The organism is Escherichia sp. MOD1-EC6098 (genome assembly GCF_002965865.1).
Taxonomy (GTDB): Bacteria; Pseudomonadota; Gammaproteobacteria; order Enterobacterales; family Enterobacteriaceae; genus Escherichia; species Escherichia marmotae.
In genome coordinates this window covers 288358-346028 of sequence record NZ_PTSN01000002.1, presented here as the reverse complement: position 1 = coordinate 346028, position 57671 = coordinate 288358, and the positions used below count along the sequence as shown (strand labels likewise).

50 protein-coding genes and 2 pseudogenes (1 of these 52 running past the window's edge) are annotated in these 57671 nt (G+C 51.5%); 28 read left to right on the top strand and 24 right to left on the bottom strand.

The features are described 5' to 3' along the window. Positions 1-62: 62 nt before the first annotated feature. Positions 63-1037, bottom strand: a complete 975-nt coding sequence (gene acuI, locus C0K55_RS04485; protein WP_001148445.1) for an acrylyl-CoA reductase (NADPH) — start codon at positions 1035-1037, stop codon at positions 63-65. Between the two features lie 151 nt (positions 1038-1188). Between acuI and csrD the strand changes: the two are divergent. From csrD to tldD, 8 genes and pseudogenes are all read left to right on the top strand, one after another. After that, positions 1189-3129: pseudogene (csrD, locus tag C0K55_RS04480) on the top strand (RNase E specificity factor CsrD). A gap of 304 nt (positions 3130-3433) precedes the next feature. Beyond that, a complete protein-coding gene (gene mreB / locus C0K55_RS04465; RefSeq protein ID WP_000913396.1) occupies positions 3434-4477 on the top strand; it encodes a rod shape-determining protein MreB in 1044 nt (347 codons plus the stop codon). Positions 4478-4542: 65 nt separating this feature from the next. Further along, positions 4543-5613: a rod shape-determining protein MreC gene (gene mreC / locus C0K55_RS04460; protein WP_000802529.1), complete on the top strand. Its 1071-nt coding sequence runs from the start codon at positions 4543-4545 to the stop codon at positions 5611-5613. Next, positions 5613-6101 (top strand): rod shape-determining protein MreD, encoded by a 489-nt coding sequence (gene mreD, locus C0K55_RS04455; RefSeq protein ID WP_000135266.1) that lies wholly within the window; start codon positions 5613-5615, stop codon positions 6099-6101. The genes mreC and mreD overlap by 1 nt, the downstream gene beginning before the upstream one ends. Before the next feature lie 8 nt (positions 6102-6109). Beyond that, positions 6110-6703 carry a nucleoside triphosphate pyrophosphatase YhdE gene (yhdE, locus tag C0K55_RS04450; protein ID WP_001517187.1) on the top strand — a complete coding sequence of 198 codons (594 nt, stop codon included), beginning with the start codon at positions 6110-6112 and terminating at the stop codon, positions 6701-6703. Then, on the top strand, positions 6693-8162 hold the full coding sequence (rng, locus tag C0K55_RS04445; RefSeq protein WP_000123205.1) for a ribonuclease G: 1470 nt from the start codon (positions 6693-6695) through the stop codon (positions 8160-8162). The genes yhdE and rng overlap by 11 nt, the downstream gene beginning before the upstream one ends. Positions 8163-8229: 67 nt before the next feature. Then, the gene (yhdP, locus tag C0K55_RS04440) at positions 8230-12030 is read left to right on the top strand and encodes an AsmA2 domain-containing protein YhdP (protein ID WP_105266662.1); all 3801 of its coding nucleotides are present in this window, start codon (positions 8230-8232) and stop codon (positions 12028-12030) included. 155 nt (positions 12031-12185) lie between these two features. Next, complete coding sequence (tldD, locus tag C0K55_RS04435) at positions 12186-13631, top strand: metalloprotease TldD (RefSeq protein WP_001517185.1); 1446 nt, start codon at positions 12186-12188, stop codon at positions 13629-13631. A gap of 81 nt (positions 13632-13712) precedes the next feature. Here tldD and aaeR read toward each other — a convergent pair whose 3' ends face one another. Beyond that, positions 13713-14642 carry an HTH-type transcriptional activator AaeR gene (gene aaeR / locus C0K55_RS04430; protein ID WP_000440306.1) on the bottom strand — a complete coding sequence of 310 codons (930 nt, stop codon included), beginning with the start codon at positions 14640-14642 and terminating at the stop codon, positions 13713-13715. Positions 14643-14824: 182 nt separating this feature from the next. On the opposite strand from aaeR, the gene aaeX reads away from it, so the two are divergent. The 4 genes from aaeX (at position 14825) to C0K55_RS04410 (ending at position 18478) form a co-directional block, all read left to right on the top strand. After that, entirely contained in the window at positions 14825-15028 is a 204-nt protein-coding gene (gene aaeX / locus C0K55_RS04425; RefSeq protein ID WP_000051841.1) for a p-hydroxybenzoic acid efflux pump operon protein AaeX, read from the top strand. Positions 15029-15035: 7 nt separating this feature from the next. Then, positions 15036-15968 (top strand): p-hydroxybenzoic acid efflux pump subunit AaeA, encoded by a 933-nt coding sequence (gene aaeA, locus C0K55_RS04420; protein ID WP_000854025.1) that lies wholly within the window; start codon positions 15036-15038, stop codon positions 15966-15968. Positions 15969-15973: 5 nt separating this feature from the next. Further along, positions 15974-17941, top strand: coding sequence for a p-hydroxybenzoic acid efflux pump subunit AaeB (aaeB, locus tag C0K55_RS04415; RefSeq protein WP_000510989.1), 1968 nt, complete (start codon positions 15974-15976; stop codon positions 17939-17941). Positions 17942-18205: 264 nt separating this feature from the next. After that, a complete protein-coding gene (locus C0K55_RS04410) occupies positions 18206-18478 on the top strand; it encodes a barstar family protein (protein WP_001028998.1) in 273 nt (90 codons plus the stop codon). A 55-nt stretch (positions 18479-18533) separates the two neighbouring features. On the opposite strand, the gene yhcN is transcribed toward C0K55_RS04410, so the two are convergent. Beyond that, entirely contained in the window at positions 18534-18797 is a 264-nt protein-coding gene (gene yhcN, locus C0K55_RS04405) for a peroxide/acid stress response protein YhcN (RefSeq protein WP_000695690.1), read from the bottom strand. A 362-nt stretch (positions 18798-19159) separates the two neighbouring features. Next, positions 19160-19630 (bottom strand): transcriptional regulator ArgR, encoded by a 471-nt coding sequence (argR, locus tag C0K55_RS04400; RefSeq protein ID WP_001257843.1) that lies wholly within the window; start codon positions 19628-19630, stop codon positions 19160-19162. Positions 19631-20064: 434 nt separating this feature from the next. Here argR and mdh point away from each other — a divergent pair, with 434 nt between their 5' ends. After that, positions 20065-21003, top strand: a complete 939-nt coding sequence (mdh, locus tag C0K55_RS04395; RefSeq protein WP_010377442.1) for a malate dehydrogenase — start codon at positions 20065-20067, stop codon at positions 21001-21003. A gap of 62 nt (positions 21004-21065) precedes the next feature. Here mdh and degS read toward each other — a convergent pair whose 3' ends face one another. From degS to zapG, 3 genes are all read right to left on the bottom strand, one after another. Beyond that, positions 21066-22133 (bottom strand): outer membrane-stress sensor serine endopeptidase DegS, encoded by a 1068-nt coding sequence (gene degS, locus C0K55_RS04390; protein WP_000497718.1) that lies wholly within the window; start codon positions 22131-22133, stop codon positions 21066-21068. Between the two features lie 89 nt (positions 22134-22222). After that, positions 22223-23590, bottom strand: coding sequence for a serine endoprotease DegQ (gene degQ / locus C0K55_RS04385; RefSeq protein WP_000745037.1), 1368 nt, complete (start codon positions 23588-23590; stop codon positions 22223-22225). 154 nt (positions 23591-23744) lie between these two features. Continuing rightward, positions 23745-24143 carry a Z-ring associated protein ZapG gene (gene zapG, locus C0K55_RS04380; protein ID WP_010345273.1) on the bottom strand — a complete coding sequence of 133 codons (399 nt, stop codon included), beginning with the start codon at positions 24141-24143 and terminating at the stop codon, positions 23745-23747. A gap of 193 nt (positions 24144-24336) precedes the next feature. Between zapG and zapE the strand changes: the two genes are divergently transcribed. The 11 genes from zapE (at position 24337) to nanQ (ending at position 33689) form a co-directional block, all read left to right on the top strand. Next, entirely contained in the window at positions 24337-25461 is a 1125-nt protein-coding gene (gene zapE, locus C0K55_RS04375) for a cell division protein ZapE (RefSeq protein ID WP_001517181.1), read from the top strand. Between the two features lie 274 nt (positions 25462-25735). Beyond that, entirely contained in the window at positions 25736-26164 is a 429-nt protein-coding gene (gene rplM, locus C0K55_RS04370; protein ID WP_001517180.1) for a 50S ribosomal protein L13, read from the top strand. Positions 26165-26179: 15 nt separating this feature from the next. Next, positions 26180-26572: a 30S ribosomal protein S9 gene (gene rpsI, locus C0K55_RS04365; protein WP_000829818.1), complete on the top strand. Its 393-nt coding sequence runs from the start codon at positions 26180-26182 to the stop codon at positions 26570-26572. A 394-nt stretch (positions 26573-26966) separates the two neighbouring features. After that, positions 26967-27605, top strand: a complete 639-nt coding sequence (gene sspA / locus C0K55_RS04350) for a stringent starvation protein SspA (RefSeq protein WP_000257293.1) — start codon at positions 26967-26969, stop codon at positions 27603-27605. Positions 27606-27610: 5 nt separating this feature from the next. After that, complete coding sequence (sspB, locus tag C0K55_RS04345; protein WP_000366123.1) at positions 27611-28108, top strand: ClpXP protease specificity-enhancing factor; 498 nt, start codon at positions 27611-27613, stop codon at positions 28106-28108. A gap of 116 nt (positions 28109-28224) precedes the next feature. Beyond that, entirely contained in the window at positions 28225-29007 is a 783-nt protein-coding gene (gene nanR, locus C0K55_RS04340; RefSeq protein ID WP_105266663.1) for a transcriptional regulator NanR, read from the top strand. 123 nt (positions 29008-29130) lie between these two features. Continuing rightward, positions 29131-30024: an N-acetylneuraminate lyase gene (gene nanA / locus C0K55_RS04335; RefSeq protein ID WP_000224706.1), complete on the top strand. Its 894-nt coding sequence runs from the start codon at positions 29131-29133 to the stop codon at positions 30022-30024. A gap of 108 nt (positions 30025-30132) precedes the next feature. Beyond that, positions 30133-31623, top strand: coding sequence for a sialic acid transporter NanT (gene nanT / locus C0K55_RS04330; protein WP_000108263.1), 1491 nt, complete (start codon positions 30133-30135; stop codon positions 31621-31623). Between the two features lie 46 nt (positions 31624-31669). Next, complete coding sequence (locus C0K55_RS04325; RefSeq protein WP_000054233.1) at positions 31670-32359, top strand: N-acetylmannosamine-6-phosphate 2-epimerase; 690 nt, start codon at positions 31670-31672, stop codon at positions 32357-32359. Further along, a complete protein-coding gene (gene nanK / locus C0K55_RS04320; RefSeq protein ID WP_001517179.1) occupies positions 32356-33231 on the top strand; it encodes an N-acetylmannosamine kinase in 876 nt (291 codons plus the stop codon). Before C0K55_RS04325 ends, nanK begins: the two co-directional genes overlap by 4 nt. Beyond that, entirely contained in the window at positions 33228-33689 is a 462-nt protein-coding gene (gene nanQ / locus C0K55_RS04315) for an N-acetylneuraminate anomerase (RefSeq protein ID WP_001517178.1), read from the top strand. The genes nanK and nanQ overlap by 4 nt, the downstream gene beginning before the upstream one ends. Positions 33690-33772: 83 nt before the next feature. On the opposite strand, the pseudogene C0K55_RS04310 reads toward nanQ, so the two are convergent. The 9 genes and pseudogenes from C0K55_RS04310 to gltB form a co-directional block, all read right to left on the bottom strand. Beyond that, a pseudogene (locus C0K55_RS04310) lies at positions 33773-34495 on the bottom strand (StfH/YfcO family fimbrial adhesin). 154 nt (positions 34496-34649) lie between these two features. Then, a complete protein-coding gene (locus C0K55_RS04305; protein WP_105266668.1) occupies positions 34650-35165 on the bottom strand; it encodes a fimbrial protein in 516 nt (171 codons plus the stop codon). 17 nt (positions 35166-35182) lie between these two features. Beyond that, positions 35183-35656: a fimbrial protein gene (locus tag C0K55_RS04300; protein ID WP_105266664.1), complete on the bottom strand. Its 474-nt coding sequence runs from the start codon at positions 35654-35656 to the stop codon at positions 35183-35185. Then, on the bottom strand, positions 35653-36159 hold the full coding sequence (locus C0K55_RS04295) for a fimbrial protein (RefSeq protein ID WP_105266665.1): 507 nt from the start codon (positions 36157-36159) through the stop codon (positions 35653-35655). Before C0K55_RS04295 ends, C0K55_RS04300 begins: the two co-directional genes overlap by 4 nt. A 12-nt stretch (positions 36160-36171) precedes the next feature. Continuing rightward, complete coding sequence (locus C0K55_RS04290) at positions 36172-36915, bottom strand: fimbria/pilus periplasmic chaperone (protein ID WP_029329883.1); 744 nt, start codon at positions 36913-36915, stop codon at positions 36172-36174. 49 nt (positions 36916-36964) lie between these two features. Then, entirely contained in the window at positions 36965-39592 is a 2628-nt protein-coding gene (locus tag C0K55_RS04285) for an outer membrane usher protein (protein ID WP_105266666.1), read from the bottom strand. 101 nt (positions 39593-39693) lie between these two features. After that, entirely contained in the window at positions 39694-40257 is a 564-nt protein-coding gene (locus tag C0K55_RS04280; protein ID WP_016262592.1) for a fimbrial protein, read from the bottom strand. 712 nt (positions 40258-40969) lie between these two features. Next, entirely contained in the window at positions 40970-42388 is a 1419-nt protein-coding gene (gltD, locus tag C0K55_RS04275; protein WP_000081688.1) for a glutamate synthase subunit GltD, read from the bottom strand. A 12-nt stretch (positions 42389-42400) separates the two neighbouring features. After that, positions 42401-46861, bottom strand: coding sequence for a glutamate synthase large subunit (gene gltB, locus C0K55_RS04270; RefSeq protein ID WP_105266637.1), 4461 nt, complete (start codon positions 46859-46861; stop codon positions 42401-42403). A 676-nt stretch (positions 46862-47537) separates the two neighbouring features. Here gltB and C0K55_RS04260 point away from each other — a divergent pair. From C0K55_RS04260 to mtgA, 4 genes are all read left to right on the top strand, one after another. After that, positions 47538-48467, top strand: a complete 930-nt coding sequence (locus C0K55_RS04260; RefSeq protein ID WP_001517170.1) for a TIGR01212 family radical SAM protein — start codon at positions 47538-47540, stop codon at positions 48465-48467. A 95-nt stretch (positions 48468-48562) separates the two neighbouring features. Then, on the top strand, positions 48563-50899 hold the full coding sequence (gene arcB, locus C0K55_RS04255) for an aerobic respiration two-component sensor histidine kinase ArcB (RefSeq protein WP_000809746.1): 2337 nt from the start codon (positions 48563-48565) through the stop codon (positions 50897-50899). Between the two features lie 229 nt (positions 50900-51128). Then, a complete protein-coding gene (elbB, locus tag C0K55_RS04250) occupies positions 51129-51782 on the top strand; it encodes an isoprenoid biosynthesis glyoxalase ElbB (protein ID WP_001517169.1) in 654 nt (217 codons plus the stop codon). Further along, positions 51779-52507 carry a monofunctional biosynthetic peptidoglycan transglycosylase gene (gene mtgA / locus C0K55_RS04245; protein ID WP_105266638.1) on the top strand — a complete coding sequence of 243 codons (729 nt, stop codon included), beginning with the start codon at positions 51779-51781 and terminating at the stop codon, positions 52505-52507. The genes elbB and mtgA overlap by 4 nt, the downstream gene beginning before the upstream one ends. Here mtgA and yrbL read toward each other — a convergent pair. The 8 genes from yrbL to lptA form a co-directional block, all read right to left on the bottom strand. After that, positions 52504-53136 carry a PhoP regulatory network protein YrbL gene (gene yrbL, locus C0K55_RS04240; RefSeq protein ID WP_001517167.1) on the bottom strand — a complete coding sequence of 211 codons (633 nt, stop codon included), beginning with the start codon at positions 53134-53136 and terminating at the stop codon, positions 52504-52506. The genes mtgA and yrbL overlap by 4 nt on opposite strands. A gap of 217 nt (positions 53137-53353) precedes the next feature. Then, entirely contained in the window at positions 53354-53626 is a 273-nt protein-coding gene (gene npr, locus C0K55_RS04235) for a PTS phosphocarrier protein NPr (RefSeq protein WP_000216792.1), read from the bottom strand. Then, entirely contained in the window at positions 53623-54477 is an 855-nt protein-coding gene (gene rapZ, locus C0K55_RS04230) for an RNase adapter RapZ (RefSeq protein WP_000243741.1), read from the bottom strand. The genes npr and rapZ overlap by 4 nt, the downstream gene beginning before the upstream one ends. 45 nt (positions 54478-54522) lie before the next feature. Next, on the bottom strand, positions 54523-55014 hold the full coding sequence (ptsN, locus tag C0K55_RS04225; RefSeq protein WP_000609336.1) for a PTS IIA-like nitrogen regulatory protein PtsN: 492 nt from the start codon (positions 55012-55014) through the stop codon (positions 54523-54525). Between the two features lie 117 nt (positions 55015-55131). Continuing rightward, a complete protein-coding gene (gene hpf / locus C0K55_RS04220; protein ID WP_001176602.1) occupies positions 55132-55419 on the bottom strand; it encodes a ribosome hibernation promoting factor in 288 nt (95 codons plus the stop codon). A 22-nt stretch (positions 55420-55441) separates the two neighbouring features. Continuing rightward, a complete protein-coding gene (gene rpoN, locus C0K55_RS04215; RefSeq protein ID WP_000809027.1) occupies positions 55442-56875 on the bottom strand; it encodes an RNA polymerase factor sigma-54 in 1434 nt (477 codons plus the stop codon). Between the two features lie 47 nt (positions 56876-56922). After that, positions 56923-57648: an LPS export ABC transporter ATP-binding protein gene (gene lptB, locus C0K55_RS04210; protein ID WP_000224099.1), complete on the bottom strand. Its 726-nt coding sequence runs from the start codon at positions 57646-57648 to the stop codon at positions 56923-56925. Positions 57649-57654: 6 nt separating this feature from the next. Then, positions 57655-57671, bottom strand: partial view of a lipopolysaccharide ABC transporter substrate-binding protein LptA gene (lptA, locus tag C0K55_RS04205; protein WP_000669775.1) — the end only. Its footprint extends 541 nt past the window's final position; the window shows 17 of its 558 coding nt (coding positions 542-558); its start codon lies beyond the right edge, outside the window; the stop codon is at positions 57655-57657.

Sequence of the window (57671 nt, the reverse complement as noted above, 5' to 3'; positions counted from 1 at the left end):
GGGAGAATGTCAAAGTGCTGCTAAAATTCGTTAACGATATGTAAATTATTTTGTGCGAAATCTTAGCTTATTTTTACCAATGTGCGCCCTTGCACCTGGTTATTAATAATGGCTTCAGCAAACTTCGGAGCGTCTGCCAGCGAAATTTCTTTTGCTGCCTGCGAATAGAATGATTCCGGTAGATCTGCGACCAGACGCTGCCAGGCTTGCGCGCGGCGTTCTGGTGGCGTCATGACTGAATCCACCCCTTGTAAACGGACATTACGCAGAATGAACGGCATTACCGTGGTTGGCAGGGCAAAGCCACCCGCCAGACCACAGGCTGCCACACAGCCACCGTAGTTCATTTGTGCCAGTACTTTCGCCAGCACTTTGTCGCCAACAGTATCAATCGCGCCAGCCCAAAGCTGTTTTTCCAGTGGACGGGATTCAGCAAACTCATCGCGCGGCAAAATACGGCTGGCACCTAACCTTTTCAGGTATTCATGGGTACTTTCACGACCAGAAACGGCAACGACCTGATAACCCAACTTATGCAACAGTGCTACGGCCGTACTGCCGACGCCGCCGCTGGCGCCCGTAACGACAATTTCGCCATCCTGCGGATGAATACCGGCATCTTCCAGCGCCATTACGCACAGCATGGCGGTAAACCCGGCAGTACCGATAACCATCGCTTTACGCGCGTCCAGACCTTGCGGCATGGCAACCAGCCAGTCACCTTTCACGCGCGCCTGCTGTGCCAGCCCGCCCCAGTGGTTTTCACCAACGCCCCAACCGGTGAGTAACACTTCCTGACCGGCATGAAAACGAGGATCTTCACTGGCGCGTACGATTCCTGCGAAGTCTATGCCAGGAATCATCGGAAAATTGCGGATGATTTTTCCTTTACCGGTAATCGCCAGCGCATCTTTATAATTCAGGCTCGACCAGTGGACATCGACCGTCACATCGCCTTCCGGCAGGCGACTTGCGTCCAGAGTCTGTACAGATGCGAGGGTTTTGCCGTCCTGCTGTTCTAAAAGTAACGCCTGCATAAGAGGTCCTCATGTGCATGATGGATTGGAAAATAATTTCTGAAGACTATACTCGCTAATGGAAAAGCAAAGCCGATGAAGCGCAATAAATTGCGAGATAAATCTGATTTGCTGGTATGCCCGCGTCCTCACTATCGGAGTTAACACAAGGATGAGATTAACGACGAAATTTTCGGCCTTTGTCACGCTGCTCACCGGGTTAACAATTTTTGTGACTCTGCTGGGCTGCTCGCTTAGTTTCTACAACGCCATTCAGTATAAGTTTAGTCATCGTGTTCAGGCAGTGGCGACGGCGATCGATACCCATCTTGTGTCGAATGACTTCAGCACATTGAGGCCACAAATCAGCGAACTGATGATGTCGGCGGATATCGTTCGCGTGGATCTTTTGCACGATAAAAAACAGGTTTATACCCAGTCCCGCAATGGCAGCTACCGTCCGGTTGGTACTAGCGATCTGTTTCGCGAGCTGACTGTACCGTTGATTAAACATCCGGGGATGTCTCTGCATTTGGTGTATCAGGACCCGATGGGCAACTATTTCCACTCGCTGATGACCACTGCACCGCTCACTGGTGCGATTGGATTTATCATTATTATGCTCTTCCTGGCTGTACGCTGGTTGCAACGGCAACTTGCCGGGCAAGAACTGCTGGAAACCCGCGCCACTCGTATCTTAAACGGTGAGCGCGGCACGAATGTGCTGGGCACCATCTATGAATGGCCGCCAGGGGCCAGCAGTGCACTGGATACGCTGCTTTGCGAAATTCAGAATGCGCGCGAACAGCACAGTCGTCTCGATACGCTGATTCGTTCCTATGCTGCGCAGGATATTAAAACTGGCCTCAATAACCGCCTCTTTTTCGACAACCAACTGGCAACGTTACTGGAAGATCAGGAGAAAGTAGGGACTCACGGGATCGTGATGATGATCCGCCTGCCGGATTTCAATATGTTGAGCGACACCTGGGGGCACAGTCAGGTTGAAGAACAACTCTTTACCCTGACAAATTTGTTATCGACATTTATGATGCGCTATCCGGGGTCGCTGCTGGCACGTTATCACCGTAGCGATTTTGCCGTGCTGTTGCCACACCGGACATTAAAAGAGGCGGAGAGCATTGCCGGGCAATTGATCAAGGCGGTTGATACCTTACCGAGTAATAAAATGCTCGATCGTGATGATATGATTCACATCGGCATCTGTGCCTGGCGTAGTGGGCAGGATACCGAACAGGTGATGGAACATGCTGAATCCGCTACGCGCAATGCGGGATTACAAGGCGGCAACAGTTGGGCCATTTACGATGACTCGTTACCTGAAAAAGGGCGCGGTAACGTTCGTTGGCGTACGCTCATTGAGCAAATGCTTAGCCGCGGCGGCCCGCGTCTTTATCAGAAACCGGCGGTTACCCGTGAGGGGCAGGTTCATCACCGCGAGCTGATGTGCCGCATCTTTGATGGTAATGAAGAGGTCAGCTCGGCGGAATATATGCCGATGGTGTTGCAGTTTGGCTTATCGGAAGAGTATGACCGCCTGTAAGTCAGTCGCCTCATCCCGCTGCTACGCTATTGGCCGCAAGAAAATCTGGCGATTCAGGTCACCGTTGAGTCGTTGATTCGTCCACGTTTCCAGCGTTGGCTACGCGATACGTTGATGCAATGTGAAAAATCGCAACGAAAACGCATAATTATTGAACTTTCAGAGGCTGATGTTGGTCAACATATCGGTCGCTTGCAACCTGTTATTCGTTTAGTGAATGCTTTAGGGGTTCGGGTCGCCGTCAACCAGGCCGGATTGACGCTGGTAAGTACCCGTTGGATCAAAGAACTTAATGTTGAATTACTCAAGCTCCATCCGGGGCTGGTAAGAAACATTGAGAAGCGAACAGAGAATCAATTGTTGGTTCAGAGCATGGTAGAAGCGTGTTCCGGGACCAACACTCAGGTTTACGCTACGGGCGTACGTTCGCGAAGCGAGTGGCAGACCCTGATTCAGCGCGGGGTTTTAGGTGGACAGGGGGATTTTTTCGCGTCCTCACAGCCACTTGATACTAACGTGAAAAAATATTCACAAAGATACTCGGTTTAACCTGCCGTTTGATCCGTTTTCACGTAGAATAATGCGCGCTGCGTTTCACGGGAGCGTGCTTGTCTGTTCGCCAGATTGTTGCAGCACATATGCAGATGAATGACCTTACGCAGTTGCAAACAGGCGAGGAATGCTACTGATGCATTTAGCCTCTCTGGACTCAGGTAGAGATTTGTAACAAAGGAAACAAACTGCACTAATTTTCACCGCAGCAGATGATTTTTGCGCCTTGTCGCTGCTGCGTGTGGTTGGTAAAGTAAGCGGATTTTCTTTTCCGCCCCAGCTTTCAGGATTATCCCTTAGTATGTTGAAAAAATTTCGTGGCATGTTTTCCAATGACTTGTCCATTGACCTGGGTACTGCGAATACCCTTATTTATGTAAAAGGACAAGGCATCGTATTGAATGAGCCTTCCGTGGTGGCCATTCGTCAGGATCGTGCCGGTTCACCGAAAAGCGTAGCTGCAGTAGGTCATGACGCGAAGCAGATGCTGGGCCGCACGCCGGGCAATATCGCTGCCATTCGCCCAATGAAAGATGGCGTTATCGCTGACTTCTTTGTGACTGAAAAGATGCTCCAGCACTTTATCAAACAAGTGCACAGCAACAGCTTTATGCGTCCAAGCCCGCGTGTTCTGGTTTGTGTGCCGGTTGGTGCTACCCAGGTTGAGCGCCGTGCTATTCGTGAATCCGCGCAGGGCGCAGGTGCCCGCGAAGTCTTCCTGATTGAAGAACCGATGGCCGCAGCAATCGGTGCAGGCTTGCCGGTATCTGAAGCAACCGGTTCAATGGTGGTTGATATCGGTGGCGGTACTACTGAAGTTGCCGTTATTTCTCTGAACGGCGTGGTTTACTCCTCTTCTGTACGTATCGGTGGTGACCGCTTCGACGAAGCGATCATCAACTACGTTCGCCGTAACTATGGCTCTTTGATCGGTGAAGCGACCGCAGAACGTATCAAACACGAAATCGGTTCTGCTTATCCGGGCGATGAAGTCCGTGAAATCGAAGTTCGTGGCCGTAACCTGGCAGAAGGTGTGCCACGCGGCTTTACGTTGAACTCCAACGAAATCCTTGAAGCGCTGCAAGAGCCGCTGACCGGCATCGTTAGCGCGGTGATGGTTGCGCTGGAACAGTGTCCGCCGGAACTCGCTTCCGACATCTCCGAGCGCGGAATGGTGCTCACTGGCGGTGGTGCGTTGCTGCGTAACCTTGACCGTTTGTTAATGGAAGAAACCGGCATTCCAGTTGTTGTTGCTGAAGACCCGCTGACCTGTGTGGCGCGTGGTGGCGGCAAGGCGCTGGAAATGATCGACATGCACGGCGGCGACCTGTTCAGCGAAGAGTAATCGGATGCAGGCAGGGGAAGCGTCTGTTTACCCTGCCTGATCTGATACGAGAATACGCATAACTTATGAAGCCAATTTTTAGCCGTGGCCCGTCGCTACAGATTCGCCTTATTCTGGCGGTGCTGGTGGCGCTCGGCGTTATTATTGCCGACAGTCGCCTGGGGACGTTTAGTCAAATCCGTACTTATATGGATACCGCCGTCAGTCCTTTCTACTTTATTTCTAATGCTCCTCGAGAATTGCTGGATGGCGTATCGCAGACGCTGGCCTCGCGCGATCAACTAGAACTTGAAAACCGGGCGTTACGTCAAGAACTGCTGTTGAAAAACAGCGAGCTGCTGATGCTTGGACAATACAAACAGGAGAACGCGCGTCTGCGCGAGCTGCTGGGTTCTCCGCTGCGTCAGGATGAGCAGAAGATGGTGACCCAGGTTATCTCTACGGTTAACGATCCGTACAGCGATCAGGTTGTTATCGACAAAGGCAGCGTTAACGGGGTTTATGAAGGTCAGCCGGTCATCAGCGATAAAGGTGTTGTTGGTCAGGTGGTAGCGGTCGCAAAACTGACCAGCCGCGTGCTGCTGATCTGTGACGCGACCCATGCGCTGCCAATTCAGGTACTTCGTAACGATATCCGCGTAATTGCAGCGGGTAACGGTTGTACTGATGATTTACAACTTGAGCATCTGCCAGCGAATACTGATATTCGTGTTGGTGATGTATTGGTGACATCTGGTCTTGGTGGTCGTTTCCCGGAAGGTTATCCGGTGGCGGTCGTCTCTTCCGTGAAGCTCGATACCCAGCGCGCTTATACCGTGATTCAGGCTCGTCCGACTGCGGGTCTGCAACGTTTGCGTTATCTGTTGCTGCTGTGGGGCGCGGATCGTAACGGCGCTAATCCAATGACGCCGGAAGAAGTGCATCGCGTTGCTAATGAACGCCTGATGCAAATGATGCCGCAGGTGTTGCCTTCGCCAGATGCAATGGGACCAAAACTTCCGGAACCGGCAACGGGAATTACCCAGCCAGATCCGCAGCAACCAGCAACGGGTACTGCCACTAACCGCTCTCCACAAGGGGTTACGCCGCCGCAAAGTGGTGCTCAACCGCCTGCACGTGCGCCGGGAGGGCAATAGTGGCGAGATATCGTAGCCAGGGACGCTGGGTTATCTGGCTCTCTTTCCTCATCGCGTTGTTACTACAAATTATGCCCTGGCCGGATAACCTCATCGTTTTCCGGCCAAACTGGGTATTACTCATTTTATTGTATTGGATCCTGGCCTTGCCCCATCGCGTAAATGTGGGCACAGGTTTTGTGATGGGTGCCATACTGGATCTGATCAGCGGTTCTACGCTCGGTGTACGGGCGTTGTCGATGAGTATCATTGCTTATCTGGTAGCGCTGAAATTCCAGCTTTTCCGCAACCTGGCATTATGGCAGCAGGCGCTGGTCGTCATGTTGCTTTCGCTGGTAGTGGATATTATTGTTTTCTGGTCAGAGTTTTTGGTGATCAACGTCTCTTTCAGACCCGAAGTGTTCTGGAGTAGTGTAGTCAATGGTGTGCTCTGGCCGTGGATTTTCTTGCTGATGCGCAAAATCCGTCAGCAGTTTGCAGTGCAATAAAGGTTTCTATGACTTCTCTGTATTTAGCTTCCGGTTCTCCACGTCGTCAGGAGTTACTTGCGCAACTTGGCCTCACTTTCGAACGTATTGTTACGGGCATTGAGGAGCAGCGTCATCCGCAGGAGAGCGCGCAGCAGTATGTTGTGCGTCTGGCGCGCGAAAAAGCGCAAGCGGGCGTCGAGCAAGCAGCGCAGGATTTGCCGGTGCTGGGGGCGGATACTATCGTGATCCTGAACGGAGAAGTGTTAGAGAAACCGCGCGACGCAGAACATGCGGCGCAGATGTTACGCAAATTATCGGGACAGACCCATCAGGTAATGACAGCAGTGGCGCTGGCCGACAGCCAGCACATTCTCGATTGCCTGGTGGTTACCGATGTGACTTTCAGAATGTTAACAGGTGAAGACATCGCGGGCTATGTCGCCAGCGGTGAACCGTTAGATAAAGCAGGTGCATACGGTATTCAGGGGCTGGGTGGTTGTTTTGTCAGGAAGATAAATGGCAGCTATCACGCCGTAGTCGGCTTACCGCTGGTTGAAACGTATGAATTATTAAGTAATTTTAACGCACTGCGTGAGAAAAGGGATAAACATGACGGCTGAATTGTTGGTAAACGTAACGCCTTCGGAAACGCGAGTGGCGTATATTGATGGCGGCATTCTGCAGGAAATTCATATTGAACGTGAGGCGCGACGCGGAATCGTAGGCAATATCTACAAGGGTCGTGTAAGTCGTGTACTTCCGGGTATGCAGGCGGCTTTTGTAGATATTGGGCTGGAGAAAGCCGCGTTTCTACACGCTTCTGACATTATGCCGCACACCGAATGTGTGGCGGGCGAGGAACAAAAGCAGTTCACGGTACGCGACATTTCGGAACTGGTCCGCCAGGGGCAAGATCTGATGGTACAGGTGGTGAAAGACCCTCTGGGCACCAAAGGCGCGCGCCTGACTACGGATATCACGCTGCCGTCTCGCTATCTGGTGTTTATGCCTGGCGCATCCCACGTTGGGGTTTCCCAACGCATTGAAAGTGAATCCGAACGTGAACGCCTGAAAAAAGTGGTCGCAGAGTATTGTGACGAGCAGGGTGGGTTTATCATCCGTACCGCAGCGGAAGGTGTTGGCGAAGCAGAACTGGCTTCCGATGCCGCTTATTTGAAGCGCGTGTGGACTAAAGTGATGGAGCGTAAAAAGCGCCCACAGACTCGTTATCAACTGTATGGCGAACTGGCGCTGGCACAGCGTGTCCTGCGTGATTTTGCTGATGCCGAACTGGACCGTATTCGCGTTGACTCGCGTCTGACTTACGAAGCATTGCTGGAGTTTACCTCGGAATACATTCCTGAGATGACCAGCAAGCTGGAGCATTACACGGGCCGCCAGCCGATTTTCGATCTCTTTGATGTAGAAAATGAAATTCAGCGGGCGCTGGAGCGCAAAGTTGAGCTGAAGTCCGGTGGCTATCTGATTATCGATCAGACCGAAGCAATGACTACTGTGGATATTAATACCGGGGCGTTTGTCGGTCATCGCAATCTGGACGACACCATTTTCAATACCAATATTGAAGCGACGCAGGCTATTGCTCGCCAGTTACGGTTGCGTAACCTGGGCGGGATTATCATCATTGATTTCATTGACATGAATAATGAAGATCACCGTCGTCGCGTGCTTCATTCACTGGAACAGGCGTTGAGCAAAGACCGGGTAAAAACCAGCGTTAACGGTTTCTCGGCGCTGGGACTGGTGGAGATGACGCGTAAGCGAACCCGCGAAAGTATTGAGCACGTACTGTGTAATGAATGCCCAACCTGCCACGGTCGCGGAACGGTGAAAACGGTGGAAACCGTATGTTATGAAATCATGCGAGAAATCGTTCGTGTGCACCATGCTTACGACTCTGACCGTTTCCTGGTCTATGCTTCTCCGGCAGTAGCCGAAGCCTTGAAAGGCGAAGAGTCGCACTCACTGGCGGAAGTGGAAATTTTCGTTGGCAAACAGGTTAAAGTACAAATTGAACCGCTCTATAACCAGGAGCAGTTTGATGTCGTTATGATGTAAACAGATGCTGGGTCGCCATTCGGCAAAGGGTTTTTGAGTCACATTTTTAGCAGACAAGGAGTGACGGGTGAGGCGATTGCCGGGGATTTTACTGCTTACTGGAGCCGCGCTCGTTGTGATCGCTGCGCTGCTGGTCAGCGGCCTGCGTATTGCTTTACCGTACCTCGACGCCTGGCGTCCGGAAATCCTCAACAAAATAGAATCTGCTACCGGAATGCCGGTGGCTGCCAGTCAACTCTCTGCCAGTTGGCAGAATTTTGGCCCGACGATTGAAGCACGCGACATTCGTGCAGAGCTAAAAGATGGCGGTGAGTTTTCGGTTAAACGCGTCACCCTGGCGCTGGATGTCTGGCAGAGCCTGCTGCATATGCGCTGGCAGTTTCGCGATCTCACTTTCTGGCAACTGCGCTTTCGCACCAATACACCAATTTCCAGCGACAGCGGTAATGACAGCCTGGAAGCCAGCCACATCAGCGATCTTTTTCTACGCCAGTTCGATCACTTCGATCTCCGCGATAGCGAAGTCAGCTTTCTGACGCCATCAGGCCAGCGTGCTGAACTGGCGATCCCGCAACTTACCTGGCTTAACGATCCGCGTCGGCACCGTGCGGAAGGCCAGGTAAGTCTCTCCAGTCTTACCGGACAGCACGGCGTGATGCAGGTGCGGATGGATCTGCGTGATGACGAGGGGTTGTTAAGCAACGGTCGCGTATGGCTACAGGCTGATGATATCGACCTGAAACCGTGGCTGGGTAAATGGATGCAGGACAACATTGCGCTGGAAACGGCGCAGTTCTCGCTGGAAGGCTGGATGACGATCGACAAAGGCGATGTGACCGGTGGCGACGTCTGGCTGAAACAGGGCGGCGCAAGCTGGTTGGGTGAGAAGAAAACGCATTCGCTGTCGGTGGATAATCTGACCGCACATATTACGCGTGAAAATCCGGGCTGGCAGTTTTCTATTCCTGATACTCGTATCACTATGGACGGCAAACCCTGGCCAAGCGGGGCATTGACGCTGGCCTGGATACCGGAACAGGACGTTGGTGGGAAAAATAATAAACGCAGTGACGAACTACGTATTCGCGCCAGCAATCTGGAACTGGCTGGGCTGGAAGGCATACGCCCGTTGGCAGCGAAACTTTCACCTGCTTTGGGGGATATCTGGCGTTCCACGCAACCGAGCGGCAAGATCAACACGTTGGCGCTGGATATCCCGCTTCAGGCTGCAGAAAAGACCCGCTTTCAGGCATCGTGGAGCGATCTGGCCTGGAAGCAATGGAAATTACTACCGGGGGCGGAACATTTCTCCGGGACGCTTTCCGGTAGCGTAGAAAATGGTTTGCTTACCGCTTCCACGAAGCAGGCGAAAATGCCTTACGAAACGGTATTTCGTGCGCCGCTGGAAATTGTCGACGGCAAGGCGGCCTTAAGCTGGCTGAATAACGATAAGGGTTTTCAGCTCGATGGCCGCAATATTGATGTCAAAGCCAAAGCCGTCCATGCGCGTGGTGGTTTCCGTTACCTGCAACCGGCTAATGATGAACCCTGGCTGGGCATTCTGGCTGGCATCAGTACCGATGATGGTTCGCAAGCCTGGCGCTATTTCCCGGAAAACCTGATGGGTAAAGACCTGGTTGATTACTTAAGTGGGGCGATTCAGGGTGGTGAGGCGGAGAACGCGACGCTGGTTTATGGCGGCAATCCGCATCTTTTTCCATACAAACACAACGAAGGTCAGTTTGAGGTGTTGGTGCCGCTGCGTAATGCGAAGTTTGCTTTCCAGCCGGACTGGCCAGCATTAACTAATCTCGATATTGAACTGGACTTTATTAACGACGGTTTATGGATGAAAACCGATGGCGTTAATCTGGGTGGCGTGCGTGCCAGCAATCTCACCGCAGTGATCCCTGACTACTCGAAAGAAAAGTTGCTGATTGATGCTGACATAAAAGGTCCGGGCAAAGCTGTTGGCCCTTATTTTGATGAGACGCCGCTGAAGGATTCGCTGGGGGCGACCCTGCAAGAACTCCAGCTCGACGGCGATGTGAATGCTCGCTTACATCTCGATATCCCGCTGGACGGCGAGCTGGTTACAGCGAAAGGCGAAGTGACGCTGCGTAACAACAGTCTGTTTATCAAACCGCTTGATAGCACTCTGAAAAATTTGAGCGGCAAATTCAGCTTTATCAATGGCGATCTACAAAGCGAATCACTAACCGCAAACTGGTTTAACCAGCCACTGAACGTGGATTTTTCCACCAAAGAAGGGGCGAAAGCCTACCAGGTTGCGGTGAATCTCAACGGCAACTGGCAACCAGCGAAAACTGGCGTTCTGCCTGAAGCGCTGAATGAAGCGTTAAGCGGCAGTATGGCATGGGATGGTAAAGTGGGCATTGAGCTACCTTATCAAGCTGGCGCAACGTATAACGTTGAACTGAACGGCGATCTGAAGAATGTGAGCAGTCACTTACCTTCACCGTTAGCCAAACCTGCTGGCGAACCGTTGCCAATTAACGTTAAGGTCAACGGCAATCTCAACAGCTTTGAATTAACCGGACAGGCAGGCGCGGATAACCATTTCAATAGCCGCTGGTTGCTCGGTCAAAAGCTGACGCTCGATCGCGCCATCTGGGCGGCAGACAGCAAAACGCTCCCTCCGTTACCGGAGCAAAGTGGTGTTGAACTCAATATGCCGCCGATGAACGGTGCCGAGTGGCTGGCCTTGTTCCAGAAAGGCGCAACGGAAAAAGTTGGCAGCGCAGCGAGTTTCCCTCAGCACATTACGCTACGTACACCGATGTTGTCGCTGGGAAATCAGCAATGGAATAACCTGAGCATTGTTTCGCAACCGATGGCAAATGGTACGCAGGTCGAGGCGCAAGGGCGTGAAATCAACGCTACGCTGGCGATGCGTAATAACGCACCGTGGTTAGCGAATATCAAATATCTCTATTACAACCCGAGCGTGGCAAAAACTCGTGGTGATTCAACGCCGTCATCACCTTTCCCGACAACGGAGCGTATCAGCTTCCGTGGCTGGCCGGATGCGCAAATACGTTGCGCAGAATGTTGGTTATGGGGGCAAAAATTCGGCCGCATCGACAGTGATATCACCATTTCCGGCGATACGTTAACCCTGACCAACGGGCTGATTGATACCGGTTTCTCGCGGCTCACTGCTGATGGTGAATGGGTTAATAATCCCGGAAATCAACGGACATCGCTGAAAGGAAAACTGCGCGGACAGAAAATTGATGCTGCCGCAGAATTTTTTGGTGTTACGACGCCAATACGCCAGTCATCATTTAATGTGGATTACGATTTGCACTGGCGTAAATCGCCGTGGCAGCCAGACGAGGCGACATTGAACGGCATCATTCATACACAACTGGGCAAAGGTGAAATTACCGAAATTAGCACCGGACATGCCGGACAGTTGCTGCGCTTATTGAGTGTTGATGCCCTGATGCGTAAGCTGCGCTTTGATTTCAGGGATACCTTTGGCGAAGGGTTCTATTTTGACTCCATTCGCAGCACCGCGTGGATTAAAGACGGCGTTATGCACACTGACGACACGCTGGTGGATGGCCTGGAAGCGGATATCGCCATGAAAGGATCGGTAAATCTGGTGCGTCGCGATCTCAATATGGAAGCGGTTGTCGCGCCAGAGATTTCTGCGACAGTGGGCGTGGCTGCGGCCTTTGCGGTTAACCCGATTGTCGGCGCGGCAGTGTTTGCCGCCAGTAAAGTGCTGGGGCCGCTGTGGAGTAAGGTCTCCATTTTGCGCTATCGCATTTCTGGTCCGCTGGATGCTCCGCAAATCAACGAAGTGTTGCGTCAGCCGCGTAAAGAAAAAGCGCAATGATTTGACGAGGGCATGTAATTGCCCCAATCTCATAAGATAATCGTTGCCATAAAACCAACGAACCGGAACAAACCGCAGGCCGGATAAGGCGTTTACGCCGCACCCGGCAGCCGTAAAAAATCCTCTACCGCAGTAACTAACGAGTAGCAAAAACGATGAGTCTGAACCTGGTAAGTGAACAATTGCTAGCGGCGAACGGCCTGAAACATCAGGACTTGTTCGCGATCCTCGGTCAACTGGCCGAACGTCGCCTTGATTATGGCGATCTCTATTTTCAGTCGAGCTATCACGAGTCCTGGGTTTTAGAAGACCGCATTATCAAAGATGGTTCTTACAACATCGATCAGGGTGTTGGCGTGCGTGCAATCAGCGGTGAAAAAACCGGGTTTGCTTACGCAGACCAAATCAGCCTGCTGGCGCTGGAGCAGAGCGCGCAAGCGGCGCGCACCATCGTCCGTGATAGTGGCGATGGCAAAGTACAAACACTGGGCGCGGTAGAGCATAGCCCGCTGTATACCTCGCTTGATCCGCTGCAAAGCATGAGCCGCGAAGAGAAGCTGGATATCCTGCGCCGCGTCGATAAAGTTGCCCGCGAAGCGGACAAGCGCGTACAGGAAGTGACTGCCAGCCTGAGCGGCGTCTATGAATTAATTTTGGTCGCGGCGACTGACGGAACTCTGGCGGCGGATGTCCGCCCTCTGGTGCGTCTTTCCGTGAGCGTTCTGGTCGAAGAAGATGGTAAACGCGAACGTGGTGCCAGCGGCGGCGGCGGTCGTTTCGGTTATGAGTTCTTCCTTGCTGACCTCGATGGTGAAGTTCGCGCTGATGCATGGGCGAAAGAAGCAGTGCGTATGGCACTGGTCAATCTTTCCGCCGTTGCCGCGCCTGCGGGGACTATGCCGGTTGTTCTCGGCGCTGGCTGGCCGGGCGTGTTGTTGCATGAAGCGGTCGGTCACGGCCTGGAAGGCGACTTCAACCGCCGTGGTACATCGGTCTTTAGTGGCCAGCTCGGTGAGCTGGTGGCTTCTGAACTGTGTACCGTGGTTGATGACGGTACGATGGTTGATCGCCGTGGTTCGGTGGCGATTGATGACGAAGGCACACCAGGTCAATACAACGTGTTGATTGAGAACGGGATCCTGAAAGGTTACATGCAGGATAAACTCAATGCGCGTTTAATGGGTATGACGCCGACCGGCAATGGTCGCCGTGAATCTTACGCTCACCTGCCAATGCCGCGTATGACCAACACCTACATGCTGCCGGGTAAATCGACACCGCAGGAAATCATTGAATCCGTTGAGTATGGTATCTATGCGCCGAACTTTGGCGGCGGTCAGGTAGATATCACCTCTGGTAAATTTGTCTTCTCCACCTCAGAAGCGTATCTGATTGAAAACGGTAAAGTGACGAAGCCGGTGAAAGGCGCAACGTTGATTGGTTCTGGTATCGAAACCATGCAGCAGATTTCGATGGTGGGCAACGACCTGAAACTGGATAACGGCGTGGGTGTCTGCGGTAAAGAAGGGCAGAGCCTGCCGGTTGGCGTAGGTCAGCCGACGCTGAAAGTCGATAACCTGACTGTTGGTGGTACAGCGTAATCTGTCCAGGACGGTAAGCGTCGCATCAGGCATCGGTTGCCGGATGCGGCGTGAATGCCTTATTCGACCTGCGCTAAGGAATTACTTCTCTTTCCCACGCCCGTGCATCTCCTGAAAAAGTTTTCCTACCTCGACAAAATAATCCGTTAATGAGTTGATCACTACCTGCACCTTTAACGGCAACTTATCTTTTTCGGTATATAGCGCATAAACCGGGCGAGGATCTGACTGGTAACGCGGCAGCAGGATCTCCAGGTCCCCGCGATTGATCTCATTGATCACCCACATCAGCGGCACGTAGGCGATCCCCGCCCCAGCAGTTAGCCAGCGAACCAGCGTCATCGGATCGTTAGTGACAAATCGCCCTTGTGGGATGAGGCGCGTTGAGATCCCTTCCGGAGCGATCAGTTCAAATTCATTGTCCGGGCGCACACTGTATTCAAGCCATGAATGACTACTTAAATCGGCTGGTTTTTCCGGTACGCCATACTGTGTGAGATAGCTTTTGGCGGCGCACACCACCATTGGCATCGCGCCCAGGCGGCGGGAAAACAGGCTGGAATCTTGTAATGCGCCAACGCGGATCACCACGTCAAGGCCATCGGCAATCAGGTCAGGTGCAGGAATGCCCGTGACCAGATTTACGCTTAAGCCCGGGTACTCTTTCAGCATTTTTGCCGTCAGCCCCGCGAGAACATTTTGTGCCATAGTTGAAGAACAGCCAATACGTAGCGTGCCGATGGGCGTGTTATTGAAAGCATACAGTTGCTCATGAACATCCTGCACTTCATGGAGCATCCGGCGACAGCCTTGATAGTAAATTTTACCCGCTTCGGTCAGGCCAATGCTACGCGTGCTGCGGTTTAGTAGCTTAACCTGCAACTCATCTTCCAGTTTAGATACCGTCTGACTGATGGATGATACGCTCATCTGTAACTGCCTGGCGGCGGCGGTAAAAGAGCCAAATTCAACTACTTTGGCAAAAACCGACATGCGTTTTAGTCGTTCCATTATTCACTCTGACTTAAAAGTGATTTAGATCACATAATATAGATAACAGCATAACAGTTACGCTAATATATTAAATATTAATCTACAGCAATGTTGCTCTCGCCCGGCTTTCCATGCCCTTCTCTGCGGCGACAGATGCTGAAAATAATGACGCCTGCTCTCTCTATACAACCAAGGTCAACATGAGTCTGTTTCCCGTTATCGTGGTGTTTGGGCTGTCCTTCCCACCGATATTTTTCGAATTGCTTTTATCACTGGCGATTTTTTGGCTAGTGCGCCGGGTACTTGTGCCAACAGGTATCTACGACTTTGTCTGGCATCCGGCGTTGTTCAACACCGCGCTCTATTGCTGTTTGTTTTATTTGATATCGCGACTGTTCGTTTGAGGTTGAAGTGAAAACACTAATAAGAAAATTCTCCCGTACGGCCATTACGGTCGTATTAGTCATTCTGGCCTTCATCGCAATTTTTAATGCCTGGGTCTATTACACCGAATCTCCGTGGACGCGTGACGCGCGCTTTAGCGCCGACGTGGTGGCAATTGCGCCGGATGTCTCCGGTCTCATTACCCAAGTGAATGTTCATGATAACCAGTTGGTGAAAAAAGGGCAGGTACTGTTCACCATCGACCAGCCGCGCTATCAAAAGGCGCTCGAGGAAGCACAAGCCGACGTTGCTTATTATCAGGTGCTGGCACAGGAAAAGCGCCAGGAGGCCGGACGTCGTAACCGTCTCGGCATACAGGCGATGTCTCGCGAAGAGATCGACCAGGCCAACAACGTGCTGCAAACGGTCCTGCATCAGTTAGCGAAAGCGCAGGCGACCCGCGATCTGGCAAAACTGGATCTTGAACGCACGGTGATCCGCGCGCCAGCAGATGGCTGGGTGACCAACCTCAACGTCTATACCGGTGAATTTATTACGCGGGGATCAACGGCCGTTGCACTGGTGAAACAGAACTCCTTCTATGTGTTGGCCTATATGGAAGAAACCAAACTGGAAGGTGTACATCCAGGATATCGCGCAGAGATCACGCCGCTTGGTAGCAATAAAGTGCTGAAAGGTACGGTCGATAGCGTTGCTGCCGGAGTCACTAACGCCAGCAGCACGCGTGATGACAAAGGTATGGCGACAATCGACTCTAACCTGGAGTGGGTGCGTCTGGCGCAGCGTGTTCCGGTACGTATTCGTCTCGACAACCAGCAAGATAACATCTGGCCTGCCGGGACTACCGCCACTGTGGTGGTTACGGGTAAACAAGATCGCGACGAAAGTCAGGATTCGTTCTTCCGAAAAATGGCTCATCGCCTGCGCGAGTTTGGTTAATCACGATGGGTATTTTCTCCATTGCTAACCAACATATTCGCTTCGCGGTAAAACTGGCGACCGCCATTGTGCTGGCGCTGTTTGTTGGTTTTCATTTTCAGCTTGAAACGCCACGCTGGGCGGTACTGACAGCGGCGATTGTTGCCGCAGGTCCGGCCTTTGCAGCCGGTGGAGAACCGTACTCGGGCGCTATTCGCTATCGCGGCTTTTTGCGCATCATCGGCACATTTATAGGCTGTATTGCCGGGTTGGTGATCATTATTGCGATGATCCGCGCGCCATTGTTGATGATTCTGGTGTGCTGTATCTGGGCCGGTTTTTGTACCTGGATTTCTTCGCTGGTACGAGTAGAAAACTCCTATGCGTGGGGGCTGGCGGGTTACACCGCGCTGATCATTGTGATCACCATTCAGCCGGAACCGCTACTTACGCCGCAGTTTGCTGTTGAACGTTGCAGCGAAATCGTCATGGGTATTGTGTGCGCTATTGTGGCGGATCTGCTCTTTTCTCCGCGATCGATTAAGCAAGAGGTGGATCGTGAACTGGAAAGTTTGCTGGTGGCGCAATATCAGTTAATGCAACTGTGTATCAAACATGGCGATGGTGAAGTCGTCGATAAAGCCTGGGGTGACCTGGTTCGACGCACCACGGCGCTGCAAGGAATGCGCAGCAACCTGAATATGGAATCTTCCCGCTGGGCACGCGCCAATCGACGTTTAAAAGCGATCAATACGCTGTCGCTGACGCTGATCACTCAGTCTTGCGAAACCTGGCTGATTCAGAATTCGCGCCCGGAATTGATCACAGATACTTTCCGCGAATTTTTTGACACGCCGGTAGAAACTGCGCAGGACGTCCATAAGCAGCTAAAGCGCCTGCGGAGAGTTATTGCCTGGACCGGGGAGCGCGAAACGCCCATCACCATTTATAGCTGGGTCGCGGCGGCAACGCGCTATCAGTTGCTCAAGCGAGGCGTCATCAGCAACACCAAAATCAACGCGACCGAAGAAGAGATCCTGCAAGGCGAGCCGGAAGTAAAAGTAGAGTCAGCCGAGCGTCATCATGCGATGGTCAATTTCTGGCGCACAACACTTTCCTGCATTCTGGGGACGCTGTTCTGGCTGTGGACCGGATGGACCTCTGGCAGTGGTGCAATGGTAATGATCGCAGTAGTGACCTCGCTGGCAATGCGTTTGCCTAATCCACGCATGGTAGCGATCGACTTTATCTACGGGACGCTGGCGGCGCTGCCGTTAGGGCTGCTCTACTTTTTGGTGATTATCCCCAATACCCAACAGAGTATGTTGCTGCTTTGCCTTAGTCTGGCGGTGCTGGGATTCTTCCTCGGTATCGAAGTGCAGAAACGGCGGCTGGGATCGATGGGGGCGTTAGCCAGTACCATTAACATTATTGTGCTGGATAACCCGATGACCTTTCAGTTCAGCCAGTTTCTCGACAGCGCGTTGGGGCAAATTGTCGGCTGTGTGCTGGCGTTTATTGTCATTCTTTTAGTGCGGGATAAATCGCGTGATCGAACCGGACGCGTACTGCTTAATCAGTTTGTTTCTGCTGCTGTTTCCGCAATGACCACCAATGTTGCGCGTCGTAAAGAGAACCATCTGCCGGCGCTTTATCAGCAGTTGTTTTTGCTGATGAATAAATTTCCCGGCGATTTACCGAAATTTCGCCTGGCGTTGACGATGATTATCGCACACCAGCGCCTGCGCGATGCGCCGATCCCGGTTAACGATGATTTATCGGCATTCCACCGACAAATGCGACGTACCGCGGACCACGTTATTTCTGCCCGTAGCGATGACAAACGCCGTCGTTACTTCGGGCAGTTGCTGGAAGAACTGGAGATTTACCAGGAAAAGTTACGCATCTGGCAAGCACCGCCGCAGGTTACAGAACCGGTGTATCGGCTTACCAGTATGCTCCATAAGTATCAACATGCGCTGACCGATAGTTAAGTCAAAACCGACGGCAAAAGGTGTCAGTTGATATTGCTGATATACTCCAAATTGCCTGATGCACTACGCTTATCAGGCCTACAAAATTGCATTATATTGAATTTGCACACCCTGGTAGGCCGGATAAAGCGTTCACGCCGCATCCGACATCAACAACGCGCACTTTGTCAATCATCTGAGCCGACGCCAAAAGCGTCGGTTTTTTCATGGCTATACTTAGCGATGATCGGCAGAACTCGCCGCGAAACGTGATGGTGGCAACAGATGAATATCTATAGCTTTGATTTTGATGAGATTGAGAGTCAGGAGGACTTTTATCGCGACTTTCGCCAAACCTTTGGTCTGGCGAAAGATAAGGTACGCGATCTCGACTCTCTGTGGGATGTGTTAATGAACGATGTCCTGCCACTACCGCTGGAGATTGAGTTTGTTCATCTGGGAGAGAAAACGCGTCGCCGTTTTGGCGCGTTAATACTGTTGTTTGATGAGGCAGAAGAAGAGCTGGAAGGACATTTGCGTTTTAATGTTCGCCATTAGCGCAAAAAAAAGCCTCCGAACCGGAGGCAATCTCGTCGGACAAGACGATGAGGGTTTATTTGTACAGTTCAGCCGTGGCGTGCCAGGTATCACCGCTACGAGCTTCAGTAATCTGGTAGGCCGTTGCGCCCTTCTCTTCCGCTTTTTTGTTCAGCATTTCACGCATATCCATCGGTGAAGAGGCAACGCCACTTACGGATACAGTACCGATAGCTTCACGATTTTGTGCTTGTGCAGCATCAATGGAATCGGCAGCGAATGCACCGAAAGAGAGAACAGAAAGTACGCTTAATGCAGCAACAGTGGTTTTGATTTTCATGATTTTTACCTCGACATAATCTTTTAGTTGGGTCTTTGTTTCGTGACCCATATCACAAAATCAAGTATACACTAATTATTGAGCTAATTAATACCACGCTAACTGTTTCTATTGAATGTAATTTGTTAAAAATTTTAACATTTATAACAAATTGGAATTAAAAATAGGGTGATTTATAGTAAATGGCATTAATTTCAATAAGATATGTTTTTTTGCATAATATGCGGTTTTTACTTTATGTATTCGATGTGTGAATTTTTTGTCTCAAGAAACGCACTATTCGTTAAATAAATGGCAGGGAAAACAAGGGGGACAGGGGACTGCAACATTTTCCCCGCCGCCAGAAGCGACGGGGCAAGAGATTAAAGCTCCTGATCGAACAGCTCTAAGATCGCTTCATACAGGTCTTTGACGGTGAAACCTTTGGCAGGGGTGGTAAAGATGGTGTCATCACCAGCAATGGTGCCAAGAATACCTTCTGCTTTGCCCAAAGAGTCCAGCAGACGCGCAATTAACTGTGCCGCGCCGGGGCTGGTATGAATCACCACAACAGCGTCGTTGTAGTCGATATCCAGCACCAGATTTTTCAGCGGGCTGGACGTGGTTGGTACGCCCAGTTCAGCAGGTAGGCAGTAAACCATTTCCATTTTGGCATTGCGGGTACGTACAGCACCAAACTTGGTCAACATCCGCGAGACTTTAGACTGATTAATATTGTCAAAGCCTTGCTCCTGCAATGCGGCGACGATTTCGCCCTGGGAGCTAAATTTCTCTTCTTTAAGTAACGCTTTAAACGCTTTAACTAATTCTTCTTGCTTAGCCGAGCTTCGCATAAGTCACCCGATATGGTGGTTGATACAACATTATTGTGCATACAGATGAATTTTTATGCAAACAGTCTGCCCTGGAGAAGGCTGAAATAATGTTATGAAAGAGCGGGATTTTATCAAATTTCGTTATTGAGAAACATGCCTGTGTCACGGCGCGTAAATTTCGCTTAAAAGTAAATTAATTGTTATCAAATTGATATTGTTTTGGCTGAACGGTAGGGTATATTGTCACCACCTGTTGGAATGTAGCTCTGATGCATAAGCGGCTGTTAATTACGTAAGTTAGCTCCCTGATTACGTCAATTAAATGCATAAACGCCAAATTTGCGTGACTACACATTCTTGAGAAGTGGTCATTGTAAACTGTGAATTTGTGGATTAAGGTCGCGGCAGCGGAGCAACATATCTTAGTTTATCAATATAATAAGGAGTTTAGGATGAAAGTCGCAGTCCTCGGCGCTGCTGGTGGTATCGGCCAGGCGCTTGCATTACTGTTAAAAACCCAACTGCCTTCAGGTTCAGAACTCTCCCTGTATGATATCGCTCCAGTCACTCCCGGTGTGGCCGTCGATCTGAGCCATATCCCTACTGCTGTGAAAATCAAAGGTTTTTCTGGTGAAGATGCGACTCCGGCGCTGGAAGGTGCGGATGTTGTTCTTATTTCCGCTGGCGTAGCGCGTAAACCGGGTATGGATCGTTCCGACCTGTTTAACGTTAACGCTGGGATCGTGAAAAACCTGGTACAGCAAGTCGCGAAAACCTGCCCGAAAGCGTGCATTGGTATTATCACTAACCCGGTTAATACCACTGTGGCTATCGCTGCAGAAGTGCTGAAAAAAGCCGGTGTTTATGACAAAAACAAGCTGTTTGGCGTCACTACGCTGGATATCATTCGTTCCAACACCTTTGTTGCGGAACTGAAAGGCAAACAACCGGGTGATGTAGAAGTGCCGGTTATTGGCGGTCACTCTGGCGTTACCATTCTGCCGTTGCTGTCGCAGGTTCCTGGCGTCAGCTTTACCGAGCAAGAAGTGGTTGATCTGACCAAACGTATCCAGAACGCGGGTACTGAAGTGGTTGAAGCGAAAGCCGGTGGCGGGTCTGCAACTCTGTCTATGGGCCAGGCGGCTGCACGTTTTGGTCTGTCTCTGGTTCGTGCGCTGCAGGGCGAAAAAGGCGTAGTAGAGTGTGCCTATGTTGAAGGTGACGGTCAGTACGCACGTTTCTTCTCTCAACCGCTGCTGCTGGGTAAAAACGGCGTGGAAGAGCGTAAATCTATCGGCACTCTGAGTGCATTTGAACAGAACGCGCTGGAAGGTATGCTCGATACGCTGAAGAAAGATATCGCTCTGGGCGAAGAGTTCGTTAATAAATAATTGATTAGTAGATAATAAAAAACCGGAGCAACGTCTCCGGTTTTTTGTGCTTAACTCCGGCCTTAATTGGTCGCCGGATATTCCTGAATCGTAACCTGCAACGTTAACTGCTTATCGTCACGCATCACTACAACCGGGATCACCGAACCAGGGCGAATTTCTGCTACCTGATCCATCGTCTCCAGAGCAGAGATGGCCGGTTTGTTATCCACAGAGATAATCAGATCGTTGACCTGGATACCCGCGTTAGCTGCCGGGCCATCAGGTGACACTTCATTAACCACGATCCCTTGCAGTTGATCGATGCCGCCACCCTGGGCGTGCAGAGGAGCAATCTCGCGTCCACCGATACCAATGTAGCCACGGATCACGCGACCATCGCGGATCAACTTATCCATAATTTTGGTCGCTAACTGGAAGGGAATTGCAAAGCCGATACCTTCCGGCGTTTCGCCATCGTTACTCTTATCAAACGACAGCGTGTTGATGCCCATCAATTCGCCCAGCGAGTTAACCAGCGCGCCGCCGGAGTTACCGTGGTTAATGGAGGCATCGGTTTGCAGGAAGTTTTGCCGTCCGGTTGGGTTCAGGCCGATTCGACCCGTGGCGCTGATAATCCCCTGAGTAATGGTTTGTCCGAGGTTGTACGGGTTACCGATCGCCAGCACCACATCGCCAATGTGCGGTACGCGACGAGCATTAATTGGGATAGTGGGTAAACCGCCAGTGGCATTAATTTTAAGCACTGCCAGATCGGTCAGAGAGTCAGATCCCACCAGTAACGCTTCAAAAACACGACCATCCTGTAAGGCGACGATGATCTGATCGGCGTCGTTGATCACGTGTTTGTTGGTGATGATATAACCGCGTTGATCCATGATCACACCAGATCCCAGCGTGCGGATCTCAAGCTGATTGTGTGAGGTCGTATTTAAACCACGGTTATAGACGTTGACTACTGCTGGCGCAGCGCGGCGAACCGCCAGATTATAGCTGGCAGGCGTCTCATCGGTACTGTCGAATTGCGGCGTGGAAAGCGGGTTAATGCTGCGCAGCGAAGGCATGGCAACCAGCAGAATAGCGCCGACAATTAATCCAATCGCAACGGAACGTAAGAGCTTCACAAACATGATGGAGGCGTCGTTAATAAAGGGAACGGCAGCAGCATACCACGAGTTAACCGGACATCACACGTCAGCCTGATGCCCGGTTTGCGACATTAACGCATTAGTAAGTAGATGCTTTCATTGCCGCGTACAATCTGCAGGGCGATGATGGCCGGTTTGGTTGCCAGCACTTTGCGCATTTCAGCAATTGAGTTCACCCGATCGCGGTTTACGCCAATGATCACATCGTCTTTTTGCAAACCAGCCTGGGCGGCAGGGCTACCCTTAACTACTTCATCGATCTTAATGCCTTTGCTGCCATCTTTTAGCTGACCATCGCTCAACGTTGCGCCTTCCAGCGCTGGTGTGATCATCTCAGCACTGGCGGATGATGAGGTGCTGGTATCGAGGGTCACTTCCACTTCCAGCGGCTTGCCGTTACGCAGCAGACCGAGCTTCACTTTCGTGCCCGGCTCGGTGGTCGCGATGCGCGAACGCAACTCGGCAAAGCTATTAAGTGGTTTGCCATTGAGGCTGGTAATAATATCACCCGCTTTCACGCCCGCTTTTGCTGAGCCAGAACCTGGTAGCACTTCGCTGACAAATGCTCCGCGTTGTACGTCAAGGTTGAAGGCTTTAGCGATATCGGCACTCATCTCTGTACCTTTGATACCTAACAGGCCGCGTTTGATTTCACCGAAGTCGATAAGTTGCTGTGCCAGGGTGCGGGCCATATTACTCGGAATGGCAAAACCAATCCCGACGCTACCACCGCCAGGAGCAAGGATTGCTGTGTTGATACCAATTAATTCACCGTTAAGGTTTAACAGCGCACCGCCGGAGTTACCACGGTTAATGGAGGCATCGGTCTGGATAAAGTTTTCCAGACCTTCAAGATTCAACCCGCTGCGACCTAATGCGGAAACAATCCCGGAGGTAGCGGTTTGCCCGAGTCCAAACGGGTTACCGACCGCGACGGCAAAATCACCGACGCGCAGTTTATCGGAGTCGGCAATGGCGATCTGCGTTAACTTGCCAGGATTCTGGATTTGCAGCAGGGCAATGTCGCTCTGGTCATCGCCGCCAATCAGTTTCGCATCAAACTCACGCCCGTCATTGAGCTGAATACTGATTTTCTGCGCCTGATTAATGACATGGTTGTTGGTCAGCACATAACCTTTACTGGCATTGATAATGACGCCGGAGCCTAAACCTTCGAAGGGTTGCGCTGGTTGATCCGGTAAATCATCACCAAAAAACTTTTTGAATTCTTCCGGAATTTTCTGCTCCTGGCTGGCGGTTCCTTCGACTCGAACGCTTACTACCGCGGGAAGCACTTTTTCCAGCATCGGGGCCAGACTGGGCAGTGGCGCTTGACCGGCAACCTGAGCGGGAATCGATGCGATGGCCTGAAACGGCGCCGAGAGAGTTAACCCGACACTTAACGCTAATGCACTCAACAGCTGGGTTTGTTTTTTCATTTATTCCTGCTCTCGTACCTGAATGATAAGAAAAAGAGATTCAAAACAGTTTGATGTTATTGAATTTTCAGATGGCTAACAATGAGACATCAAATTAAATGATAGTCGGAGGCGGGAGAAGAGGAGGGCGCAATGGCTGCGCCCGAAAAATAAATTAGTCGCGCTTCGCGCCAGTACGCAGCAGACCGGATGCGCCTTCAGAATAGTCACGCGGCATCTGCACTGGAGCCTGATCGTTGCTGGCTTCAGACTCGGCCAGACGATTGCGGAACGGGTTGGCTTCTGCGGACAGTTCCGGTAGCAGGCTGCTGGAGCTTTTCGCCATGTGTTGATATAGCTGGCGATAGTCGTGCGCCATGGTATCCAGCAATTCCGCACTGCGGGCAAAGTGGTTAACCAGCTCTTCGCGATACTCGTCCAGTTCAGCTTTATTTTTTTCCAGTTCGTACTGTAACGCCTGTTGCTGGCGTAACTTGCGATTACCAAAACGCATGGCCACAGCACCAATAATGATGCCGACGACTAACCCAATTAGCGCATATTCCCAGGTCATGAACATCTCCCGTTGTCTTTTGTTTCCGTAGGGTGTTGGCTTCAGGCTCCATGCCTGCGGCTGATTATGCCACTATAACCGTTAATTCCACAGAAGTGGAATCCCGACTGCATATCGCGTAGTGTAGAACGGCCTTTTTTTCGTCAACCGTGAACAACGGTACACCGATTATTCAAGGAATAACAATAACATCATGCAAAGCGTTACCCCGACATCGCAATACCTGAAGGCGCTCAATGAAGGCAGCCATCAACCCGACGACGTACAAAAAGAGGCTGTCAGTCGCCTGGAAATTATTTATCAGGAACTCATCAGTAGCACGCCGCCAGCCGCCAGGGTGAGCGGGATAATGGCGCGGGTCGGTAAGCTGTGGGGTAAACGTGAAGATACAAGCAACGCGCCGGTGCGTGGCTTATATATGTGGGGCGGTGTAGGGCGTGGAAAAACCTGGTTGATGGATCTGTTCTATCAAAGTTTGCCGGGAGAGCGAAAACAGCGCCTGCACTTTCACCGTTTTATGCTGCGTGTGCATGAAGAATTAACCACATTGCAGGGGCAGAGCGATCCGCTGGAAATTATTGCTGATCGTTTCAAAGCTGAAACCGATGTGCTCTGTTTTGACGAATTTTTTGTCTCGGATATTACCGATGCTATGCTGCTGGGCGGCCTGATGAAAGCGTTGTTTGCTCGCGGTATAACGCTGGTGGCGACGTCAAATATTCCGCCGGATGAACTTTATCGAAATGGTTTACAACGTGCGCGTTTTCTTCCGGCTATCGACGCCATTAAACAGCATTGTGATGTGATGAACGTCGATGCTGGCGTTGATTATCGGCTGCGCACGCTCACTCAGGCGCATCTGTGGCTGTCGCCGCTCAATGATGAAACGCGTGAACAGATGGATAAGCTGTGGCTGGCACTGGCAGGTGCAAAACGAGAACAATCCCCCACACTGGAAATCAATCATCGACCGCTGGCGACAATGGGCGTAGAAAACCAGACACTGGCAGTGTCATTTACCACGCTGTGCGTCGATGCCCGTAGCCAGCATGACTATATTGCGCTCTCACGTCTGTTTCACACGGTGATGTTGTTTGATGTGCCTGTCATGACGCGGTTGATGGAGAGCGAAGCGCGGCGTTTTATTGCGCTGGTGGATGAGTTTTACGAGCGCCACGTCAAGCTGGTGGTGAGCGCGGAAGTCCCTTTGTACGAAATTTATCAGGGCGAGCGACTAAAGTTTGAGTTTCAGCGCTGTCTGTCACGTTTGCAGGAAATGCAAAGCGAAGAGTATTTGACGCGTGAGCATTTGGCGTAATTTATGCCATACGTCTTATCCTGACAGCGTACAAACAACCGCGTCATTGCTGATAAAACCTGCCACAAATCACAAAAAGGGGTCGATCTTTGACCCCGACTTCTCTATAATCCTGCGACCCCACGTTACAAGAAAGTTTTTTTCCCAAAACTTTTTGTGTGCTGGCATAGGCTATTCGAAGGGGTAGGTTTGCCGGACTTTGTCGTGTGAACCTCAACAATTGAAGACGTTTGGGTGTTCACCAACGTGTAACTATTTATTGGGTAAGCTTTTAATGAAAACTTTTACAGCTAAACCAGAAACCGTAAAACGCGACTGGTATGTTGTTGACGCGACCGGTAAAACTCTGGGCCGTCTGGCTTCCGAACTGGCTCTGCGCCTGCGCGGTAAGCATAAAGCGGAATACACTCCGCACGTAGATACTGGTGATTACATCATCGTTCTGAACGCTGACAAAGTTGCTGTAACCGGCAACAAGCGTACTGACAAAGTGTACTATCACCACACCGGTCACATCGGTGGTATCAAACAAGCGACCTTTGAAGAGATGATTGCTCGCCGTCCTGAGCGTGTGATTGAAATCGCGGTTAAAGGCATGTTGCCAAAAGGCCCGCTGGGTCGTGCTATGTTCCGTAAACTGAAAGTTTACGCGGGTAACGAGCACAACCACGCGGCACAGCAACCGCAAGTTCTTGACATCTAATCGGGATTATAGGCAATGGCTGAAAATCAATACTACGGCACTGGTCGCCGCAAAAGTTCCGCAGCTCGCGTTTTCATCAAACCGGGCAACGGCAAAATCGTTATCAACCAACGTTCTCTGGAACAGTACTTCGGTCGTGAAACTGCCCGCATGGTAGTTCGTCAGCCGCTGGAACTGGTCGACATGGTTGAGAAACTGGATCTGTACATCACCGTTAAAGGTGGTGGTATCTCTGGTCAGGCTGGTGCGATCCGTCACGGTATCACCCGCGCTCTGATGGAGTACGACGAGTCCCTGCGTTCTGAACTGCGTAAAGCTGGCTTCGTTACTCGTGACGCTCGTCAGGTTGAACGTAAGAAAGTCGGTCTGCGTAAAGCACGTCGTCGTCCGCAGTTCTCCAAACGTTAATTGCTTTCTGCTTCGGCAGAATACAATTTGCGAAAAAACCCGCTCCGGCGGGTTTTTTTATGGCTTAAGTCTGAATCTGTGTAAAAACAGAAAACGTGCTTTTTACTGCCACCCAACAGGTGGTAAAGGCAAAAACAACATCGCTGATAAGGGATTAAGTCAACCATTTCAGACTAAGGAACATCTCTTTTTCCCCATTTCCGGCATCGACTTACCACAAAGGTCGCAAAATCTGGTAAACTATCATCCAATTTTCTGCCCAAATGTCGAGTATTGCTCATTTTTTGTTTGATTTTCGAACAGTGAAGGCAATTCCTCATTGGGTAACATAACTTCTGACCGGCCACCTGGTGGCTGGTAGCAGTAAAAATTCTGACTATACCTGGAGGTTTTCATGGCTGTCGCTGCCAACAAACGTTCGGTAATGACGCTGTTTTCCGGTCCTACTGACATCTATAGCCATCAGGTCCGCATTGTGCTGGCTGAGAAAGGTGTAAGTTTCGAGATCGAACACGTGGAAAAGGACAATCCGCCTCAGGATCTGATTGACCTCAACCCGAATCAGAGCGTTCCGACCCTGGTGGATCGTGAGCTGACCCTGTGGGAATCTCGCATCATTATGGAATACCTGGATGAGCGTTTCCCGCATCCGCCACTGATGCCTGTTTACCCGGTAGCTCGCGGTGAAAGCCGTCTGTACATGCACCGCATCGAAAAAGACTGGTACACGCTGATGAACACCATCATCAACGGTTCAGCCTCTGAAGCGGATGCCGCACGTAAGCAACTGCGCGAAGAACTGCTGGCCATCGCGCCGGTCTTCGGTCAGAAACCGTACTTCCTGAGCGATGAGTTCAGCCTGGTCGATTGCTACCTTGCTCCGCTGCTGTGGCGTCTGCCGCAACTGGGCATCGAGTTCAGCGGCCCGGGTGCGAAAGAGCTGAAAGGCTATATGACTCGTGTCTTTGAGCGTGACTCTTTCCTTGCTTCTTTAACTGAAGCAGAACGTGAAATGCGTCTGGGCCGGAGTTAATCTGTATGGATTTGTCACAGCTAACACCACGTCGTCCCTATCTGCTGCGTGCATTCTATGAGTGGTTGCTGGATAACCAGCTCACGCCGCACCTGGTGGTGGATGTGACGCTCCCTGGCGTGCAGGTTCCTATGGAATATGCGCGTGACGGGCAAATCGTACTCAATATTGCGCCGCGTGCAGTTGGTAATCTGGAACTGGCGAATGATGAAGTGCGCTTTAACGCGCGCTTTGGTGGCATTCCGCGCCAGGTTTCAGTACCGCTGGCTGCCGTGCTGGCTATCTACGCCCGCGAAAATGGCGCAGGAACGATGTTCGAGCCTGAAGCTGCCTACGACGAAGATGCCAGCATTATGAATGATGATGAAGCATCGGCAGATAATGAAACCGTTATGTCGGTTATTGACGGCGATAAGCCAGATCACGATGATGACCATCATCCTGACGATGAACCTCCGCAGCCCCCCCGCGGTGGTCGCCCGGCATTGCGGGTTGTGAAATAAATGATAAACAGGCCCATGTGGCCTGTTTTGCTATCTACCTTCTTTTCGCCTGATTTTAATACTGTGTTACGATAACTTCGCTATTATCCGTCAACATATTTTCCCAGAAGAGCCCTATGAACGCATTTGATCCGCAAGCAGAAGATTCTCCGGCTACTATCGGTCGTAACTTGCGTCGTCGTCCGCTGGCGCGTAAAAAACTCTCCGAAATGGTGGAAGAAGAGCTGGAGCAGATGATCCGCCGTCGCGAATTTGGCGAAGGTGAGCAACTGCCGTCTGAACGCGAACTTATGGCGTTCTTTAACGTTGGGCGTCCTTCGGTGCGTGAAGCGCTGGCGGCGTTAAAGCGCAAAGGTTTGGTACAAATTAATAACGGCGAACGCGCTCGCGTCTCGCGTCCTTCCGCGGATACCATCATTGGTGAGCTATCCGGTATGGCGAAAGATTTCCTTTCCCATCCTGGTGGGATAGCCCATTTCGAACAACTACGTCTATTCTTTGAGTCCAGCCTGGTGCGTTATGCGGCTGAACATGCCACCGATGAACAAATCGATTTGTTGGCAAAAGCACTGGAAATCAACAGGCAATCTCTGGATAACAACGCTGCGTTCATTCGTTCAGACGTTGATTTCCACCGCGTACTGGCGGAGATCCCTGGCAACCCGATCTTTATGGCGATCCACGTTGCTCTGCTTGACTGGCTGATCGCAGCTCGTCCGACAGTAGCTGACCAGGCGCTACACGAACATAACAACGTTAGTTATCAGCAACATATTGCGATCGTTGACGCGATCCGGCGTCACGATCCCGACGAAGCCGATCGCGCATTGCAATCGCATCTCAACAGCGTCTCTGCCACCTGGCACGCCTTCGGGCAGACCGCAAACAAAAAGAAATAATGCCACTTTAGTGAAGCAGATCGCATTATAAGCGTTCTGTATGATGTGTTGCTTATTTGATCTGGTATAACAGGTATAAAGGTATATCGTTTTTAACAGGCAAGCATCACTTCAGAGGTATTTATGGCAACGAATTTACGTGGCGTAATGGCCGCACTCCTGACTCCTTTTGACCAACAACAAGCACTGGATAAAGCGAGTCTGCGCCGCCTGGTTCAGTTCAATATTCAGCAGGGCATCGACGGCCTGTACGTAGGTGGTTCAACCGGTGAAGCCTTTGTGCAGAGCCTTTCCGAGCGTGAACAGGTACTGGAGATTGTCGCTGAAGAAGCAAAAGGCAAGATTAAACTCATCGCTCACGTAGGTTGCGTCAGCACTGCGGAAAGCCAGCAACTTGCGGCATCTGCTAAACGTTATGGCTTTGATGCTGTCTCTGCGGTCACGCCGTTCTACTATCCTTTCAGCTTTGAAGAACACTGCGATCACTACCGGGCAATCATTGATTCGGCGGATGGTTTGCCGATGGTGGTGTACAACATTCCGGCACTGAGCGGTGTAAAACTGAGTCTGGATCAGATCAACACCCTGGTTACGCTGCCAGGCGTAGGGGCGTTGAAACAGACCTCTGGCGATCTCTATCAGATGGAACAGATCCGTCGCGAACATCCGGATCTGGTGCTCTATAACGGTTACGACGAAATCTTCGCCTCCGGCCTGCTGGCGGGCGCAGACGGTGGTATTGGCAGTACTTACAACATTATGGGATGGCGTTATCAAGGCATCGTGAAGGCGCTGAAAGAAGGGGATATCCAGACCGCGCAGAAACTGCAAACCGAATGTAATAAAGTCATTGATTTACTGATTAAAACGGGCGTATTCCGCGGTCTGAAAACCGTTCTGCACTATATGGATGTGGTGTCTGTGCCGCTGTGTCGCAAACCGTTTGGTCCGGTGGATGAAAAATATCTGCCAGAACTGAAGGCGCTGGCCCAGCAGTTGATGCAAGAGCGCGGGTGAGTTCTTTTCCCTCACCCGCCCCTACCGGGTGAGGGGAAATAACCGCATCTGTACCCTACAACTTTCATACCAAAGCGTGTGGGCATCGCCCACCGCGGGAGACTCACAATGAGTACAACGATCCAGAATATCCCGTGGTATCGCCATCTCAACCGTGCACAATGGCGGGCATTTTCCGCTGCCTGGTTGGGATACCTGCTTGATGGTTTTGATTTCGTTTTAATTGCCTTGGTACTTACCGAAGTACAGGGTGAGTTTGGGCTGACGACGGTACAGGCAGCAAGCCTGATCTCCGCAGCCTTCATCTCTCGCTGGTTCGGCGGCCTGATGCTTGGCGCTATGGGCGACCGCTACGGACGTCGACTGGCAATGGTCACCAGTATTGTTCTCTTTTCTGCCGGTACACTGGCTTGCGGCTTTGCGCCTGGCTACATCACTATGTTTATCGCGCGTCTGGTGATCGGTATGGGGATGGCGGGTGAATACGGCTCCAGCGCTACTTATGTAATTGAAAGCTGGCCAAAACACTTGCGCAACAAAGCCAGTGGTTTTCTGATTTCAGGCTTCTCTGTGGGGGCTGTAGTTGCCGCTCAGGTTTACAGTCTGGTGGTTCCGGTCTGGGGCTGGCGTGCGCTGTTCTTTATCGGCATTTTACCCATCATCTTCGCTCTCTGGCTGCGTAAAAACATCCCGGAAGCGGAAGACTGGAAAGAGAAGCACGCAGGTAAAGCGCCGGTACGCACGATGGTGGATATTCTTTATCGCGGTGAACATCGCATCGCCAATATTGTGATGACGCTGGCAGCGGCTACTGCGCTGTGGTTCTGCTTTGCCGGTAACCTGCAAAATGCCGCAATCGTCGCTGTTCTCGGGCTGTTATGTGCTGCGATCTTTATTAGCTTTATGGTTCAGAGTACGGGCAAGCGCTGGCCAACGGGCGTGACGCTGATGGTGGTTGTGTTGTTTGCTTTCCTTTACTCATGGCCGATTCAGGCGCTGCTGCCGACGTATCTGAAAACCGATTTGGCGTATGACCCACATACGGTCGCCAATGTCCTGTTCTTTAGTGGCTTTGGTGCGGCAGTTGGCTGCTGCGTTGGTGGCTTCCTCGGTGACTGGCTGGGAACGCGCAAAGCCTACGTTTGTAGCCTGCTGGCCTCGCAATTGCTGATTATTCCGGTATTTGCGATTGGCGGTGCAAACGTCTGGGTACTCGGTCTGTTACTGTTCTTCCAGCAAATGCTTGGTCAGGGGATCTCCGGGATCTTGCCGAAACTGATCGGCGGTTATTTTGATACCGACCAGCGAGCGGCGGGACTGGGCTTTACCTACAACGTTGGTGCATTGGGTGGTGCACTGGCACCGATCATTGGTGCGCTGATTGCTCAACGCCTGGACCTGGGGACGGCTCTGGGATCGCTCTCGTTCAGCCTGACGTTTGTGGTGATCCTGCTGATTGGTCTGGATATGCCCTCCCGGGTTCAGCGCTGGTTGCGCCCGGAAGCATTGCGTACTCATGACTCCATCGACGGCAAACCATTCAGCGGTGCGGTGCCGTTTGGCAACACCAAAGATGATTTAGTCAAAACCAAAAGTTAATCCTGTAGCCCGGTTCTGAACCGGGCCTTTCGCGAAGGGAAGAAGTATGTCGTTACTTGCACAACTGGATCAAAAAATCGCCGCTAATGGTGGCCTGATTGTCTCCTGCCAGCCGGTTCCTGACAGCCCGCTCGATAAACCCGAAATCGTCGCAGCTATGGCATTAGCGGCAGAGCAGGCCGGTGCGGTTGCTATTCGTATAGAAGGAGTGGCAAACCTGAAAGCCACTCGTGCGGTAGTGAGCGTGCCGATTATCGGGATTGTGAAACGCGATCTGGAGGATTCGCCGGTACGTATTACCGCCTACATTGAAGATGTTGATGCGCTGGCACAGGCGGGCGCGGACATTATCGCGATTGATGGCACCGATCGCCCGCGTCCGGTGCCTGTTGAAACACTGTTGGCACGTATTCACCATCACGGATTGCTGGCGATGACCGACTGCTCAACGCCGGAAGACGGCCTGGCTTGCCAAAAACTGGGTGCTGAGATTATTGGCACGACGCTTTCTGGCTATACCACGCCTGAAACCCCGGAAGAGCCTGATCTGGCGCTGGTGAAAACGTTGAGCGATGCCGGATGTCGGGTGATTGCCGAAGGGCGATACAACACGCCAGCGCAGGCGGCAGATGCCATGCGTCATGGCGCATGGGCGGTGACAGTCGGTTCAGCCATTACGCGTCTTGAGCACATTTGCCAGTGGTACAACACAGCGATGAAAAAGGCGGTGCTATGACCATACTGGCGATTGATATCGGCGGTACTAAACTTGCTGCCGCGCTGATTGGTGCTGACAGGCAGATCCGCGATCGCCGTGAACTCCCCACGCCTGCCAGCCAGACACCGGAAGCATTGCGTGAAGCCTTAGCCACATTAGTCGCACCGTTGCAAGCTCATGCGCAGCAGGTGGCCATCGCTTCAACCGGGATAATCCGCAACGGCAGCCTGCTGGCGCTAAATCCACATAATCTCGGCGGATTGCTGCACTTTCCGCTAGTCAAAACGCTGGAACAGCTTACCGACTTGCCGACGATTGCCATTAACGACGCACAGGCCGCAGCGTGGGCAGAGTATCAGGCGCTGGAGAGGGATATTACCGACATGGTGTTTATCACTGTTTCCACTGGTGTTGGCGGTGGGGTAGTCAGCGACGGCAAACTGCTTACTGGCTCAGGCGGCCTGGCGGGGCATATTGGACATACGCTGGCTGATCCTCATGGTCCAGTCTGCGGTTGTGGACGTGTCGGCTGTGTGGAAGCGATTGCTTCCGGTCGTGGCATTGCGGCTGCGGCGCAGGGTGAGCTGGCGGGGGCGAATGCGAAAACCATTTTTACGCGCGCCGGTCAGGGCGACGAACATGCACAGCAACTGATTCACCGCTCCGCACATGCGCTGGCAAGACTGATTGCCGATGTTAAAGCTACGACCGATTGCCAGTGCGTGGTGGTCGGTGGCAGCGTCGGGTTGGCAGAAGGGTATCTGGCGCTGGTGGAAACGTATCTGGCGCAGGAGCCAGCGGCATTTCATGTTGAGTTACTGGCGGCGCACTACCGCCACGATGCAGGCTTACTTGGGGCTGCGTTGTTGGCCCAGGGAGAAAAATTATGATGATGGGTGAAGTACAGTCATTACCATCTGCCGGTTTGCATCCGGTATTGATGGATGCGTTAACGCTGGCGTTAACCGCCTGCCCACAAGAGAAATCGCCAGGTCGTTATGAACTGCGCGGCGATGATATCTTTATGAATGTGATGACATTTTCTACTCAGCCCGCAGAGAGTAAAAAAGCGGAACTACATACGCAATATGTTGATATTCAGCTTTTACTGAGTGGCGAAGAACGGATTAACTTCGGTGTCGCGGATTCCGCCCGTGCGTGCGAAGAGCTGCATGTGGAAGAGGATTATCAGCTTTGTAACGCCATTGAGAATGAACAAACCATTATCATGAAACCGGGGATGTTCGCCGTGTTTATGCCGGGAGAACCGCATAAGCCCGGGTGTATTGTTGAGTCCGTTGCTGAGATTAAGAAGGTGGTGGTGAAGGTGAATCGCCACATTCTTTAGCGCTATACTTTTAGCCCGGCTGAACCGGGCTTATTACTTTCTCCGGTTTGGGCGGAGCGCGATCACACCCCGACATTCCCGGCCTACAACTCTTCCATCAGATACTGGAAATAGCACTCGGTCGTAAATTGCCCCGTGCCCGCCGTATTGACGTCAACCGCAATGTTACTTAGCGTTTGTTCGTACGGCGGACTGTCAGCGACGACTGCCGTGACGTTACTGTTGCCACCCTCGACGTTTGTACATCCCTGGCTTGTGAGTTGGGTCATTTGGCTGACATAGCGACAGTAGCTGCCACGCGTATCATTCAGACTACCGTCACACAATTTGCCGCTTTCCATCAGATAGGTCGGCAGGTTGGCATGAACGACACCCCCCGTTGAGGCGATGTTGAGTAACATGTCATTCTGGACGCGATCTTTACTCCAGGAAATATCAAATGATGCCACGGGAACGGTGGGGCAGATGGAACCATGGGAGACAGGGCCGGCATAGGTACCACTGTACGCATTTGTTGATGTCGCTCAGATGTTGGCTACCCATGGGCAGCCGTAGGAGTCTGTCCCCGTTTCAACTTTAATTTTATACCAGGCGCAGTTCCATCCCTTTGGCAATGAGCCGCCACAAAGAGCGTCATCGACGTTGGAATTATCATAATCAGTAATGGTAATGGTGGGGGTTGGGGGAAGCGGGCCGGGCCCACTGATGAGTCTCCAGGAGGTCAGCTTATAAGGATAATTGGCATAAAATTTCACACCAGGTGCCAAGTCACCGCCAAACAGACCATTTGGCGTCAGGATGTTCATATGGAGCGCTATGTTCGTGACGCCGTTGTCGCCTATGCCATAGTATAATGTTTGACTATTAAAACTGATTTTGAGATTAGGTTTGGCAATGCTGCTGTTAGTCAATCCAATCGCTAATAACAAAAAGAGTAAAAACGAAGATATTTTTTTCATATCAGAAATACTCAAAAGTGGCGGTCATACTGGCGGAGAACTCGCCTGGTACAATCGTGACGCCGGGTTCAACCTGAAGCCAGGCATTGAAATTGAGCGTGGTATTCGGGGCGGTAAGCGGGAATGTCACTCCCGCTGTGCTATTAACCGGTACGGCGGTTCCGTTACTTGTTTCAATTCCAATACCGACCCCGCTGGCGCGTGAGCCCGAGGCGAGCGCGAGGAAACCCGTCGCCAACAGCGGGTCTTCAGTGCCGGAAAATGTCACCTTGACGTTTTGTAGCGAACTTTCACAGTTCGCCAGTTTCAGCGTCACCGGCACGCGTGCCGACTGCCCGCTGGCCTGTAAATCTGCTGCATCTGCGGGCGGAAAGATGATTTCTTCCATCGCAGTTCCGACAATGACCGGCGAACAGGAGCCCGCCAGCAGGTTACCCGTGAAGTGGACGTTGTTCGCCGCATGAGCCGACGCCGCTAACATCCCGCACAGCGACAGCACCGATACTATTCGTTTCATCATTTCGCTCCCTGCTGTTATTGGTAATCCACGCGTAGCGTCGCCCAGGCCTCGAAATTCTGTTCGCTGAGGTTCGCGCTGACACTTTTTACGGGGACAGCTTCCAGAACGGGCAAATTTGCCTCATCGACAGTAATGGTGCTGCCGGGCTTAAAGGGCTTACTGTTTTCCCAGATTTTGATCCCTAATCCGTCGGCATTGGTTTTGATGGCGGCGTCGTCAAAGTCCACGGCATCTCCTGTTAGCGTCAGGGTCATTGCCATCGAATTATCGCGGACGCTTGAGTCGCAGGTAATTTTGTACTCCAGCGGCTGCCTGTAATTGTTGCCATCGATTCGCGTGATGATCACATCACGGAAATTGACGTCTATTCTGGCGTTGTTGCTGATGGTGCAAACAGGCGGCGTCACCAGGTGGCCAATAAAGGTCAGATTATCGGCATGACACAGGCTGCATGCGGCTAAAAGTATCGCGCATCCGATTGTTTTCATTGATAATCCACCACCAGTGTCGCCCCTGCGGTAAAGTCGCCTGAACTGAGCGTTGTCGCTGAATTTTTTACCGGTGTTGCTTCCAGCGCCGGGCCGCTGCCTGAAAAATTAAAATGGAACCAGGATGTGCTCCCTGGCTCGAGGAGGGTATGTTCATTCACCGTACGGACCCATATTCCCAGCCCATCCACATTCGTTTTCAGTACCGACTCGCCGTTGATGGTGACAACCGTACCCTGCAACTGCATTTTCAGTGCATTCGCAATTCGCTTATCGCAATTCAGGCTGTAACCCACCGTTTGGGTATAGTTTGTGCCGTCGATTTTGGTCGTGAGCACATCGTTAAAGTTCACCGTTCCGCCGGTGACGGTGCAAGGTGGCGGCGCGTCGACGGCGATACGTAACGTCATTTTTACGCTTTTATTCCCTGCATATACCGATGCACTCAGTAACATCAGAGCGCTCAATGACAGTGAAAGTGGGGCACTGCTTCGCCTTCTCATTAAGCCTCCGAATTATCCTTTACTGCTTCTGGCGTCATCGACATGGCACTCTGCGCCGCTGCACTGGAAATAGAGAGGCAGTCGTCCACCGTAGTCGTTGACATACGTCAGTACCGGCGCGCTTCCCAGATCGGACGCACGGCCTTTCATCTCCTGGCTGGTTGCAGGAGGCATCACCAGCGGTTCAAAGCCTGTGATGGGCTGACCGCCTTTCTGTGTACTGGCGGAGCTGATAATGACGTAATAACTGGTTGGGTTTTTGACCAGGTAATGATCTCCCTGGCGACTCAGAGTGACCTGATGTTGCCAGGGATGCTCAGGATCGACCTTTTTGGCCAGCGCGGCGGGGCGATAGAACAGTTTGATACGCGTTTGCAGCGCAATTTGCAGCGAATTGGGTTTATCGCTTTTCGGCGGAATTTCTCGCACATTAAAGTAAAACAGCGTCTCTTTATCCTGCGCTAAGGTGCTAATGTCAGGCATTCCCTGCACTTTGACCTGACCTTCCGTTTTCGCCTCTATACGCTGCACGGGCGGCAGAACAGCCAGTGGCGAGGTGATTTTCTCGCCTTTTTCGTTTTCAACCCACGTCTGCGCTAAATAGGGCAGGGTTTGGCTGTCATTTTTGAGCGTCACGCTGATCGATTTCTCGCCGCCTTTATAGACCAGACGCGTGCGGTCTGGCGCAATGGCGGCCTGCGCGCAGGAGGTAAAAAAGAGAATTGCGCTCAGACAAGAAATATTCGTCTTCCACATCCCTGGTGCGTAAATGTTGTTATTTACCATGTTCCCTGTTCCTGAATAATTAATAGGCGTTGTCTGATAATGCTTCTGGTTTAGCCGATGGCGTAATGCGCTGTGTCTGCTCCTGGATAATCGGTTTTATCTCCATGGCAGGGCGCGGTTTATCCGGGTTGGCTAACTGACACGGCAATAACAAACCACTAAATAGGTTTTTCGGTAACGGGTCGGGCAATGAGACGTCACACTGTTTTTCGCCTGACCAGTAAACCTGTAAGTTTTCACCCGCTTTTACGCCAGCGAGATAGACATGCCCGTCGTCATCAACCAACCCGATTTGCTGCTGGTGGCTGTTTTTAACTTCCGCGCCAAAGGGGGGATAGTCGCCATTTTCCATGCGCAGAACGGCCATCGCTTTTTCACCGCTGATGACGCCAAATTCGCGATAGCCAATCGCACCTTCGGTAAGTGTGGCCTGCACAGTGGACTGCGTTGCCTCGGCATTTTCAGGCAATTGATTGATATCAATGCGAATTTGGTTGCGGTAATAGTCATTGACGTCCGTCAGAACGGCCTTGCCGAACCTATTGGAGTAGACCGGAGAGTTGTAGCCGCCGATGGGGACATCAGCGACGCCGCCGGTATCGACCAGAATACGGCTGCCGCCAGAGAGATTCGTGCGATGTAACGCCCCACCTTTTGCGGTTAGCGTTGCGCCGCCACGCATCGTCAGACCCGCAGAGGTGTAATCGCCTTCCTGATAGTTTGCGCTGACGTCCACGTCCGCATAACTCCCTTCATGGCTGTAGAACCCTTCAGCCCGGGTGTTATTGCCGGACTGGCCCAGACTTAATTGATAGTTGCTGCGATCGTTCAGGCGCTGGTAATAACTGACCTGGCTGGAATTGTCGTCGTCGCTAAACATGCCGTTGTAGCTGATAGACTTATCGTTGCCCCAGGGGATCATCAGTGAAACATAGACACCATCGTCGGATTCATTGTCATATTCACTGCGATAAGCGGTCAGAGAGAGGCTCATATTCTTCATTGAACCGACGTCAAAATAGTGAGAGACCATGAGGTTGTAGTTGTTCTGGTCTCCTCTGTCCCAATATGTCCGGCGGTTCCAGGTCAGGTAAACGTTGAACGCGGGGTCGCTAAAATTCTGGCTATAGCTGACGGTGTACATCTCTTTATCGTGGCCTGCACGGACGTTGTCATCATGCAGCGCATCGAGATATTCGCTCATCGTCATGTAGTTTTCTTCGGAAAACCGATAACCGGCAAAGGTAAAGCGGCTGTTTAACTGATCAAAATCTTTGGCGTAGCTGATGCGATAGGAGTTCCCCTGGAGAGTACCGTGTCCATATTCGCCCGCTTCCGGGAGTTGAGTTCGTGAATGGGTGACGTCAAGGGCGAGCGCTCCCAGTACCGCCATATCGCGGCCGATACCAATGGCGACGGCCTGATAATGTTCTTCACCCACAGCACCGCCGTACAGCGACCAGCTATTGGCAAAGCCCCATGATGCTTCACCAGCGGCAAACGCGTTACCTTCAGCGTGATGGTTCCAGTCCTGTGGACGCCCCACCGTGCCTTTGTAACGCACCATGCCCTGGCGGGTTAAAAAGGGAATGGAGGCGGTACTGACGTCATATTCCTGCACCTGGCCGCTTTGCTCTTCAATGCGGACATGTAAATCGCCGGATACCGCTTCGTTGATATCCTGAATATGGAATGGGCCAGCAGGAACCTGTGACTCATAAATAACGCGACCTTGCTGCGTTACGGTGACTTTCGCATTGGTACGCGCGACGCCAGAGATGTCCGGTGCATAGCCACGCAGGTTTGGCGGAAGCATTTGATCATCGGTTTGTACGCTGGCACCGAGGTAGTTAAAGGTGTCGAAGATATTCGAGGCAAGAGCGTCTTCACCGAGCGTCAGTTTTGCCCCAAGGCCGGGTAATGCACGCCATGCGTAATAGCGGCTCCATTCCCAGTCACGCAGATCTTGCCCTTCACTGTCGCTGGTATTCAGATAACTGGCCTGCCAGTCGGCACGTAAGCGCCATGCGCCCAGGTTACCGCCAACAGTACCGTTCGCCGTGATGTCATGTTCATCGACGCCATCATTCTGCTGATGGCGAACCTGAGCATTCATGTTGTAATCGAATATCAACCCGGGAATACCTTCATCCCAGCGCGAGGGCGGATCCCATTCTGCGTCGGTATATTCCAGCCAGGCCTGGGGGATCGTCACCTCAAGCTGGGACTGACTTAAATTTGCCTGTATTACCATGCCTTCAATCTGGCCCGGTTGCAGGCATTGGCCGTCTTTAATCCATTGTAATGTTTCGACTAATTCTGGTTTTAACCCCAGTTTTGATATGACGTCGGGAGAAAGACAAGGGAAGCTGTTACTCGGGTCATCCTCTTTAGGATACCAATGAATGTCATTCTCCTCTGCCAGAGGATATTTATTTACGACAACCTGCAAGTTGTAATTTCCCGGAAGGACATAACCTTTATGGGAAAATTTCCCTAAATCAATTTTTGTCCCACCTTTTACGTCAAGAAATTGGGTATTAAATTCAACAGCCTCTTCTGCATTGCTTTTCCCGGAGAGACCGGTCAGCGTCATCATGATTGCCAGACTTAATATTCGTAAGCGGAAAGGGGCATGGTGTTGCATCAGATAAACCGTCCTGATAATAACAATAATGAGTGTTTTTAATTTTTATTAATGCCCTGACATTCCTTGTTCAGGGCATTGCACTTATTACAGCGGGTAAATTACAGGTAGCTAATCTGGAAATTAACCTGGCTATTGAATTCACCAATATCAATTGTGCCAGTTGCGTCGCCTTTCACCCATGCGCTGAAATCGACTTCCTGGTTAGGCAGGCCTTTGGCCGGAGTGTTTCCATCCATCTGCAGTTTGGTTTCTGACGCAGTACCCAGTTTGAGTGCTGCACCTTTGCTGGTTCCGATAACAATACTGGCCCCATTCATTTCACCGCTGGCCCCCATCAGTGCCAGGTTGCCCGGGTTGGCAGTTGATTCGTTACCTGCTGCGCTGAACACCGTGGACATTTTGGTTTCAGTGGTGAATACGCAGTGTTCCAGACGGATTTTGAACGGCACAGCCGTGGAGGATTTGCCACCAGTCAGAGAACCTGTACCGATATGGCCGAGGTTAACGGTCTGATGTTCGTCACCCACCACAATGGAGCACGGAGAGTCTTCAATCGTACCGATAAAATTGACTGTGCCGGTATTGCTGCCCACCGCATTTGCATAAGATGAAAATCCCATAACCATCGCCGTTGCCAGTGCAGCTTTTACTAACTTTTTCATTATTTGTCCTGAAATTTAAATGTGAATAAGCACTGTTTTCCGTTAACAGTTAACGTGAGAGCCGTGCTTGCGCTTTAAATTTTTATAGGGGCTATTAATAAATATATTATTTATTCTTGTATTTGGGTCTAAATAAAATATTGTTTGCTGACTTTTTTGTTGAATAACCCACGCATAAATAATTTACCCGAGGTAAATATTAATGCGAAAAGTCTACGGCGTTATTTAATATTATGGTAAATCTTTTTTTGTGGTTGATTATCAGATTAGTACCTGATTAATGATTTAATATATGTTATTCATGTTGTGAATTTAATTTGTCGTAAGGGTATTCTTAATTGTTGGGAGATAGATGCTTTTTTCGCTTAAAAACCGAACGGCTATTTTGCATTTTAATGTAATCTATACTATTTATTTCTACTTTGAATATGTTGGCATTAATATTTTATTAAAAATTAATGAGAATAACATTCACGCTGTGAATTGTTTTATCAATAATAATGTTTTTTAATTAGGTTTAATTAATGATTTTTTACCACTGTATTTATTACGACTCCATTTATTAAGTGAGATATTCAAATTTATTGTCAGGGGGGGGAAATACTTTCAGACACAGAGTGTAATTTTCAGGAGAGAGATGTTTCGGGGGAGGGCTTCAGCCCTATCACCGGCCAGATAAAACGGATGATGATAGAGCCGTGAGAGGTTTTTGTTATACTTCCAGCCAGTTCATGATCCCGTCAGCAGCTTTGCGGCCTTCGGCAATTGCCGTTACCACCAGGTCTGAACCTCGCACAATGTCACCACCGGCGAAGATTTTCGGGTTGCTGGTCTGGAAGGCGTTGTCGCTTCGCTCTGGAGCGATAATGCGGCCCTGGGGATCCAGTTCGACGCTGTGTTGTGCCAGCCATTCCATGCTGTGTGGACGGAAACCAAACGCCATGATCACCGCATCTGCCGGAATGATATGTTCAGAGCCTGCGACAATCTCCGCGCGGCGACGGCCTTTAGCATCGGGTTCGCCCATTTCGGTACGCACCATTTTCACGCCGCTGACTTTGCCGTTGCCATTCACTTCAATACCCAGCGGCTGGACGTTGAATTTGAACTCCACACCTTCTTCCCGCGCGTTTTTCACTTCGCGACGGGAACCCGGCATGTTCTCTTCATCACGACGATAGGCACAGGTGACGTGCTTCGCTCCCTGGCGCACGGAAGTGCGCACGCAGTCCATCGCGGTGTCGCCGCCGCCAAGTACCACTACGCGTTTGCCTTCCATGCTGACGAACGGTTCTTCGTTGGTTTCGCCAAAACCCATTAACTGTTTGGTGTTGGCGATGAGGAACGGTAGCGCCGCGTACACGCCGTCGGCGTCTTCGTTTTCCAGTCCACCGCGCATTGACTGATAGGTCCCGACACCGAGGAACACTGCATCGTAATCGTTCAGTAGATCGTCCAGTTGTACGTCACGACCCACTTCGGTATTGAGTTGGAACTCAATGCCCATGCCGGTGAAGATTTCACGGCGGCGCGTCATCACCTCTTTTTCCAGCTTGAAGGCCGGAATGCCAAAGGTCAGCAGACCGCCGATTTCCGGATGACGGTCGAAGACGACAGCTTTCACACCGTTGCGCGTTAACACATCCGCACACGCCAGCCCCGCCGGACCTGCGCCGATAATCGCCACTTTTTTACCGGTCTGTTTTACGCCAGACATATCCGGACGCCAGCCCATTTCGAACGCTTTATCATTGATATAGCGTTCAATGTTACCGATGGTCACAGCGCCAAATTCATCATTCAGGGTGCAGGAGCCTTCGCACAGGCGATCCTGTGGGCAGACGCGTCCACACACTTCCGGCAGGGTATTAGTTTGATGCGACAGTTCTGCCGCTTCAAAAATCCGCCCCTCGTTGGCGAGCTTCAGCCAGTTCGGGATGTAGTTGTGTACCGGGCATTTCCATTCGCAGTATGGGTTGCCACACGACAGGCAGCGGTCAGCCTGCGCTTTGGCCTGGCCTTCGGAAAACGGCTCGTAAATTTCGACGAACTCAATTTTGCGGATCTTCAGCGGTTTCTTTGGCGGATCAACGCGCTGCAGGTCGATAAATTGATAAACATTCTGACTCATTGTTGCTACCCCTTACTGCGCCTGCACGCGCAACTCTGCTGCACTACGACTACGGTGACCCAGCAGTGCTTTTACATCACTGGACTTCGGTTTAACCAGCGCGAATTTGCTGGCGAAGGTTGACCAGTTAGCCAGGATCTCTTCACCACGCTGGGAACCGGTGTGTTGCACATGCTCGGTGATAAGACCACGCAGATGCTCTTCATGGATCGCCAGGGAGTCAACGCTTAACACTTCCACCAGTTCCGGGTTAACGCGTTTGCGGAAATCACCACTTTCGTCGAGAACGTAAGCGAAGCCCCCGGTCATGCCTGCGCCAAAGTTAACGCCGGTTTTACCCAGAATACAGACGATACCGCCGGTCATATATTCACAACCGTTGTCGCCAATGCCTTCTACCACAGTGATAGCACCAGAGTTACGCACACCGAAACGTTCTCCTGCACGGCCTGCGGCATACAGACGACCACCGGTCGCGCCATACAGGCAGGTGTTGCCGATAATGCTCGCCTCATGGCTGCGGAAGGCCGAACCCACGGGTGGACGAATGGCGATTAAGCCGCCTGCCATGCCTTTACCAACATAGTCGTTAGCATCGCCAGTCAGATACAGCTCCACGCCGCCTGCGTTCCACACGCCGAAGCTCTGACCCGCGGTGCCGTTGAAGTACGCTTTGATAGGATCGGCTGCCAGCCCCTGATCGCCGTGTGTTTGCGCGATGTAGCCAGAGAGTGATGCGCCCACGGAACGGTCGGTGTTGCGAATATCGAACCAGAAGGTTTTGCTCTGGCGCTCATCGACAAACGGTTTCGCCTGTTGCAGCAACTGCGCGTTGAGTATGCCGTTATCAAACGGTGGGTTTTTCTCAGTGCAATAGAGCGCTTTACCCGGATGTGGCTCGGCGGTCTCCAGCAGGCGAGACAGTTCCAGTTTCTGTTGTTTTGCTGTGTAGCCGTCCAGTTCTTTGAGCAGGTCGGTACGACCAATCAGATCGACCAGACGTGTTACACCCAGTTGCGCCATCAGCTCGCGGGTTTCACGGGCGATAAACTCAAAGTAGTTAGTCACTTTGAACGGTAAGCCGTGATAGTGATTCTTACGCAGTTTTTCGTCCTGAGTTGCTACGCCGGTGGCGCAGTTGTTCAGGTGGCAAATACGCAGGTATTTACAACCCAGCGCCACCATCGGACCGGTGCCAAAGCCAAAGCTTTCCGCGCCGAGAATTGCCGCTTTGATGATATCAACGCCTGTTTTCAGGCCGCCATCAACCTGCAAACGAATTTTATGGCGCAGGCCGTTAGCCACCAGTGCCTGCTGAGTTTCCACCAGACCCAGCTCCCACGGGCAGCCTGCGTATTTCACCGATGAGAGCGGGCTTGCGCCGGTGCCGCCGTCATAGCCCGCGATGGTGATTAAATCGGCATACGCTTTCGCAACGCCAGTTGCGATAGTTCCGACGCCTGGTTCAGAAACCAGTTTGACGGAGATCATCGCTTTCGGGTTAACCTGTTTCAGGTCGAAAATAAGCTGCGCTAAATCCTCGATAGAGTAGATATCGTGGTGCGGCGGCGGGGAGATCAGCGTTACGCCCGGCACGGAGTAGCGCAGTTTGGCGATATACGGCGTGACTTTATCGCCAGGTAACTGACCACCTTCGCCCGGTTTCGCGCCTTGAGCGACTTTAATCTGAATCACGTCGGCGTTAACCAGATACGCCGGGGTTACGCCGAAGCGGCCAGAAGCGACCTGTTTGATACGTGAGACTTTATTGGTGCCGTAACGCGCCGGATCTTCACCGCCTTCCCCGGAGTTAGAGTTACCGCCGATGCTGTTCATCGCTTCCGCCAGCGCTTCGTGGGCTTCCGGGCTTAATGCGCCGATAGACATCGCTGCGGTATCGAAGCGTTTAAACAGTTCACTGGCTGGTTCAACATCAGCAATGTTGACCGCGTTTTCACCCGGAGTAATCGCCAGCAGATCGCGCAGTGTCGTTGCCGGACGCTCGTTAACCAGCTTCGCGTATTCCTGATAGTCGCTGTACTCGCCACTCTGAACTGCCTGTTGCAGTGTGCGCACGACGTCCGGGTTGTAGGCGTGGTATTCGCCGCCATGCACGTATTTCAACAAGCCGCCCTGGCTGATGGGTTTACGCGCCAGCCAGGCACGTTTTGAAAGATTCAGCAGATCCTGCTGGAAATCTTCAAAGCTCGCGCCGCCAATGCGGCTGACTGCGCCCTGGAAGCACAGGCTCACCACGTCATCGTGCAGACCGACTGCTTCGAACAGTTTCGAGCAGCGGTAAGAGGCGATGGTGGAGATGCCCATTTTGGACATGATTTTGTACAAGCCTTTGTTGATGCCGTTACGGTAGTTCAGCATCACGGTACGATAGTCTTTGGCAATCGCATGGGTGTCGATTAAGCGTCCCAGCGTTTCATAGGCAAGGTACGGATAAATGGCGGTTGCACCGAAGCCCAGCAGCACAGCGAAGTGGTGCGGATCGCGGGCGCTGGCGGTTTCGACGATGATGTTGGCATCGCAACGCAGGCTTTGATCGACCAGACGGGTCTGGATCGCGCCAACCGCCATCGGAGCCGGAACCGGCAGGCGATCTTTACCGATATTTCGGTCTGAAAGTACCAGTAGCACGGTGCCGCTACGTACCATTTTTTCGGCTTTATCGCACAGCTCTTTAACCGTCGCTTCAAGCGTGGTTTTGCTAACGTCAAAGGTGATATCCAGCGTATCTGCGCGATAGTGCTCCTCTTTCATGGTCGTGAGCTGTTTGAAATCGGAGTAGAGCAGAATTGGCGATTTAAAGCTTAAGCGGTGCGCCTGGCCTTCTGCTTCGCAGAAGACGTTCATTTCACGACCGATGCTGGTGGCGAGCGACATGACATGCGCTTCACGCAGGGGGTCGATTGGCGGGTTAGTCACCTGGGCAAATTGCTGACGGAAGTAGTCGTAAATAATACGCGGCTGGCTGGAGAGCACGGCGAATGGGGTGTCGTCGCCCATCGAACCGACGGCTTCCTGGCCGTTTTCGCCCAGTACGCGGATCACGGAATCCAACTCTTCCGCGCTGTAGTTAAACTGTTTCTGGTAGCTGGCAAGCGTGTCGTCGTCAAGTTCGCGACTCCCCACTTCTTCATCAGGCAAGTCTTCAAACGGCACCAGACGGCGGACGTTTTTCGCCATCCACTCTTTGTACGGATGGCGGCTTTTCAGGTCATCATCGGTTTCCGCCGAGTGCAGAATACGCCCACTGCGAGTGTCGATCACCATCAGCTCACCTGGCCCGACGCGGCCTTTTTCCACCACTTCATCAGGCTGATAATCCCAGATGCCGACTTCAGAGGCGCAGGTGATCAACTTATCTTTGGTGATGACGTAGCGTGCCGGACGCAGACCGTTACGGTCGAGGTTACAGGCGGCGAAACGACCGTCGGACATCACGATGCCCGCTGGACCATCCCACGGCTCCATATGCATGGAGTTAAAGTCGAAGAACGCGCGCAGTTCCGGGTCCATATCCGGGTTGTTCTGCCAGGCAGGTGGCACTAACAGACGCATGGCGCGGATGATATCCATCCCGCCCGCCAGCAGCAGTTCCAGCATGTTATCCATCGAGCTGGAGTCGGAGCCGGTTTCGTTCACAAACGGTGCTGCGTCGTGTAAATCGGGGATTAGCGGCGTCTGGAATTTATAAGTACGGGCACGCGCCCACTGACGGTTACCGGTGATGGTGTTGATTTCACCGTTATGTGCGAGGTAACGGAATGGCTGCGCCAGTGGCCAGCGCGGCACGGTGTTGGTGGAGAAGCGTTGATGGAACAGGCAGATAGCTGATTCCAGACGCAGATCCGCAAGATCCAGGTAAAAGCGCGGCAAATCCGCCGGCATACACAGACCTTTATAGATGTTGACCAGATTCGACAGGCTACAGATGTAGAAGTCTTTATCGGATTCGAGGCGTTTCTCAATGCGGCGACGGGCGATAAACAGACGGCGTTCCATATCGCGCGGACGCCAGCCAGCCGGAGCGTTAACGAAAATTTGCTCAATGCGTGGCAGAGAGGAGAGGGCAATTTCACCCAGTACGCCTTCGTTGGTGGGGACATCACGCCAGCCCACAATCGACAATGTTTCGCGTTGCAGCTCTTCTTCAATGATGCGGCGTGCGGCAGCGGCGAGTTCGGGATCTTTATTCAGAAAGATCATCCCGACGGCGTAGTTTTTCGCTAAACGCCAGCCGCGTTCTTGCGCAACGATGCGAAAAAAGCGATCCGGTTTTTGTAACAGCAAGCCGCAACCGTCGCCGGTTTTACCATCAGCGAGAATCGCGCCACGGTGCTGCATGCGGGCCAGTGCGTGTATTGCCGTACGCACTACCTTGTGGCTAGGTTCGCCTTCTATGTGGGCGATCAGGCCGAAACCACAGTTGTCCCTCTCAAGGGATTTATCGTACAACATATCGTGAACCTCCCCCAGGCTCTGCGGGAACCCCACTTCCGAACCGTAACGCACGGGCACAGAAAGAGCGTGGCGACGGGGTTTGCGTTTCATACGCTTACCTCGCATTCGCCCCCTTTTTTTGTCCTTTTCGCATCGGTTAATACGGTGAAGAGGGGATCTCAATTACTGCATAAATATGATGAGCAGGCTGCTCATCCAGAAAGCTTCCAGCGGATTTCCAACTTATCGGTAAAGGCGACACAGGTCAAATGGCAAGCTTATTGGTATAGAAATGTGCTTTAGCGCAAAAATATTCATTAATTTATTGAAATTAAATGAAATATCTTATTTTGAATTAAAGTGGGGTGAAAAAGGAAAACGTTGAGTTCCTGACTACTATAGAGGCGTGTTAACCCTTATCCTGCCTTGAACTGACGCTTAAACCAGCATTTTATACTGCATTGAGAGATAAAGGCGTTTCATACTACTGTTTTTGTTTAAAATCCATTAGCGGATAAAAAAATCCGACGCAAGATAAGGAAAAGTAATTAATACGATATTGCATTAAATCTCAGTAATTGTGATTGAATATGCAGTTGGTAAAGGCAGGCCAGGGCGATTGATCCAGGTCATCGCGGAATTGAGCTAAAAATGGCAGGCTTTGGCCTCTTTTCAAGGCGCGGTCTATCAGATTATGCAGTTACAGAAATTAGTCAATATGTTTGGTGGAGATCTTACCCGTCGTTACGGGCAAAAGGTGCATAAACTGACGCTGCACGGTGGTTTTAGCTGCCCGAATCGTGATGGCACCATCGGACGCGGTGGCTGCACATTCTGTAATGTTGCCTCGTTTGCCGACGAAGAACAGCAACATCGTTCTATTGCCGAACAACTGGCGCATCAGGCAAATTTAGTTAATCGCGCGAAACGCTATCTGGCTTACTTTCAGGCTTATACCAGCACTTTTGCGGAAGTTCAGGTACTGCGCTCTATGTATCAGCAGGCGGTGAGTCAGGCCAATATTGTCGGTTTGTGTGTTGGCACCCGCCCGGACTGCGTACCGGATGCTGTGCTGGATCTGCTTTGCGAATATAAAGATCAGGGTTATGAAGTGTGGCTGGAACTGGGACTGCAAACCGCTCATGACAAAACGCTACACCGTATTAACCGTGGCCATGATTTCGCCTGTTATCAACGCACGACGCAACGGGCACGTGAACGCGGGCTGAAAGTGTGCTCGCACTTAATTGTCGGCCTGCCGGGTGAAGGACGCACTGAATGTCTGCAAACGCTGGAGCAGGTGGTGGAAACCGGTGTTGACGGCATAAAACTGCATCCGCTGCATATCGTGAAAGGCAGCATTATGGCGAAAGCATGGGAAGCGGGGCGTTTGAACGGTATTGAACTGGACGATTACACGCTGACAGCGGGAGAAATGATCCGCCATACACCACCGGAAGTTATCTATCATCGTATTTCCGCCAGCGCCCGTCGCCCGACGCTACTTGCCCCACTGTGGTGTGAAAATCGCTGGACGGGAATGGTCGAGCTGGATCGCTATCTTACTGAACACGGCGTGCAGGGATCGGCGTTGGGACGCCCGTGGATGCCACCTTCCTCGTAGTTAATCTGGGGAATTCCGCATTTCTCACACAATTTTCAGCGTAACTGTCAGAATTGGGTATTATTGTGGCAGGTTGTCGTGAAGGAATTCCTTAAATGAAGCAAATTCGTTTGTTGGCGCAGTACTATGTTGACCTGATGATGAAGTTAGGTCTGGTGCGCTTCTCAATGCTACTGGCGCTGGCGCTGGTGGTGCTCGCCATTGTGGTTCAAATGGCGGTGACCATGGTGCTGCATGGTGAAGTTGAAAGTATTGATGTTATCCGTTCCATCTTCTTTGGTTTGTTGATTACACCGTGGGCGGTTTACTTTCTTTCGGTAGTGGTGGAGCAACTGGAAGAATCACGGCAACGTCTGTCCCGGCTGGTGCAAAAGCTGGAGGAGATGCGCGAGCGCGATCTGAGCCTCAACGTACAACTGAAAGATAATATTACCCAGCTTAATCAGGAAATTGCCGTTCGTGAAAAAGCAGAAGCTGAATTGCAGGAAACCTTCGGTCAGTTGAAAATTGAAATCAAAGAGCGCGAAGAGACGCAGATTCAGCTCGAACAGCAATCCTCATTCTTACGTTCCTTCCTTGATGCTTCACCCGACCTGGTTTTTTATCGTAACGAAGATAAAGAGTTTTCCGGCTGTAATCGCGCGATGGAGCTGCTGACCGGGAAAAGTGAAAAACAACTGGTGCATCTGAAGCCTGCTGATGTTTACTCGCCGGAAGCCGCAGCAAAAGTCATTGAAACCGATGAGAAAGTGTTCCGTCATAATGTGTCGCTGACCTATGAACAGTGGCTGGATTATCCGGACGGGCGCAAAGCCTGCTTTGAAATCCGTAAAGTGCCGTACTACGACCGTGTAGGTAAACGCCACGGTTTGATGGGCTTTGGTCGCGACATTACCGAGCGTAAGCGTTATCAGGATGCGCTCGAACGCGCCAGCCGCGACAAAACTACTTTTATCTCGACAATCAGCCATGAGTTGCGTACGCCGCTGAACGGTATCGTTGGATTAAGTCGTATCTTGCTGGATACGGAACTCACCGCTGAGCAGGAAAAATATCTCAAAACTATCCATGTTTCCGCCGTCACATTGGGGAATATCTTCAACGATATTATCGACATGGATAAGATGGAGCGGCGTAAAGTTCAACTTGATAACCAGCCGGTTGATTTCACCAGCTTTCTTGCCGATCTGGAAAACCTCTCCGCATTACAGGCACAGCAAAAAGGGCTGCGTTTTATTCTGGAACCGACGCTGCCGTTGCCGCATCAGATCATTACCGACGGTACACGTTTACGCCAGATCCTGTGGAACTTAATCAGTAACGCCGTCAAATTCACTCAGAAGGGGCAAGTGACCGTTCGTGTGCGTTATGACGAAGGGGGCATGTTGCATTTTGAAGTGGAAGATTCTGGCATCGGTATTCCGCAGGATGAACTGGATAAAATTTTTGCTATGTATTACCAGGTGAAAGACAGCCACGGCGGTAAACCTGCCACCGGCACCGGTATTGGTCTGGCGGTTTCTCGTCGGCTGGCGAAAAATATGGGGGGGGATATCACCGTCACCAGCGAACAAGGGAAAGGTTCAACCTTTACTTTGACGATCCATGCACCGTCGGTGGCGGAAGAAGTGGATGATGCGTTTGACGAAGATGATATGCCTTTACCGGCGCTGAATGTGCTGCTGGTAGAAGATATTGAACTGAACGTTATTGTTGCGCGCTCGGTGCTGGAAAAGCTCGGCAATACTGTCGACGTAGCGATGACCGGTAAGGCGGCGCTGGAGATGTTTAAACCTGGCGAATACGACCTGGTGTTGCTGGATATTCAGTTACCGGATATGACCGGACTGGATATCTCTCGTGAACTGACGAAGCGTTATCCGCGCGAAGATTTACCGCCGCTGGTGGCTTTAACTGCCAATGTGCTGAAAGATAAACAAGAGTACCTCAATGCCGGAATGGATGATGTGCTGAGTAAGCCGCTTTCTGTGCCGGCGCTAACTGCGATGATCAAGAAATTCTGGGATACCCAGGATGATGAGGAAAGCACGATGACGACAGAAGAGAGCGGTAAATCGGAAGCATTGCTTGATATTCCTATGCTGGAACAGTATCTCGAACTTGTAGGGCCGAAGCTGATCACTGACGGGTTAGCGGTGTTTGAGAAAATGATGCCGGGCTATGTGAGCGTGTTGGAATCGAATCTGACGGCGCAAGATAAAAAAGGCATCGTCGAGGAAGGTCACAAAATTAAAGGTGCGGCGGGGTCAGTGGGGTTACGCCATCTGCAGCAGCTTGGTCAGCAGATCCAGTCTCCCGATCTTCCTGCGTGGGAAGATAATGTTGGTGAATGGATTGAAGAGATGAAAGAAGAGTGGCGTCACGACGTAGAAGTACTGAAAGCGTGGGTTGCGAAAGCTGCTAAAAAATGACCCCGGCTAGACCGGGGTGCGCGAATACTGCGCCAACACCAGGGAAATCTTGGCTGCGCCGTAAATTATTATGATGAGTTACAAGGGCGCAGCACTGTTTTTCAGGCCGCACGCAGTTAAGATAGCAAATCTTAAATGATTTGTTACATGAATCAGTTAAATGTGTGATGCGTAGCATTCTTATTAAAAAGATTAATGTGTTTCAGTCAGTTGCGAAAGGATGATCACAATGAAGAAAATTGGCGTAGTTCTGAGCGGGTGCGGTGTCTATGACGGTTCTGAAATCCATGAAGCGGTTTTGACGTTATTAGCAATTTCACGCAACGGTGCGCAGGCGGTCTGCTTTGCGCCGGATAAGCAGCAGGTTGATGTTATCAACCATTTAACTGGCGAGCCGATGGCGGAAACGCGCAATGTGTTGATTGAAGCAGCACGTATAACGCGTGGTGAGATCCGTCCTCTGGCTCAGGCCGATGCCGCCGAACTGGATGCGTTGATTGTGCCAGGTGGTTTTGGTGCGGCGAAAAATTTAAGCAATTTTGCCAGCCTTGGCAGTGAATGCACCGTTGACCGTGAATTAAAGGCGCTGGCGCAAGCGATGCATCAGGCAGGTAAACCGCTTGGCTTTATGTGCATTGCCCCGGCGATGCTGCCTAAAATTTTCGATTTCCCGCTGCGTTTGACCATTGGCACAGATATCGATACCGCAGAAGTGCTGGAAGAGATGGGCGCAGAGCATGTGCCGTGCCCGGTCGATGATATCGTTGTTGATGAAGACAATAAGATTGTCACTACACCAGCGTATATGCTGGCGCAGAACATTGCGGAAGCGGCGAGCGGCATTGATAAGCTGGTTTCCCGCGTGCTGGTTCTGGCTGAATGAGTAAAAGCCGCTTAACGGCGTTCGGTTTCGTCCGCCGTTTTCTTCTGCGGTTAGTGGTTGCCCTTGTCGTGTTCTGGGGTGGGGGCATCGCGTTGTTTAGCATAGCGCCAGTTCCGTTCTCGGCGGTAATGGCTGAGCGTCAGGTGAGTGCCTGGTTGCATGGTAACTTTCGTTACGTGGCGCATTCTGATTGGGTTAGTCTGGAGCAAATCTCGCCATGGATGGGGCTGGCGGTGATTGCCGCAGAAGATCAGAAATTCCCCGACCATTGGGGCTTTGATGTGGCTTCTATTGAGAAAGCGCTGGCGCACAATGAACGCAATGAAAACCGCGTTCGCGGCGCATCAACAATTTCACAGCAGACAGCCAAAAATCTCTTTTTATGGGATGGGCGTAGTTGGGTACGAAAAGGGCTGGAAGCCGGGTTAACATTGGGGATAGAAACGGTCTGGAGCAAAAAGCGTATCCTGACGGTTTACCTGAATGTAGCCGAATTTGGTGAAGGGGTATTTGGTGTTGAAGCCGCAGCGCAACGTTATTTCCATAAACCTGCCAGCAAACTCACCCAGTCGGAAGCGGCGTTACTGGCTGCAGTATTACCCAACCCACTCCGTTTCAAAGTCTCTGCACCATCAGGCTACGTGCGTAGCCGTCAGGCGTGGATTTTGCGGCAAATGCATCAATTAGGCGGTGAGTCGTTTATGCGACAACACCAACTATATTAAGCTTCGTGCGAAGTGAGTGAGAGTTTCTTGTTCTCACAAGATAGCGTCTCTTTCTGCAGCGCAACAGCTAGCGCGGGTTGCGCGATAAAACGTTGCCACAATCGCTTTTGCTTACGTTGACAACACCACTTCGACCAGGTCGCCAGCGGAATCCACGTGCTTTCACCAATGTTGTCACAGACGACGGGAATAATTTCTGACTCGCTGATACGGTGGCAGAGGATATTCTGCGGCTTCAGCGACATCGTCACGATGCGATTATCCTGCAAATAACGCTTCAGGTGTTTCAGTAACTGGCGCAGTTGCGCGATATCTTCTTCGTAACGGCATTGTTTAGCAAATTCGGTCAATGTAATAGACGGCTTGCCATCAAAATCGGCAATGACATCGTAGACATAACCGGTTCCGCAATCAGTCTCAACTGTACCGTGATAGCGTGGAATACCGCTCCAGTCTTTCAAACGACGACCAAGGTGCGCATAGTACTTTAACTCGCGGCGGATCTCTTTATCGCCACCGTCGCCACGGTGGTAGACAATCTTGATACAGCGTTGGGCATCTTCCGGATGCGCGTAACATTTCCGATGTCTTCCGGTGCCCAGGGGACTTTGTTCAGATAAGCGAATCATGCCATCTCCTGGAAATATTTTCTGACAGTCTCCAGTATGGGGGCTTAACTTAAACGAAACCTAAACAAGGCTTTTTAAGGTTTTCTTAAGGTTTTGTGTGTATGGAAAAGCGCACGAAATGTACAAATGACGTTCATTGATGACGATTTCAGTACGCGCTTTTCTTATTGCCCTGAAGGGCTGAGGAGGGAGAATTTAAATGTCAGAGGGATGAAGATTAATCTTCATCGAAACCGGAATTAAAGAGAGCAATAACCGCAGCCAGCGCTTCGACTTCCTGTGGGCCTGTCGCTTCGACTTCAATCTGTCGTCCTTTGGCAGAGTCCAGCATCAAGAGCGCAATAACGCTGTTGGCTTCAGCCTCGGTGCCTTCGTCATTACGTAACAGCACTTCAGCGTCAAAACCTTGCATTAATTCAAAGAGTTTCATAGCAGGCCGGGCATGCATGCCCAGCTTGTTAGTGATTTCGACAGTTTGCTTGACGGTCATGGTTTGCGTTTTTCCAGCGTGCGATGGCGTGACTGGACGTTTTTACCGCGTGAGCGGAAGTAGTCTGCCAGTTGTTCTGCAATATACACCGAACGGTGCTTCCCGCCAGTACAACCAATGGCGACCGTCAGGTAGCTACGGTTGTTGGTTTCCAGCATAGGTAACCATAGCTCAAGATAGCTGCGCGTCTGGTAGATGAAATTGTGTACTTCTGTGTGACGGTCGAGGAACGCAGCGACAGGTTTATCAAGGCCGGTCATCGGACGCAGTTTCGGGTCCCAGTGCGGGTTCGGCAGGAAACGCACGTCAAAGACATAATCCGCATCAATAGGAATGCCGTGCTTGAAGCCGAAGGACTCAAAGACCATCGTCAGTTCACGCTCGCGTTTACCCAGCAGACGGGTACGCAGCATTTCCGCCAGCTCGTGAACGGACATTTCTGACGTATCGACAATCAAATCCGCCCGCGAACGCAGTGGCTCCAGCAGATCGCTTTCTTTGTCGATAGCGCTCTCCAGCGACAGATTTTTGCTGGAAAGTGGGTGCAGGCGGCGCGTATCGCTGTAACGGCGTATTAACGTGTTACGGTCGGCATCCAGGAACAGCAGTTGCGGTGAGAAAGCATCAGGCAGGTTGCTCATCGCCTGTTCGAATATTTCTGGCGACTCCGGCATATTACGAACATCAATGCTGACGGCGGCAGAAATCTCGCGATCGGCCAGGGTACGGGCCAGATCGGGTAACAACACCACGGGAAGGTTATCCACGCAGTAAAAACCCATATCTTCCAGCGCACGCAGGGCGACAGATTTACCTGAACCCGAACGTCCACTGACGATCATCAGTACCATGTACTGTTTCTCCTCACAACGTCTAAAAGAGACATTACAGAATAACTACGCTTCATCCGGAGTACCTTCGGTATCCGTAATGATTTGATACAGCTCTTCATCGCTTTGGGCTGCGCGTAAACGGCGGCAGATGGTTTTGTCCGCCAGACGTTTCGCCACCAGCGAAAGAGTATGCAGATGCGTTTTGGTTTGGTCAGCCGGTACTAGCAGGGCAAAAAGCAAGTCAACCGGTTGGTTATCGATGGCATCAAAAGCGATAGGCGTTTCGAGCTGAACGAAAACGCCAACAGCACGCAGAGTATCTTCTTCCAGTTTGCCATGCGGAATTGCAATACCATTACCAATACCGGTACTGCCCATTTTTTCCCGCGTCAGGATAGCTTCAAAAACCACCTGAGGCGGCAGGCTAAGTTGTTTCGCCGCCAGTTCGCTGATGATTTCCAGTGCGCGTTTTTTGCTCTGGCAGTGGACGCGGCTTCGCGTACATTCCCTGTTAAGAACACTGCTAAGCTGTAGAGTTGTATCATTATTTATCATAATTTCACCTAAGAGCCTGTCCACTCAAACAGTGGAACAGGCTCGGAGCATTAACCGTACAAATGGCCCGTTGTGCCACACAACAGGCCACCATGCACTTGCTAATCGCCCGGACAATTAGTGTTGTTTCAATTTATCTTTATGTTTGGTCAGTTGGCGTGCCAACTTATCGATTAAGCCATCAATGGCAGCGTACATGTCCTGACCTTCCGCGCTGGCATGAATTTCGCCACCGTTTACATGCAGTGTTGCATCTGAGGTATGGGTGACTTTCTCCACTTTCAGAACAACATAGACCTGGTTGATTCGGTCAAAATATTGCTCAAGTTTGGCAAATTTTGAGGTAACAAATTCTCGCAGGGCCTCGGTGATCTCGACGTTATTTCCGGTAATGTTGAGCTGCATAGTGTCTTCCTTATCGGTTGGGTCAAACGAGCTGTTTACGCTGGTTTGACGGCGGAATGGATAAAGACTCTCGGTACTTCGCAACAGTGCGGCGTGCCACCATGATACCTTGTTCCGACAGCAAAGAAGTTAACTTGCTGTCGCTCAACGGTTTCGCTGGGTTTTCCGCCGCGATTAATTTTTTCACCAGCGCGCGAATCGCCGTGGACGAGGCTTCGCCGCCGCCCTCGGTATTGACGTGACTGGAGAAAAAATACTTCAGTTCAAAAATGCCTCGTGGACTATGCAGGTACTTTTGCGTGGTCACGCGAGAGATCGTCGATTCATGCATTTCGACAGCCTGAGCGATATCTGCCAGTACCATCGGTTTCATATATTCTTCGCCTTGCTCAAAGAAGGCTTGCTGCTGTTCAACGATACAGCGACTCACGCGCAGTAGCGTATCGTTACGGCTTTCCAGACTCTTAATCAACCATTTGGCATCCTGCAGATTGCTGCGGATAAACTGGCTATCGCCATCATTGCGTGTGTTATTACACATTGAGGCGTAGTGCTGGTTAATTTGTAGCCGTGGAATGCTGTCGCTGTTGAGTTCAACCGTCCATTGACCGTTATGCTTGCGTACCAACACATCTGGAATGACATATTCCGGTTCGCCGGTCTGGATCGATTGACCAGGGCGTGGATCGAGCGACTGGATCAAGTTGACGGCTTCTTTCAGCACATCTTCTTTCAGGCGTGTTACGCGCATCAGTGTGCGGAAGTCGTGATTTGCCAGCAGATCGAGGTGATCGCTAATGATGAGTCTGGCCTCTTCCAGCCACGGCGTAGTTTTGTCGAATTGGGAGAGTTGGATTAGCAGACAGTCACGCAGATCTTTCGCTGCCACGCCAACCGGATCAAAGCGTTGGATTCGTTTGAGGACAGCTTCAACTTCATCGATGTCGATCTCTTCATCGCCCATACTTTCGAGAATATCTTCCAGTGGAACGGTGAGATATCCCGTGTCATCAACGGCATCGACAATCGAGGTGGCGATGGCGCGGTCAGTGTCAGAAAATGGCGTCAGCTCAACCTGCCACATCAGATAATCCTGCAAGGTCTGCGTCGTTTCGCCCTGATAGACCGGTAGCTCGTCGTCGATGTAGTCACCGCTGGTGCCGGATGGCGTACCGGCGGTGTAGATGGTATCCCAACTGGCATCAAGCGGCAGTTCTTCCGGCATCTCTTTTTGTTCGAGCGCGTCAGCAGTGTCTAACGTTTCGCTGTCTGGCGTTTCGTGAGTGTCGATTTCATCATGAGTGTCGATTTGCTCAAGCAGTGGATTACTTTCCAGCGCCTGCTGCAGCTCCTGTTGAAGTTCCAGCGTGGACAACTGCAACAGACGAATTGCCTGTTGTAGCTGAGGCGTCATCGCCAGTTGCTGGCTAAGCCTGAGTTGCAAACCTTGCTTCATGTTCAGAATCGTACTCTCCTGCTAAAACGTCGCGAGCTTCTACCCTATCAGAGTCTGAAGTCTTCCCCAAGGTATACACGCTTAACATGTTCGTCTTGTAAGATTTCTGTCGGCGTGCCGTGGGCGATTAAATGTCCCTGACTGACGATATAAGCACGTTCACAAACAGCCAGCGTTTCACGCACGTTGTGGTCGGTGATAAGTACACCCAGGCCGCTGTCGCGTAAATGCTCAATGATGCGTTTAATGTCGATGACTGAGATCGGGTCAACCCCGGCAAACGGTTCATCGAGCAGGATAAATTTCGGATTTGCAGCCAGCGCGCGGGCAATTTCTACACGACGGCGTTCACCACCGGAGAGCGATTGACCCATGCTGTCGCGCAGATGCTCAATGTGAAACTCTTCCATCAATTCGTTCGCACGATCTTCACGTTGTTCAGCGGATAAATCGTCACGAATTTGCAGTACTGCCATCAGGTTATCGTAAACGCTAAGACGGCGGAAAATTGAAGCTTCCTGCGGCAGATAGCCGATACCGCGACGCGCGCGTGCATGCAGCGGCAGCAGGCTGATATCGTCATCATCAATAATGATGTTGCCCGCATCGCGCGGCACAATACCGACGACCATATAGAAAGTGGTGGTTTTACCGGCACCGTTTGGCCCCAGCAGCCCGACAATTTCCCCGGAGTTAACGGTCAGGCTGACGTCTTCCACCACGCGGCGACCCTTGTAGGCTTTTGCAAGGTTCTTTGCTGTTAATGTTGCCATAACGAATTAATTACCCTTCTTCT

Bases quoted from the DNA above. Each gene is read 5' to 3' on its own strand.
- degS (WP_000497718.1), bottom strand. From the start codon at position 22,133: ATGTTTGTGAAGCTCTTACGTTCCGTTGCGATTGGATTAATTGTCGGC.
- aaeB (WP_000510989.1), top strand. From the start codon at position 15,974: ATGGGTATTTTCTCCATTGCTAACCAACATATTCGCTTCGCGGTAAAA.
- rng (WP_000123205.1), top strand. From the start codon at position 6,693: ATGACGGCTGAATTGTTGGTAAACGTAACGCCTTCGGAAACGCGAGTG.
- zapE (WP_001517181.1), top strand. From the start codon at position 24,337: ATGCAAAGCGTTACCCCGACATCGCAATACCTGAAGGCGCTCAATGAA.
- mdh (WP_010377442.1), top strand. From the start codon at position 20,065: ATGAAAGTCGCAGTCCTCGGCGCTGCTGGTGGTATCGGCCAGGCGCTT.
- rpoN (WP_000809027.1), bottom strand. From the start codon at position 56,875: ATGAAGCAAGGTTTGCAACTCAGGCTTAGCCAGCAACTGGCGATGACG.
- yrbL (WP_001517167.1), bottom strand. From the start codon at position 53,136: ATGATTCGCTTATCTGAACAAAGTCCCCTGGGCACCGGAAGACATCGG.
- mtgA (WP_105266638.1), top strand. From the start codon at position 51,779: ATGAGTAAAAGCCGCTTAACGGCGTTCGGTTTCGTCCGCCGTTTTCTT.
- C0K55_RS04295 (WP_105266665.1), bottom strand. From the start codon at position 36,159: ATGAGAAGGCGAAGCAGTGCCCCACTTTCACTGTCATTGAGCGCTCTG.
- zapG (WP_010345273.1), bottom strand. From the start codon at position 24,143: ATGACCTGGGAATATGCGCTAATTGGGTTAGTCGTCGGCATCATTATT.
- nanR (WP_105266663.1), top strand. From the start codon at position 28,225: ATGAACGCATTTGATCCGCAAGCAGAAGATTCTCCGGCTACTATCGGT.
- aaeX (WP_000051841.1), top strand. From the start codon at position 14,825: ATGAGTCTGTTTCCCGTTATCGTGGTGTTTGGGCTGTCCTTCCCACCG.
- sspB (WP_000366123.1), top strand. From the start codon at position 27,611: ATGGATTTGTCACAGCTAACACCACGTCGTCCCTATCTGCTGCGTGCA.
- tldD (WP_001517185.1), top strand. From the start codon at position 12,186: ATGAGTCTGAACCTGGTAAGTGAACAATTGCTAGCGGCGAACGGCCTG.
- ptsN (WP_000609336.1), bottom strand. From the start codon at position 55,014: ATGATAAATAATGATACAACTCTACAGCTTAGCAGTGTTCTTAACAGG.
- C0K55_RS04300 (WP_105266664.1), bottom strand. From the start codon at position 35,656: ATGAAAACAATCGGATGCGCGATACTTTTAGCCGCATGCAGCCTGTGT.
- rpsI (WP_000829818.1), top strand. From the start codon at position 26,180: ATGGCTGAAAATCAATACTACGGCACTGGTCGCCGCAAAAGTTCCGCA.
- rapZ (WP_000243741.1), bottom strand. From the start codon at position 54,477: ATGGTACTGATGATCGTCAGTGGACGTTCGGGTTCAGGTAAATCTGTC.
- nanQ (WP_001517178.1), top strand. From the start codon at position 33,228: ATGATGATGGGTGAAGTACAGTCATTACCATCTGCCGGTTTGCATCCG.
- C0K55_RS04285 (WP_105266666.1), bottom strand. From the start codon at position 39,592: ATGCAACACCATGCCCCTTTCCGCTTACGAATATTAAGTCTGGCAATC.
- hpf (WP_001176602.1), bottom strand. From the start codon at position 55,419: ATGCAGCTCAACATTACCGGAAATAACGTCGAGATCACCGAGGCCCTG.
- argR (WP_001257843.1), bottom strand. From the start codon at position 19,630: ATGCGAAGCTCGGCTAAGCAAGAAGAATTAGTTAAAGCGTTTAAAGCG.
- gltB (WP_105266637.1), bottom strand. From the start codon at position 46,861: ATGTTGTACGATAAATCCCTTGAGAGGGACAACTGTGGTTTCGGCCTG.
- sspA (WP_000257293.1), top strand. From the start codon at position 26,967: ATGGCTGTCGCTGCCAACAAACGTTCGGTAATGACGCTGTTTTCCGGT.
- rplM (WP_001517180.1), top strand. From the start codon at position 25,736: ATGAAAACTTTTACAGCTAAACCAGAAACCGTAAAACGCGACTGGTAT.
- gltD (WP_000081688.1), bottom strand. From the start codon at position 42,388: ATGAGTCAGAATGTTTATCAATTTATCGACCTGCAGCGCGTTGATCCG.
- C0K55_RS04260 (WP_001517170.1), top strand. From the start codon at position 47,538: ATGCAGTTACAGAAATTAGTCAATATGTTTGGTGGAGATCTTACCCGT.
- C0K55_RS04290 (WP_029329883.1), bottom strand. From the start codon at position 36,915: ATGTGGAAGACGAATATTTCTTGTCTGAGCGCAATTCTCTTTTTTACC.
- C0K55_RS04325 (WP_000054233.1), top strand. From the start codon at position 31,670: ATGTCGTTACTTGCACAACTGGATCAAAAAATCGCCGCTAATGGTGGC.
- yhcN (WP_000695690.1), bottom strand. From the start codon at position 18,797: ATGAAAATCAAAACCACTGTTGCTGCATTAAGCGTACTTTCTGTTCTC.
- lptB (WP_000224099.1), bottom strand. From the start codon at position 57,648: ATGGCAACATTAACAGCAAAGAACCTTGCAAAAGCCTACAAGGGTCGC.
- arcB (WP_000809746.1), top strand. From the start codon at position 48,563: ATGAAGCAAATTCGTTTGTTGGCGCAGTACTATGTTGACCTGATGATG.
- mreB (WP_000913396.1), top strand. From the start codon at position 3,434: ATGTTGAAAAAATTTCGTGGCATGTTTTCCAATGACTTGTCCATTGAC.
- C0K55_RS04280 (WP_016262592.1), bottom strand. From the start codon at position 40,257: ATGAAAAAGTTAGTAAAAGCTGCACTGGCAACGGCGATGGTTATGGGA.
- C0K55_RS04410 (WP_001028998.1), top strand. From the start codon at position 18,206: ATGAATATCTATAGCTTTGATTTTGATGAGATTGAGAGTCAGGAGGAC.
- aaeR (WP_000440306.1), bottom strand. From the start codon at position 14,642: ATGGAACGACTAAAACGCATGTCGGTTTTTGCCAAAGTAGTTGAATTT.
- mreC (WP_000802529.1), top strand. From the start codon at position 4,543: ATGAAGCCAATTTTTAGCCGTGGCCCGTCGCTACAGATTCGCCTTATT.
- C0K55_RS04305 (WP_105266668.1), bottom strand. From the start codon at position 35,165: ATGAAACGAATAGTATCGGTGCTGTCGCTGTGCGGGATGTTAGCGGCG.
- yhdE (WP_001517187.1), top strand. From the start codon at position 6,110: ATGACTTCTCTGTATTTAGCTTCCGGTTCTCCACGTCGTCAGGAGTTA.
- elbB (WP_001517169.1), top strand. From the start codon at position 51,129: ATGAAGAAAATTGGCGTAGTTCTGAGCGGGTGCGGTGTCTATGACGGT.
- degQ (WP_000745037.1), bottom strand. From the start codon at position 23,590: ATGAAAAAACAAACCCAGCTGTTGAGTGCATTAGCGTTAAGTGTCGGG.
- nanT (WP_000108263.1), top strand. From the start codon at position 30,133: ATGAGTACAACGATCCAGAATATCCCGTGGTATCGCCATCTCAACCGT.
- nanA (WP_000224706.1), top strand. From the start codon at position 29,131: ATGGCAACGAATTTACGTGGCGTAATGGCCGCACTCCTGACTCCTTTT.
- acuI (WP_001148445.1), bottom strand. From the start codon at position 1,037: ATGCAGGCGTTACTTTTAGAACAGCAGGACGGCAAAACCCTCGCATCT.
- npr (WP_000216792.1), bottom strand. From the start codon at position 53,626: ATGACCGTCAAGCAAACTGTCGAAATCACTAACAAGCTGGGCATGCAT.
- nanK (WP_001517179.1), top strand. From the start codon at position 32,356: ATGACCATACTGGCGATTGATATCGGCGGTACTAAACTTGCTGCCGCG.